52 protein-coding genes (1 of these 52 running past the window's edge) are annotated in these 57671 nt (G+C 37.3%); 10 read left to right on the top strand and 42 right to left on the bottom strand.

The features are described from left to right. Positions 1 to 352, bottom strand: partial view of a c-type cytochrome gene (locus I215_RS10520; protein WP_008991943.1) — the 5' portion only. 938 nt of this gene lie to the left of the window's left edge; only the first 352 of its 1290 coding nucleotides appear in the window; its start codon is at positions 350 to 352; its stop codon lies off the left edge, out of view. A 213-nt stretch (positions 353 to 565) separates the two neighbouring features. Between I215_RS10520 and I215_RS10515 the strand changes: the two genes are divergently transcribed. Further along, positions 566 to 973, top strand: a complete 408-nt coding sequence (locus I215_RS10515) for an SPOR domain-containing protein (protein WP_008991942.1) — start codon at positions 566 to 568, stop codon at positions 971 to 973. 380 nt (positions 974 to 1353) lie between these two features. Further along, positions 1354 to 1545 carry a hypothetical protein gene (locus tag I215_RS16660; protein WP_040460246.1) on the top strand — a complete coding sequence of 64 codons (192 nt, stop codon included), beginning with the start codon at positions 1354 to 1356 and terminating at the stop codon, positions 1543 to 1545. A 210-nt stretch (positions 1546 to 1755) separates the two neighbouring features. Here I215_RS16660 and I215_RS10505 read toward each other — a convergent pair whose 3' ends face one another. From I215_RS10505 to I215_RS10480, 6 genes are all read right to left on the bottom strand, one after another. Continuing rightward, positions 1756 to 2058 carry a hypothetical protein gene (locus I215_RS10505; protein ID WP_008991940.1) on the bottom strand — a complete coding sequence of 101 codons (303 nt, stop codon included), beginning with the start codon at positions 2056 to 2058 and terminating at the stop codon, positions 1756 to 1758. Positions 2059 to 2281: 223 nt separating this feature from the next. Further along, on the bottom strand, positions 2282 to 3844 hold the full coding sequence (locus tag I215_RS10500) for a DUF4301 family protein (protein WP_008991939.1): 1563 nt from the start codon (positions 3842 to 3844) through the stop codon (positions 2282 to 2284). Beyond that, positions 3841 to 4407 (bottom strand): AAA family ATPase, encoded by a 567-nt coding sequence (locus I215_RS10495; protein ID WP_008991938.1) that lies wholly within the window; start codon positions 4405 to 4407, stop codon positions 3841 to 3843. Before I215_RS10495 ends, I215_RS10500 begins: the two co-directional genes overlap by 4 nt. Further along, positions 4362 to 5000, bottom strand: coding sequence for a nicotinamide riboside transporter PnuC (gene pnuC / locus I215_RS10490; protein ID WP_008991937.1), 639 nt, complete (start codon positions 4998 to 5000; stop codon positions 4362 to 4364). The genes I215_RS10495 and pnuC overlap by 46 nt, the downstream gene beginning before the upstream one ends. Beyond that, positions 4984 to 5244, bottom strand: a complete 261-nt coding sequence (locus I215_RS10485) for a thiamine-binding protein (RefSeq protein WP_008991936.1) — start codon at positions 5242 to 5244, stop codon at positions 4984 to 4986. Before I215_RS10485 ends, pnuC begins: the two co-directional genes overlap by 17 nt. An 18-nt stretch (positions 5245 to 5262) precedes the next feature. Continuing rightward, a complete protein-coding gene (locus I215_RS10480; protein WP_008991935.1) occupies positions 5263 to 5886 on the bottom strand; it encodes a 4'-phosphopantetheinyl transferase family protein in 624 nt (207 codons plus the stop codon). Between the two features lie 107 nt (positions 5887 to 5993). On the opposite strand from I215_RS10480, the gene ahcY reads away from it, so the two are divergent. Together ahcY and I215_RS10470 are read left to right on the top strand one after the other, a co-directional pair. Further along, positions 5994 to 7310: an adenosylhomocysteinase gene (ahcY, locus tag I215_RS10475; protein WP_008991934.1), complete on the top strand. Its 1317-nt coding sequence runs from the start codon at positions 5994 to 5996 to the stop codon at positions 7308 to 7310. Between the two features lie 164 nt (positions 7311 to 7474). Then, positions 7475 to 9448: a glycoside hydrolase family 97 protein gene (locus I215_RS10470; RefSeq protein ID WP_008991933.1), complete on the top strand. Its 1974-nt coding sequence runs from the start codon at positions 7475 to 7477 to the stop codon at positions 9446 to 9448. A 74-nt stretch (positions 9449 to 9522) separates the two neighbouring features. Here I215_RS10470 and I215_RS10465 read toward each other — a convergent pair whose 3' ends face one another. Beyond that, a complete protein-coding gene (locus I215_RS10465) occupies positions 9523 to 10896 on the bottom strand; it encodes a M56 family metallopeptidase (protein ID WP_008991932.1) in 1374 nt (457 codons plus the stop codon). 30 nt (positions 10897 to 10926) lie between these two features. Continuing rightward, entirely contained in the window at positions 10927 to 11313 is a 387-nt protein-coding gene (locus tag I215_RS10460) for a BlaI/MecI/CopY family transcriptional regulator (RefSeq protein WP_040460245.1), read from the bottom strand. A gap of 274 nt (positions 11314 to 11587) precedes the next feature. Here I215_RS10460 and I215_RS10455 point away from each other — a divergent pair, with 274 nt between their 5' ends. Continuing rightward, positions 11588 to 12100: a DUF456 domain-containing protein gene (locus I215_RS10455; RefSeq protein ID WP_008991930.1), complete on the top strand. Its 513-nt coding sequence runs from the start codon at positions 11588 to 11590 to the stop codon at positions 12098 to 12100. A gap of 26 nt (positions 12101 to 12126) precedes the next feature. Here I215_RS10455 and I215_RS10450 read toward each other — a convergent pair whose 3' ends face one another. From I215_RS10450 to I215_RS10395, 12 genes are all read right to left on the bottom strand, one after another. After that, entirely contained in the window at positions 12127 to 13377 is a 1251-nt protein-coding gene (locus I215_RS10450) for an NAD(P)/FAD-dependent oxidoreductase (protein ID WP_008991929.1), read from the bottom strand. Between the two features lie 68 nt (positions 13378 to 13445). Then, the gene (locus I215_RS10445) at positions 13446 to 14453 is read right to left on the bottom strand and encodes a 4-hydroxyproline epimerase (RefSeq protein WP_008991928.1); all 1008 of its coding nucleotides are present in this window, start codon (positions 14451 to 14453) and stop codon (positions 13446 to 13448) included. 27 nt (positions 14454 to 14480) lie between these two features. Then, complete coding sequence (locus tag I215_RS10440) at positions 14481 to 16211, bottom strand: DUF885 domain-containing protein (protein WP_040460233.1); 1731 nt, start codon at positions 16209 to 16211, stop codon at positions 14481 to 14483. A 1-nt stretch (position 16212) separates the two neighbouring features. Next, complete coding sequence (locus I215_RS10435) at positions 16213 to 17793, bottom strand: aldehyde dehydrogenase (NADP(+)) (RefSeq protein ID WP_008991926.1); 1581 nt, start codon at positions 17791 to 17793, stop codon at positions 16213 to 16215. A gap of 106 nt (positions 17794 to 17899) precedes the next feature. Beyond that, positions 17900 to 18829, bottom strand: coding sequence for a dihydrodipicolinate synthase family protein (locus tag I215_RS10430; RefSeq protein ID WP_008991925.1), 930 nt, complete (start codon positions 18827 to 18829; stop codon positions 17900 to 17902). 179 nt (positions 18830 to 19008) lie between these two features. Then, positions 19009 to 19380, bottom strand: a complete 372-nt coding sequence (locus I215_RS10425) for an MmcQ/YjbR family DNA-binding protein (RefSeq protein ID WP_008991924.1) — start codon at positions 19378 to 19380, stop codon at positions 19009 to 19011. Positions 19381 to 19409: 29 nt separating this feature from the next. Further along, positions 19410 to 20030: a DUF4230 domain-containing protein gene (locus I215_RS10420; protein WP_008991923.1), complete on the bottom strand. Its 621-nt coding sequence runs from the start codon at positions 20028 to 20030 to the stop codon at positions 19410 to 19412. A 64-nt stretch (positions 20031 to 20094) separates the two neighbouring features. Further along, positions 20095 to 20841 carry a cyclase family protein gene (locus I215_RS10415; protein WP_008991922.1) on the bottom strand — a complete coding sequence of 249 codons (747 nt, stop codon included), beginning with the start codon at positions 20839 to 20841 and terminating at the stop codon, positions 20095 to 20097. A gap of 42 nt (positions 20842 to 20883) precedes the next feature. Next, positions 20884 to 21354, bottom strand: a complete 471-nt coding sequence (locus tag I215_RS10410) for an Lrp/AsnC ligand binding domain-containing protein (protein WP_008991921.1) — start codon at positions 21352 to 21354, stop codon at positions 20884 to 20886. Positions 21355 to 21452: 98 nt separating this feature from the next. Further along, entirely contained in the window at positions 21453 to 22493 is a 1041-nt protein-coding gene (locus I215_RS10405) for an aldo/keto reductase (RefSeq protein ID WP_008991920.1), read from the bottom strand. A gap of 56 nt (positions 22494 to 22549) precedes the next feature. Then, positions 22550 to 23506 (bottom strand): OmpA family protein, encoded by a 957-nt coding sequence (locus I215_RS10400; protein WP_008991919.1) that lies wholly within the window; start codon positions 23504 to 23506, stop codon positions 22550 to 22552. A gap of 15 nt (positions 23507 to 23521) precedes the next feature. After that, positions 23522 to 24286: an exodeoxyribonuclease III gene (locus I215_RS10395; protein ID WP_008991918.1), complete on the bottom strand. Its 765-nt coding sequence runs from the start codon at positions 24284 to 24286 to the stop codon at positions 23522 to 23524. A 111-nt stretch (positions 24287 to 24397) separates the two neighbouring features. On the opposite strand from I215_RS10395, the gene I215_RS10390 reads away from it, so the two are divergent. Continuing rightward, entirely contained in the window at positions 24398 to 25171 is a 774-nt protein-coding gene (locus tag I215_RS10390; RefSeq protein WP_008991917.1) for an amidohydrolase, read from the top strand. Here the strand turns inward: I215_RS10390 and I215_RS10385 are convergent. Beyond that, on the bottom strand, positions 25158 to 26777 hold the full coding sequence (locus tag I215_RS10385; protein ID WP_008991916.1) for an Ig-like domain-containing protein: 1620 nt from the start codon (positions 26775 to 26777) through the stop codon (positions 25158 to 25160). The genes I215_RS10390 and I215_RS10385 overlap by 14 nt on opposite strands. Before the next feature lie 379 nt (positions 26778 to 27156). Between I215_RS10385 and I215_RS10380 the strand changes: the two genes are divergently transcribed. Then, entirely contained in the window at positions 27157 to 28077 is a 921-nt protein-coding gene (locus I215_RS10380) for a hypothetical protein (protein WP_008991915.1), read from the top strand. Positions 28078 to 28114: 37 nt separating this feature from the next. Continuing rightward, entirely contained in the window at positions 28115 to 29659 is a 1545-nt protein-coding gene (locus I215_RS10375) for a glycine--tRNA ligase (RefSeq protein ID WP_008991914.1), read from the top strand. A gap of 80 nt (positions 29660 to 29739) precedes the next feature. On the opposite strand, the gene I215_RS10370 is transcribed toward I215_RS10375, so the two are convergent. The 11 genes from I215_RS10370 to uvrC form a co-directional block, all read right to left on the bottom strand. After that, positions 29740 to 31755 carry a TonB-dependent receptor family protein gene (locus tag I215_RS10370; RefSeq protein WP_008991913.1) on the bottom strand — a complete coding sequence of 672 codons (2016 nt, stop codon included), beginning with the start codon at positions 31753 to 31755 and terminating at the stop codon, positions 29740 to 29742. 179 nt (positions 31756 to 31934) lie between these two features. Beyond that, a complete protein-coding gene (locus I215_RS10365) occupies positions 31935 to 32369 on the bottom strand; it encodes a hypothetical protein (protein ID WP_040460231.1) in 435 nt (144 codons plus the stop codon). Between the two features lie 121 nt (positions 32370 to 32490). Continuing rightward, a complete protein-coding gene (locus I215_RS10360) occupies positions 32491 to 35130 on the bottom strand; it encodes a TonB-dependent receptor (RefSeq protein ID WP_008991911.1) in 2640 nt (879 codons plus the stop codon). 165 nt (positions 35131 to 35295) lie between these two features. Beyond that, the gene (pgi, locus tag I215_RS10355; protein ID WP_008991910.1) at positions 35296 to 36936 is read right to left on the bottom strand and encodes a glucose-6-phosphate isomerase; all 1641 of its coding nucleotides are present in this window, start codon (positions 36934 to 36936) and stop codon (positions 35296 to 35298) included. Further along, positions 36908 to 38236: a peptidoglycan DD-metalloendopeptidase family protein gene (locus I215_RS10350; RefSeq protein WP_008991909.1), complete on the bottom strand. Its 1329-nt coding sequence runs from the start codon at positions 38234 to 38236 to the stop codon at positions 36908 to 36910. The genes pgi and I215_RS10350 overlap by 29 nt, the downstream gene beginning before the upstream one ends. Beyond that, the gene (locus I215_RS10345; RefSeq protein WP_008991908.1) at positions 38237 to 39202 is read right to left on the bottom strand and encodes a tryptophan 2,3-dioxygenase family protein; all 966 of its coding nucleotides are present in this window, start codon (positions 39200 to 39202) and stop codon (positions 38237 to 38239) included. A gap of 3 nt (positions 39203 to 39205) precedes the next feature. Beyond that, positions 39206 to 39997: a DUF3108 domain-containing protein gene (locus tag I215_RS10340; RefSeq protein ID WP_008991907.1), complete on the bottom strand. Its 792-nt coding sequence runs from the start codon at positions 39995 to 39997 to the stop codon at positions 39206 to 39208. A gap of 323 nt (positions 39998 to 40320) precedes the next feature. Beyond that, positions 40321 to 41460, bottom strand: coding sequence for a 4-hydroxyphenylpyruvate dioxygenase (hppD, locus tag I215_RS10335; protein ID WP_008991906.1), 1140 nt, complete (start codon positions 41458 to 41460; stop codon positions 40321 to 40323). A 111-nt stretch (positions 41461 to 41571) separates the two neighbouring features. Further along, entirely contained in the window at positions 41572 to 42729 is a 1158-nt protein-coding gene (locus tag I215_RS10330) for a homogentisate 1,2-dioxygenase (RefSeq protein ID WP_008991905.1), read from the bottom strand. Positions 42730 to 42793: 64 nt separating this feature from the next. Then, a complete protein-coding gene (locus tag I215_RS10325; RefSeq protein WP_156800258.1) occupies positions 42794 to 45031 on the bottom strand; it encodes a patatin-like phospholipase family protein in 2238 nt (745 codons plus the stop codon). Positions 45032 to 45036: 5 nt separating this feature from the next. Next, positions 45037 to 46830 carry an excinuclease ABC subunit UvrC gene (gene uvrC / locus I215_RS10320; protein ID WP_008991903.1) on the bottom strand — a complete coding sequence of 598 codons (1794 nt, stop codon included), beginning with the start codon at positions 46828 to 46830 and terminating at the stop codon, positions 45037 to 45039. 403 nt (positions 46831 to 47233) lie between these two features. Here uvrC and I215_RS10315 point away from each other — a divergent pair, with 403 nt between their 5' ends. Further along, positions 47234 to 47641 carry a response regulator gene (locus I215_RS10315; RefSeq protein WP_008991902.1) on the top strand — a complete coding sequence of 136 codons (408 nt, stop codon included), beginning with the start codon at positions 47234 to 47236 and terminating at the stop codon, positions 47639 to 47641. 1 nt (position 47642) lies between these two features. Continuing rightward, complete coding sequence (locus I215_RS10310) at positions 47643 to 48209, top strand: 5-formyltetrahydrofolate cyclo-ligase (RefSeq protein WP_008991901.1); 567 nt, start codon at positions 47643 to 47645, stop codon at positions 48207 to 48209. Between the two features lie 9 nt (positions 48210 to 48218). Here the strand turns inward: I215_RS10310 and I215_RS10305 are convergent, their stop codons facing one another. From I215_RS10305 to I215_RS10265, 9 genes are all read right to left on the bottom strand, one after another. Beyond that, positions 48219 to 48839 (bottom strand): lipoprotein signal peptidase, encoded by a 621-nt coding sequence (locus I215_RS10305; RefSeq protein ID WP_008991900.1) that lies wholly within the window; start codon positions 48837 to 48839, stop codon positions 48219 to 48221. A 243-nt stretch (positions 48840 to 49082) separates the two neighbouring features. Beyond that, a complete protein-coding gene (locus I215_RS10300; protein ID WP_008991899.1) occupies positions 49083 to 49463 on the bottom strand; it encodes a TraR/DksA family transcriptional regulator in 381 nt (126 codons plus the stop codon). A gap of 1 nt (position 49464) precedes the next feature. Further along, positions 49465 to 52866, bottom strand: coding sequence for an isoleucine--tRNA ligase (ileS, locus tag I215_RS10295; RefSeq protein ID WP_008991898.1), 3402 nt, complete (start codon positions 52864 to 52866; stop codon positions 49465 to 49467). Between the two features lie 220 nt (positions 52867 to 53086). Then, positions 53087 to 54190, bottom strand: coding sequence for a DNA polymerase IV (gene dinB / locus I215_RS10290; RefSeq protein WP_008991897.1), 1104 nt, complete (start codon positions 54188 to 54190; stop codon positions 53087 to 53089). Between the two features lie 42 nt (positions 54191 to 54232). Further along, complete coding sequence (locus I215_RS10285) at positions 54233 to 54676, bottom strand: carboxymuconolactone decarboxylase family protein (protein WP_008991896.1); 444 nt, start codon at positions 54674 to 54676, stop codon at positions 54233 to 54235. A gap of 65 nt (positions 54677 to 54741) precedes the next feature. Then, on the bottom strand, positions 54742 to 55317 hold the full coding sequence (locus I215_RS10280) for a Crp/Fnr family transcriptional regulator (RefSeq protein WP_008991895.1): 576 nt from the start codon (positions 55315 to 55317) through the stop codon (positions 54742 to 54744). Between the two features lie 106 nt (positions 55318 to 55423). Continuing rightward, on the bottom strand, positions 55424 to 56494 hold the full coding sequence (locus I215_RS10275; RefSeq protein ID WP_008991894.1) for an alpha/beta hydrolase: 1071 nt from the start codon (positions 56492 to 56494) through the stop codon (positions 55424 to 55426). Between the two features lie 26 nt (positions 56495 to 56520). Then, positions 56521 to 56934 (bottom strand): OsmC family peroxiredoxin, encoded by a 414-nt coding sequence (locus I215_RS10270; protein ID WP_008991893.1) that lies wholly within the window; start codon positions 56932 to 56934, stop codon positions 56521 to 56523. An 86-nt stretch (positions 56935 to 57020) separates the two neighbouring features. Continuing rightward, positions 57021 to 57560: a helix-turn-helix domain-containing protein gene (locus I215_RS10265; protein ID WP_008991892.1), complete on the bottom strand. Its 540-nt coding sequence runs from the start codon at positions 57558 to 57560 to the stop codon at positions 57021 to 57023. Positions 57561 to 57671: the final 111 nt, after the last annotated feature.

The following is a 57671-nucleotide window of genomic DNA, read 5'->3' as shown; positions in this document are numbered from 1 at the left end:
CTAAATCCTGCTCACTTAACTGAGGGAAAGGCGTCATTACGGCAGGCTTATACTCCTCCCATATTCTAACAGCTTCTTCATCACCAGACTTAATTAATGCCTGGCTATTTTTAATCCAAGCATGCAACCATTCTCTTTCAAATTTATCTCCAACACCACGTAGTGCAGGACCTGTCATTCTTCGATCTAAATGGTGACAAGCAGCACAGTAAGTATTAAACAACGTCTTTCCTGCAGCTGGATCAGCTTCTGGTTGATCTTGCGCGAAAAGTGAACTGGAAAATGATAGCAACAATGCTAATCCGATACCTAAAATTCTTGTCATTGAATTAGGGCGTATCATCTTTTTCATATTGGAATATGTATTTTCTATCATAAAATTGGCACGAATATACACTATATACTGTATATATCCGTTTTTTAAATCCGTGCACAAAAATACGACTTAGAGTCGATTTGAAAAATGTTAGAGAAGCGTTAACGCTTAATTTATATCAATTCTAAATAAAAAAAATGCACAATTAAATAAATTTAAGATTTACATTTGCATAAAATAGTATTCATTATGAGATTATTAGCCCGTAAACGCTTTATTATTATTGCCATGACCGCCTTTTTTTACAGCGGTATTATTTCCGCTCAAGACGGCATAAAAACCCAACATCCAGAAGGAAAAGTGACCATAAATCAGGATCCAAGAATAGCAAAATTAATTGCTTATAAATCTGAGCTTAACCAAAGTAACACGGAAAAGCGTTTTAGCATTCAAATCTACAATGGAACATTAGAAGGGGCCGAAAATGCAGAAAAAGAATTTCAAGAAAAATTCGATGATATCAGCTGTAATATTTCTTTTGAGACACCAAATTACAAAGTTAGGGTAGGCAAATTTAGAAATCGACTTGAGGCAGACCGGTATTTAATGAAAGTTAGAGAAGAATATCCAAGTGCCTTTTTACTTCAACCCAAATAATGTAGTACTCAAATTTCTCAATACATAAGCTTCGTATTTTAACAATATCTAGACCACCTCCATGGTGGTCTAGATTTTTATAAGCACTTTTCTAAAAATAGCACTTTTAAAGTCAAAATTCTCCTTAAATAAAATTTTTTTATGCCAAAACACCGCTAAAAGTAGGCCGATTTATTCACTCAAAACAATAAGGAAGCCCACAAAACCAAACTTCCTCTTAGCCCACTTATAGTGTTGGCTAAGGGGAATAATAAAAGTTGAAAAAACACGTATATAGAATTCCCGTTATAGATTTTACCACTAGTAAGATAAACAATATAAGATATAACTATTTGACTTTAAGGCATATATTTCCGTTATTTGTATCATATATGGAAAAAATGTTATTCGTAAAAGTTAAAAGAACTACCAGATTAGAAAAAAGGTATAGCAAAAAAATGGGTAGTATAAGTGTTAAAGTCACCTATATTAGAAAACATATTTTCGGGATACCTTTAAGAACCATTCACAAGTACCGTCAGACCTATTACGGTAATGTTAAAGATTGTGCAGATTGCGTTTTAACTGCATAAATTATTTTGGCATTCCAATCCTTATATTTTTAAATTTTAAACCCCTTTGCGATCCCAACTTAAGCCGATTGTGTGTTATTATAGAATCAAGTATCTGAGATTGGCCACTTATAGTCACTAACATCCCCAGATTTGCGCGCACAAAAAAAGACCTTCATTTAATTGAAAGTCTTTTTTATCAAACGTAATTAAAATAAACGAAGCTTATTCCTATTTTTGGATCCACTCACCGTTTTCGTTAGCATATAGCGTGTTTGTTTCTTCTCCAACCATAACTTCGAGTTTGTACTCAGAAGCTTCATTCTTATATGCTTTTGAAAGTTCAGCCCCTGGAAAATCAGCAGCTAGTGCATCGGTGATGGCTTGTGGCAATTCTGCCGAGTCAATTTCTTGAAATTCGTCTTGTACAGCAAAGATATCTTCAGCGATTCCATCGTGAAAAATTACTGGAGTAGCTGCAAATGAAGCAAAACTACCTAGCGCAAATGCGGATACTAATACTATTGTCTTCATATCTGTAAATTTTATTTTTATCAATTCTTTAGTCTGTTAATTACCAAATCCATACCAATAAAAATATAATTCAACTAATAGCGCGCAAAGCCTTGCAGACAAGTTGATTACAACTTTTAATCCAATGTGCCAATTCTTAGAAGGTGTAACCTAAAGTGTGTAAAAAATTAAAGGAGTGTGTAAATATTACACACTCCCTATCCATGTCTTATAATTTATTGAGTTATTTGTCCTGCACCTGATGGGCTTGCTTTAATAAATCAACCACTGTTTTAACTGGATTAAATGTTGTTAAAGGCACCTCGACAAATACGGTATTCCAAAATGCCATCCCCCCATTCCAAAGTCCTGGAAGCTCCAATGCTTTTAAATCTTTACCCTGAAGTGTTTTTTGGGTAATAAAAGCATTTTTAGCGTTGACAAAATTAAGAAGATCGTACTTCTCTCCTTTATAATTTTTTGTGCCACATACTATATCAACAGGATTAAAGTGGGTGGAAGAGTTTAGAATATCTTGTTGGAATTTATTATTAGGATCTATTTGAGGGGTTTCAATTATCTGTAAGGAGATATTCCCATCCTCATCTTTGACCCAAAAAGGCCCCCCTCCAGGTTCACCCTCATTCTTCACCATTCCACAAACACGTATTGGGGCGTTTAGCTTTTCTTTTAAGAATTCTATCTGATATATTTCTTTGTATTTATCAATATCATCTTTTATATGTACATTGAGCTTCTTCCTTAAAAACTGCTTCATTTCTTCAATGGTCTGCTGATCAGGCGTGGTCTGATCTAGCAGCTTGGCATATGCGAAGGCGTCTTGTTGCAACTCCAAAAGTTTGGCGGCTAGCACCTTTTTGTATTCTGCAAGTTCATGTTTATACTTATTGACCACCACATTATCTATATTTTTTATAAAGATAATATCAGCATCCTGTTCGTTTAGATTCTCTATAAGAGCACCGTGACCACCCGGCCGAAATAAAATACTTCCGTCTTCCAATCTAAAGGGTTGGTTATCCATATTCACCGCAAGGGTATCTGTGGATTCTTTCTGAAAGGAAAAAGAGGTTTGAAATTGAACACTCGTATGATCCTCCACCCTTTTCTTAATACTGTCCATCTCGTCATCGAAATCATTATCATGTTCTTTTGAGATGGTAAAGTGTAGTTTAGCCACCCCGTTGGACTCATCATATAGTGCCGCCTCATACATATGTTCTTCAAAAGCAGTGGCTGGGTGCGTTTTGTATTTATGAAAAGGCAATAATCCCTTAGGACTCGAACCATAATCGAACTCATCCTTATCTAAGAGGATTTTGACAAAAAAGTATTTTTGAAAGTGATCTGGTAGATTTAGAAAATCAGGATGCTTCTCAACAAAACGTTTGATCACCTGCTCATAGAAGGGGAACTTCTCCACCCCAATAAAAAAGGTCCGGATAATATCCGCTTTCTCTCGGTTGATATAGGCATTAATAGTTTCATTGGCCGGATTATAATTATTTAAAAACTGAAACAGGGCTTTAAACATTCGAGTAGCAGCTCCAGAGGCGGGCACAAACTTTAACAATTCAAGCTGATCTTTATGTTTGTCGAACATTTCAACATAAGCTGCTTTTTGTTTGTCATCAAATTTTAAAATACCCTCATCGATCCTTGCCGCAGCCAATAGATTGATATATGGAATTCCTTTTTCAAAGGTTTCTAGTTGACTTTTAACTTTTTCCAAAGAAATTCCTTTTTCTTTGAGTTGCTTATTATCTTCTTCTGTCAATGTAATCATGATTTGTTCAAAAGTTTTTCTACTTGCTTAATAGCAAAGGTTAATCGTTCCTCGAGTGATCCCTTTAAAACTACATAAGGTTTATTATACTTCTCTAATGCTAATTTAAAGTTAGCGTACATTTGCTCACGTTCAAAGGGCTTATCCCTTAATACATCTGCTTCCCAAGGTACGTCAATATAGGTTAAAAAATATAAATCATATTTATTTTCGTCGGCGTACTTTGCAATTGTAGGATCGCAATACCCTTGGTAGTACACCTGAGAATACACCTTTATTTCCAGGAGATTGGTATCACAGAATAATACGCGATTTGCTGTTTTACTCAATTGGTTTTCATTATCCATTTGACCTATTGCGATTGCTTTTAGATCTTCGATTTCGCAACTTCGATTATAAGCATTCCACTTTTTCTCCAAATAGGTTCTCATATATTCGGGAACCCAATTAGTATTAAAATGCTTTGAAAGCTCTTTTGCCAAGGTCGTCTTACCAGTGGACTCTGGCCCAAATAAAACTACTTTAATAACCTCTGCGGGCTCTTGTTTAAGTTTTTCTTCCATGCTATATATCCATATATGGCTATTATAGTTAATGCGGTATATAAAAAGCTTGACAAAACCATTCCTTTTAGAAAATACAATGGAATTGAAATGATATCACCAATAATCCAATAGGTCCAGTTTTCGAGCTTCTTTTTTGCCATCAACCACATTCCGACAAAAAATATCGCCGTGGTCAAAATATCGACATATGAGAACCATGATTCCCATTTGTCAGAGAGTTCATAAACCACCACTAATAAAACAATAGCTGATACAAACAAAACCCCTGCCATCTTATACTCTTTTTTTGTCATCCGAGTAATGGGAATGTAATGGGTTTGATCTATCTTTCTAGTCCATAAGTACCAACCGTATATACTCATAGAAAAGTAATAGGCATTGATTAACATATCCCCTAGTAATTGATATACGAGCAAAAGGTACACATAGATTGCCGTGGAAATGATACCAGTAGGATAAACTAGAATGTTTTCTCGTTTAGAATACCATACGCTCAACAATCCGAAGATAATGGCGATGAATTCTAAAACAATTAATTCAGTGGGTACCCCTTGATATTGACTAAAAACCCAATCAAAAATGTGGTTCATACTCACTGCGGTCGGATTTCACTATTTTCATATAAAGCAGCCCCTTGTCAATCAGTTCAAAAGAAGATTTTACGTGTTTTGTAACCACCTCCATTACTTGGTCATATTCACCATAAACTTGGGTGCTTAATGGGTTTTCCATTACCGTTAATCCACTTTCTCTTAGTTTTTTGATCAAATGGATGATAGAGGGTTCAAAATCATCCTGTATAGGAGTTAATGTTAATTCAACTGAAATATTCATTTTAAAATTATTTAGCGGTTAATTTTCCAGTGCATAGGCGCAGGTGAAGCCATCAAACTCAAAAAATGAGGCCCTGTATTTTTGCAGCTTTTCTTTATAAATAACCCAAGCTGGCGTATGGCCCTGTTCTATATGAAATGGAATCACCTTGGTATGTTGTTTAAAACTCATACCTTCGGTAGCAAACACTTTGTAAAGACTCTCTTTTATACACCAAACTACCGTTAGTTCTCGGATCATTTTAGTGGTTAAGAATCCAAATTCATAATTGATAAATTTATGAGCAATAACAGAAATTTTATTGCGCTGTTTCTCTATATCGATACCAACTTTTGTGGTATCACTAATAATCATTCCAGAATAACTAAACGAGTGGGTGATAGAGATTTGTTTTCCATCTTTCAGATGTGGTTTTCCGCTCGAATCATAATAAAGGTCAGAGACCTTATACCCAGCTGCTCGCAATAATTGTCGAACGCTTAAAAATCCCCTTCTGTGAATTTCTGATTTCATCCCTCTTAGTCGGTTCTGGCAATTTTCTGTCAAAACTATTCCTTCCCTAAGATTCACTTCAGGTTCTTCGATCTTCCAAATCAACACTTTAGTTGTTGGATTTACCGTTATTGATTTAAATAGAGACATATTTTTTTACAAGTAATTTATGTACCTTTGTACCCAATTTTATGGTCGGATTTGTAAAATAAATACAGAATTCGACCTCAAAACGAACGTAAAAATACTAAAGTAATATGAGTACTAAAACAATTCCTTTCGTCCCTTTTAAAGTAAAGGACCTTTCATTGGCAGATTGGGGAAGAAAAGAAATTGAGTTGGCGGAGGCAGAAATGCCTGGTTTAATGTCGCTTAGAGAAGAATACAAGGAATCTCAACCGCTTAAAGGAGCTCGAATTGCGGGTTGCTTGCATATGACCATTCAAACAGCGGTTTTAATTGAAACCTTGGTTGCTCTTGGAGCAGAGGTGACTTGGAGTTCTTGCAACATATATTCAACTCAAGATCAGGCAGCAGCAGCTATTGCGGCCGCCGGGATTCCTGTATACGCATGGAAAGGAATGAATGAAGAAGAATTTGATTGGTGTATAGAACAAACCTTATTTTTCGGTGAGGATAGAAAACCACTTAATCTAATTTTGGATGATGGTGGCGATTTAACAAATATGGTATTGGATAAATACCCAGAACTTGCTTCAGAAATCAAAGGATTATCAGAGGAAACAACCACAGGTGTACACCGCTTATACGAGCGCATGAAAAATGGCACACTACCAGTTCCAGCAATTAATGTGAACGATTCAGTTACCAAATCAAAATTTGACAACAAATACGGGTGTCGCGAAAGTGCTGTTGATGCCATACGACGTGCTACTGATGTGATGTTAGCTGGAAAACGAGTAGTTGTTTGTGGTTTTGGAGATGTTGGTAAAGGAACAGCTGCTTCCTTTAGAGGAGCTGGTTCTATTGTAACAGTTACTGAAATTGATCCTATTTGTGCTCTACAAGCAGCCATGGAAGGTTATGAGGTAAAAAGACTTGAAAATGTTGTTGAAAAGGCTGACATTATCATCACCACAACTGGAAACAGGGATATTGTGACTCAAGAGCATTTCAAATTAATGAAAGATAAAACCATCGTGTGTAATATTGGACATTTTGACAATGAGATTGATGTGGCTTGGCTCAATAAAACACATGGTGATACCAAAATCAATATCAAACCTCAGGTAGATAAGTATACCATTAATGGCAACGATATTATTTTGTTGGCGCAAGGTAGGTTAGTAAACCTTGGTTGTGCTACTGGTCATCCAAGCTTTGTAATGAGTAATTCTTTTACCAACCAAACCTTGGCACAGATCGAACTGTGGAACTATCCAGAAAAATATGAAAACAAAGTTTATATGTTACCTAAACACTTAGATGAGAAGGTAGCTGAGCTTCATTTAGCAAAGATCGGTGTTGAACTAACCGAACTCAGAAAGGATCAAGCAGATTATATTGGTGTGGAAGTAAAAGGGCCATTCAAGCCTGAATACTACAGATACTAATCTAATACATAATTTACTCAAACCGCGAATAATGTATTCGCGGTTTTTTTTATCAATAAAATTAAATGACACCGCGGGGAATTATCAGAGTAAATCTAAATTATTCAAGGGAGTTTTGAGGTTATTAGATAAGTGTGTATCTTACACCATTAAATAACCTAATCATGAAAATTACTTTTAAGTACATATCACTGTTTGTTTTATGTAGCCTTCCAATATTGTGTGTTAGTCAAAACCTAGCTACAGTTAAGAGTCCTGACGATAAAATAGTTGTTCATTTAAATCTTGAAAATGGTGGCTTATTCTATGATGCTTTTTATCAGGGAACTGTTTTTCTAGAGAAATCTCCACTAGGACTAGAGACATCATTAAGTGACTTTAGTCAAAATTTAAATTACATATCCTCCTCCACGAGTACTGTTAAGGATTCTTACCAGCTTAAAAAGGCGAAGGTTAGTCATGTGGAGTACCATGCAAACGCGCTCTCAAGTACTTTCACTAGTGCCAATCAAGACACCTTACTAGTTCATTTTCAAGTTAGCAATCGCGATATTGCATTTTCCTATGAAATTCGCTCTAAAGAAGGTAGAAGTAATATTAAAATTTACAAGGAAACCACAGGTTTTAATATTCCAGATAAAGCTACCACATACATTACACCTCAGGCATTGCCTATGACTGGTTGGATGGAAACCAAGCCTTCCTACGAAGAGCCATATACACTTAGTGAAGCCGTAGGAACGCCCTCGAGCAATGGGGTTGGATTTACCTTTCCTGCGCTTTTTAAACTAAACCAAAATAAAGGGTGGTTGTTAATCTCAGAAACGGGTGTTGATGGTCATTACCCAGGTGCGAGACTCGGAGAGGCTACTAAGGACGGTTTGTATCCTCTAGAATTTCCACAAGAAGGTGAAAACAGTAGCATAGGTAATACCTTTGCTGCGCAGTCCTTACCAGCTAAAACCCCATGGAGAACCATCACATTAGGAAGTAGTTTAAAACCCATCGTAGAATCTACGGTCGCCTTTGACCTTGTAAAACCAAAATATGAAGCTTCTATTGACTATAAAATGGGGCGCGCCACTTGGAGCTGGATTGTTTGGCAGGACAATAGTATTAATTACCAAGATCAAATAAAGTATATTGACATGGCAGCATCCTTAGATTTTGAGTATGTTCTGATTGATAATTGGTGGGATACCCGTATCGGTCGAGAGAAAGTTGAAGAACTAGTCCAATATGCCAATAATAAAGGGGTAGATGTGATTCTATGGTACAACTCAAATGGGTATTGGAGTGAAGCGCCTCAAGGCCCGAAAAATAAAATGAACTCCATTACTGATCGTCAAAGGGAGATGGAGTGGCTTCAAAGTATTGGTGTAAAAGGTTTAAAAGTAGATTTCTTTGGAGGAGACAAACAAACCACCATGCAGCTTTACGAAGATATACTAACCGACGCTAACAACTATGGTTTAGGGATTACATTCCACGGTTGTACCCTACCAAGAGGCTGGGAACGGATGTATCCAAACTTTGTCACCTCAGAAGCGGTCTTAGCCTCTGAAAATTTGGTATTTAATCAGAGTTCTCTGGATCATCATGCTTTAAATGCCACCATTTTACCATTCACAAGAAACACAGTTGGCGCCATGGACTTTGCACCAGTTTTTTTAAATCATCGACTTTCGCAGGATCAAAACTCAGGTACCATTCGAAAAACCACAGATGCTTTTGAATTGGCAACCGCTATTTTGTATTTATCCCCTATCCAACATTTTGGTCTTACCCCTAATAATTTAAAGGAACAACCAGATTTTGTATTGGATTTCATAAAGGAGGTGCCAAGCGTTTGGGATCAAACGGTATATATTGGAGGAGCCCCTGAAGATTATGTTGCATTGGCTAGGAGAAAAGCAAACAAATGGTACGTTGCTCTAGTAAACGGCACGGATAGCAGACGAAAAATAAAGCTCAACCTTCCTATGCTTGCTGGGAAAAGCGTTCAAATAATTCAAGACAAAGAACCGTCTAGTTTTAACTCGAAGTTCACAAGTAAAAAGGTTAGTAAAAAGGGAGAGTTAACGATCCAAATCAATGGCCAAGGAGGTGCGGTGATTATGGGTATTGAAGAAAATTAATACATAGAAAAAACCACCTCAAAGGAGGTGGTGAAAATTAAGGTTTAGGTTAACTTATTGAAGTATAATTCGTATTATTTTGATAACATAAATACGATGGGGTAAGCAAATGTTACTGATACAGGATTACCATCAGCGTCCAGCCCAGGATTTAATTCAGGTATGGCCCTAATGATCCTTCTAGCTTCGGCATCCAAAGCTGGGCCTGGCGCTCGGGAATTCAAAACACTTATTTTACCATCGGTATTAATTCTAAAATTCACATAAACTCTACCCTGCATTTTATTATCTAAAGCTTCCTTTGGGTACTCAAAGGTTCTTCTCACATGATCGTCCAACTTGATTTTAAAGCAATCAAAGTCCGTTGTACCGTCGGCGCAAGGGGTTTTAAAACTTGGCTTTTTATCAACGAGTGTAAAAGGAACATCTACATTGGGATCCTCTGCTATATTAACATTATTTGCTTTGGCGGCCAAATTTAACAGGCGCCTTTGTAATTCAGGACTCACCTCTTCATCGGCTATAACAGTTTCTAATTGGCTAACCTTTTCCTCGATTGAGGAACTTCTGTTTTGATCAAATTTAGATTGCTGTTCTGCCTCGCATGAGGTGTACAGTAAAATGATCGTAATTACTGGAATAAGCAACAAATACTTTAGTTGCCAAATCTTTTTAGATGTTGATTTTTGTAACATAACAATTCGTTTTTTGATTAATGAATGATTGAAAAATTGATTGACTAATGATAACTGTTCAGTTTGAAAAGTATCTTGTAAAAGCAGCTGACAGTATTGTTTTTTTTGCGTTTTCACGGATTTTGAATCCGCTATAAATTCATGTAATTCGGTAATCCTGCTTTGATAGATATATACCAAAGGATTAAACCAAAACACAATGCGTAAAAGTTCAAATAAAAGCAAATCTAAACTATGACATTGTTTAACATGAACCAATTCGTGATTAAGGATATGGTCATGTTTTCTCTTTAGAATATTGCTACCAATATAAATGGTGTTGAAAAAAGTAAAAACAACCTCATCATTTGGGATTACAACTCTTAAGTAACCATTGAAGTATTGATGTTTTCCCTTTTTCCAATATCTTAAAATCTGATAGCACTTATAGACAAACCATATGAAGCTTAAGCAACTTCCCACTATAAGTACCCAATGCCATAAATTAAAAGAGTCCCACATACTGCTTTGGACTTGCGATTGTACATTCTCATTGGCCACAACTCTTACCTCCGATAGAAGAAATACTAAATCATCGGGAGCTGTGGTTCTAAGGCTTTGCAGCTTCACAAAAGGTAAGGCTAGCGAAGCTAAAGGGGTTATTAACAAATAGGCACGGTTCCAATTAAAGAAAGTCTCTTTCTTTAAAAACGCATCATAAACTACTAAAAAAAGTAGTTGAAAAACGATCCCTTGAATTATATAGGAAAACATAAGGCTAATCTTATTGGTTAATAAGTAATACTATGGAAGTCCATCAGCATTTTTTTCATCTTCTTGCTGCTCTAATTCATTTAAAATAGCTTCCATTTCATTTAAACTAATATCGTTTTTCTTGACAAAAAAGGAAACCATGCTTTTAAAGGAGCCTTGGAAATATCCATTGAGAATTTTATTTAAAGACTGATTGCTGTATTCCGATTTATTGACAATCGGAAAATAAATATAACCCTTGCCCTTTTGTGTGTGATCTACAAATCCTTTACTCTCAAGTATTCTTATAATAGTAGACACTGTGTTATAAGCAGGCTTGGGATCTGGTAATTGCTCAATGACTGCTGCCACGTTTGCATTGTTTAAATCCCACAGAATCTGCATTACTTCTTCTTCTGCCTTTGTAAGTTGCTTTATCTGACTCATTTTTTTATAACTAACTCTTTAGTTGATATGGTGTAAATATAACTAAAATTTTAGTTTAAACTAAGATGTTAGTTATTAATTTTAAGAAAATTTAACCAAACAAGGATCCAAAGGGTCATTATTTGCCAGCGGTTTTTGTGTATATTTGGTAAGACATTGGATGTGATAATGGCACCTAAATAAATACTAACACATTATTTTAAAGCCTTTTAACTACATGGATGCCCGTTTGATTCGACGAGCAAATTAACTTTTAAAAAGCATTATGGATATCGTACTGACTATTATTGGATTTATTTTTATACTCATCGGGATTTTAGGAAGTTTCCTTCCTGTAATTCCAGGAGCTCCCTTGAGTTGGCTTGGGCTATTACTACTTTATTTAACTAAAGCTGTTGAGGATAATTGGTGGGTATTGGGTATCACTTTAGCTGTGGCTATTGGGGTGGTTGTGGTTGATTACCTTATCCCCATTGCGGGGACCAAGCGATTTGGTGGTAGTAAATCTGGAATGATAGGAACCACCGTTGGACTTATTATCTCCTTTATATTTCCAATTTTTGGCTTATTTGGTATTATTATTTGGCCATTTATTGGTGCTTTCGTGGGAGAGATCATCAATAAAGCGGATAATAAAACAGCTTTGAAGGCTGCCTTCGGTTCCTTTTTAGGTTTCATTACCGGCACCTTCTTAAAGTTTGTGGTTGCCATCGTCTTTGCTGGGATCTTTATCAGAACCTTTTGGAGATACAAAGCTCTAATATTTAGCTTCGAATAATTTATTAAATTCAATCTTATCGATGTTCAGAATTTCCGATCGGGATGAAATGCAGCAATGTCCATAGATAACTGATGGTCTGAAATTAATTCACTGACCAATTTACCTGTGGCTGGACCTAAACTCCACCCCATCATTGCATGAGCTGTTGCAAAAGTGACATTACTATATTTGAGACTCCGACCTATGTACGGGAGTCCATCTGGAGAAACAGGTCGAAGTCCACTTTTGGCATCTCGTTTTTCTTGTTCCTGGATTTCTATTTCTGGATAATAAGCTTTTGCCGCTTGGCTAATAGCCTCTACGCGCTGCTGGCGAATAATGGTATTAATTCCAGAGAACTCCATGGTTCCTGCAAAACGTGTAAAGCCTTTCATAGGGGTCATAGCAACCTTAGCTTCTATCAAAATGGCTGGAATCTTAATCTTTGTGGGGCGATAAATATCTATTCTATAGCCTTTACCAGCTTGAATTGGAAGGTTCAAGTGCAGTTTCTTTGCGAGCTCTTGACTCCAAGATCCTGCAGCCACCACAACCTCATCTGCGGCATAAGCTGACTTATTAGTCTGTACAGTTTTGAGTTTATCCCCATTCATTGATAGTCGCTCTACCACTTCATTGGACTTCAGTATCACACCATTGGTCTTTAACCAGCTTATGAGTTTAGGCATGATTTGCGTTGGAGTGCTATGGGCATCACATTTATAATAAATGCCACCTTTTGCCGCTATCTCGACCTCGGGTTCTAAATCCTTTAGTCCTTTACTGTCCAAATGATCGACCTCTAACCCTTGTTTTTTTGCAAGTTCAGCTACATGCAATTCTTCTTCAGCTGCCTTATCAGTCTTATACATCATTAAAAGGCCTTTCTGCTCCCAATGAAAATCTCCTAAGTCTCCCGATGCTAACATGTCGTTATACAAAGTTCTACTTAGAATATTGATATCCTTTATTACTGGAATAGCCTTGGCTACTTTTTCTTGGGTAGAGGACTTATGAAAATACCATGCCCACCTAAAAAAGTCTGGGTCCCATCGAGGTTTGATATAAAACGGACTTGCAGAGTTGAACATCCACTTGATACCTTTAGAAATCATTCCTGGTGCAGCTAGTGGAATAATATGACTTGGGGTAATATACCCGGCATTTACAAAGGAAGCTCCCTGATTAAAGTCTGATTGGTCTATAACGGTAACTTGGTGACCTTCTTTTCTTAAATAATAAGCACAGCAGAGACCGATGATACCTCCGCCTATGATCAGGATATTTTTTTGCATTTCCTTTAAGGGTATTTATAAAGCTGATTTATTTAATTAACGTAACTTCTAATGCTTTTGGTATGAATTTATATCACTTGAAATCCTTTAGCATAGGGGTCTTGGTCATCAACAAAGATAGTGTTGTATCCGTAGACCCTAGCCCAACCTTGAATGCTCGGAACAATCGCCGTTTTTCCAGCTAGTTCAGTCTGCTGCTCAATACGACCGACAAACTGAGAACCTATAAAGCTCTCGTGAACGAACTCCTCTCCTAGATTCAGTAATCCTTTGGCATGCCATTGAGCCATGCGCGCTGATGTTCCTGTACCACAAGGAGAACGGTCAATGGCCTTATCACCATAAAAAACAGCGTTCCTAGCCGTGGATTTAGGATTGATTACATTTCCAGTCCATTGTATATGACTGACCCCATTTATGGTAGGGTCTTCTGGATGAACAAACATCCCGGGATATTTTGCATTGATTTGTTGTCGTAGTTTTTGGCTTAAACGTATTAGATTCCCAGCTGAGAAATCTTGGATTCCACTGAAGTTTTTTTGAGGATCAATGATGGCATAAAAGTTACCTCCATAGGCCACATCAAATACGAGTTCTCCCAAGGTTTCACAAACAATGGTAAGTTCCAGAGCAGCGAGGTACGACTTTACATTGGTAAGTTTTACCCAATCCACTTTGTTTCCTGTTTGTTTATAGGTGATTTCAATGAGTCCTGCCGGGGCTTCCATCCGTATTTTTCCTGGAGTCTTGGGTGTAATTAACCCCTCTTCGATCGCAATGGTAATACTTCCAATGGCTCCATGTCCACACATGGGTAGACAACCACTGGTTTCAATAAATAGAATACCCACATCATTTTGAGGATCTAATGGTGGGTACAAAATACTTCCACTCATCATATCATGTCCCCTTGGTTCAAACATCAGTGCTTTTCGTATCCAATCAAATTCACGGATGAAGTGTTGTCGCTTTTCACTCATATTGGAGCCTATTAATTGTGGCCCTCCTCCAGCGATGACCCTAACTGGATTTCCACAGGTATGGGCATCAACACAAAAAAATGTTTTTCTTGCCATAGATTCACTAAAAGATAAAATTAATGATCATTGATTAAGTTTGATATGGATATAGTTCTTAACGCGTCTTTCCAGAATCGGAAGGGTCACTGTCCCTTGACCTAAGATAATGTGATGGAATTCACGAATATCAAACTTGGACCCCAATTGCTCCTTGGCTAAAGACAGAAGCTCTCTGATTTTTAATTCCCCGATCTTGTAAGAAATCGCCTGTCCTGGCCACGCAATATAACGATCGGTTTCTGTATTAATTTCATGTTCTGAAAGGGCTGTGTTGGATTTAAGATAATCCACTACTTGTTCTCTACTCCATCCTTTAGCGTGAATACCAGTGTCAACTACTAAACGACATGCGCGCCACATCTCATAGGTTAGTTTTCCGAACTCCTCATAAGGCGTGGTGTATATTCCCATTTGATCAGCTAGAAACTCACAATACAATGCCCAACCTTCTCCATAGGCAGAAAGGTAGGTGTTTTTACGAAATTTCGGGATACTATCACCGAGCTCTTGATTTAAGGATCCTTGTAAGTGATGCCCTGGAACGGCTTCATGGGCCGTAAGTGCTGGTAAGTTATACAATGGTCTACTCTCTAGTTTATAGGTGTTGACTAAATAATATCCTGGTTCAGTGCTACTGTAACTTCCCGAATATCGCCCTGTCGTGTATTTAGGAGCAATGGCATCGGGAACTTTAATCACCCCATAAGGCTTTCTAGGTAAAAGATTAAAAAATTTTGGAAGCTGTGCGTCGATGCGTTTTGCGATATCTCTGGCTTGTTTTAATAATTCTCTTCCAGAATCCACATAGAATTGTGGATCAGTTCGCAAAAAATCTAGAAATTCAGCAAAGCTACCTTTAAAGCCCACCTTTTTTATGATTTGCTCCATTTCAGCTCTTATCCGAGCTACTTCTTCTAACCCAATTTGGTGAATGTCATGGGCAGTATACTGATCACTAGTGGTGTAATAATTAATTCTGTTTTGGTAAAACTCCGCTCCACCAGGAGTTTCTATAACCCCTATCGCCTCTCTAGTATTAGGGATATATTGGGTTTCAAAAAACTGCTTAACTTTTTTAAAAGCTGGCACAACACTGGTTTCTATAGCCTGCTTTGCAGCTGATATTACAGAATCCTTTTGCTTTTCACTCATTAGATCTGGAAGCTGCGTAAAAGGCTGGTAAAAATAACTCTCATTATAATTACTTACAATATGCTCATCATAGGTGGACTCATAACCTTTAAATATTACCTTTGGTTGGGAGATCCCTTTGGAGAGTCCTTCTTTAATTAGAACTAAGTTCTGATCCACAAAATGTGGAATGTCATTTAAAACATTTAAATAATCCTTTGCTTCTTGATAACTCAAGATTGGATTCACTCTATAATTGAGATCCAAATGGAATCCTTGATCTGCTTGAATTGGATTTAAGTACATGTCGTAGATGTAAAAATCCACCCTGTCTTGTAGCTTAAATTGAAGTAATTCCCACGAAATTAATTCGGTTTCCGATAGGGCTTGTGTATCGACCTTTGCCAAGTTCTGTAATTGGGCGCTCGCAAAATCAGCATCCTTTTTAAACAGGGCTTTATCATAATGCCCTAAAGGGTGATCACTGCGATGGTATAACCTAAAATTCTCAACAGTATCAATGACAGCTTTCAAATCAGATGAAGCCGTAGTTGTTTTCTTGGGTGAATCACAGCCAAGTAACATTAAAGCAAATAATAAAATTCCAGCTTGGTATCTCGTCATATTATATCGTATTAAAGGTGTGAATTCCATCTACAATTCTATGAATTTTCAATGGATTTTCATTTTGTAAGGCCTCTGGCAATAATTCCAATGGCCAATTTTGATAAGCTACAGGACGTGTCCAACGCGTGATCGCCGACACTCCGACAGAGGTGTATTTCGCATTTGTAGTCGAGGGGAATGGCCCACCATGATGCATAGCAGCGCATACCTCAACTCCTGTAGGCACACCATTGAGGATAAGTCTTCCTACCTTCTCCTTTAAGGCATCTACAATGCTTGTTTTTTCACTTAACTCTTTTGAATTACCCAGAAGCGTTCCTGTTAACTGTCCTTCCAAGGCATTAATAGCAGCTTCTAACTCTTGATCGCTATCACATTGTACAACCAAGGAATAAGGTCCGAAGACTTCGTGGTGTAATGCAGGATTTGCTATAAATACATCCGCATCAACAGTTAGGACTTTGGCCTTACCAAAATTCGGAGCAGCTTCGCCCTTATAGGCTCCAACTAAGGAGGTCTTTCCACTTGCGGTCACTACTTCTATACCCTTCTCAAAGGCTTTATAAATATTGGGATGCAACATAGAGGCGGGTGAAATTTGAGCAATTTCTTCTCCTAAGGTTCCAATGAATTGGGTAAAGTCATCTCCTTTAACTCCTAATATAAGCCCAGGATTGGTACAAAATTGCCCCGTTCCATTGGTGATCGACAAAGCATATTGTTTGGCCCAATGTGCTGATTGCTCAAAAGCTGAAGGCAAAACAACTACAGGGTTTACGCTTCCCATCTCTGCAAAGACAGGTATAGGAACTTCTCGCGTACTAGCGAGTTTGTATATTGCAGTTCCCCCAGCAATACTTCCAGTAAAACCTACCGCTTTAATTTCTGGGTGCTGAACTAATTCCTGACCCACAGATATACCGCTACTATTCAAATTAGAAAACACGCCATTTGGCATATTGGTTTTCTCAGCAGCCTTTAAGATAGCCGAAGACACTAATTCTCCAGTGGCTGCATGTAAAGGATGACCCTTAACTATCACTGGGCAACCAGCGGCTAATGCACTTGCAGTATCCCCTCCTGCTGTGGAAAAGGCTAATGGAAAATTACTAGCTCCAAAAACCGCTACTGGCCCTATCGGGAAAAGCATTTTACGTATATCTGGTTTGGGCATTGGCTCTTTGTCCGCTTGACCAACATCGATGGTGGCCTCTACCCATGATCCTTCTTCTAAAAGGTCCGCAAAGGCTCTGAGTTGAACCATAGTCCTACCACGTTCACCTCGCGCTCTGCCTTCTGGCAAACCAGATTCTGCCATATAAGTAGTAATTAAATCTTCACCGATTTCTTCTATTTCATCGGCTATAGCTCTTAAAAATTCTGCTTTTCTTTTACCTGAAAAATTTTTGTATTGACCAAATGCCTCAGTGGCCAACTGTACTGCCTGATCTATTTCATCTTTGGTGGCTTGGTGAAAAACCCAAGGGTTTTCCCGATTCTCAACGGGATTAAATGTTTTAAAAGTATCTGTTCCTCTTGCGGAGTTAAGAGTACCAATAGTATTTTTTCCTGTGATCATGTTGTTGTGTATTTTTGATTAATGCCAAAGGCATTACCCTTGAATCTATCTGTGAGGATTCAAAAGTAATGACCTTGGAAATGCTTCCTATCCTATGCGGGCTACATTAAACTGCCGCGCTACGCAATGCTTTATAATCTGGTAGCTCAGGGCGATTTTTCAATCCTTCTTCAATTACCTCTAAAACGCGTTTTCGCTCTTGTCCTATAAGTGCTAACCTAGGAGCACGAACCATTTCAGTTCCAATACCCGTTGCAACCTCAGCTAATTTAATATTTTGTACCAATTGTGGGGTAATATCCAACTCTAAAAGTGGTAGGAACCAACGATATATTGCCAATGCCTCTTTATGACGACCTGCTTTTGCAAGTTCATATATGGCAACGGTTTCTCTGGGAAAAGCACAAACTAATCCCGCAACCCATCCGTCTGCACCCATTAATATACTTTCTAGTCCTAGAGTATCAACACCGGTAAGTACTTTTAAACGATCTCCAAATTTATTCTTTAATTTACTGACGTTTGAAATATTTCTAGTGGACTCCTTTACCGCTTGAATATTATCACATTCTAATAACTCTTCGAACATCGCTGGTGTCACTTCGATATTATAATCAACAGGGTTGTTATATATCATAATTGGAAGTGAGGTACTATTGGCTACAATTTTAAAAAAGGTAACAGTTTCACGATCATTTGCTCTATAGCGCATCGGTGGCAATAACATAATACCACTTGCTCCATTTTGCTCAGCAACCGCTACGGCATGAACGGCGGCTTTAGTGGTTTGTTCTGCTACATTTATAATCACTGGAATTTGTCCCTTTACAATACGAACAGTTTCTTGGATCAATGTTACTTTTTCATCATCGGTCAGCGTACTTGCCTCACCTAAGGTACCTCCCAAAATAATAGCGGATACACCTGCTTCTTGTTGGGCTTTAATATTGACCTCAAACATTTCTAAATCCAAAGAATCATCCTCTTTAAATTTTGTTGTCACTGCAGGCATGATGCCTTCCCATTTTACTTGCATATTTCTAATTTTTAAATTTCCTAAAACATTAATTGGATAAATCGATTATTGAATTAGCGCTATAATTTAAAAACAAAATTAGCCCAACATATTAAAGGAGGATTCCAAGATTTTACCCGAAACTATGCAAATATTACCCTATTTGAAGGTTTTTTAAGATAAGATGAGTGAATAAGTATTTAAAGCTCATTTGAAAGCTCTTGTTGTAGCTTTTTAGCTAGCCCTTTTACGACCATGTCATAGGAGTGATCTATAAGCTCTTTTAAAAACCCAGGCTGAATTTCTTGATTGTTAAGATGAACAGTATTCCAGTGTTTTTTACTCATATGATAGCCTGGCTTGATCTGAGTAAAAGCAGATCGTAGTTCCAAAGCCCATTGAGGGTCACATTTCAGATTGATACTCTTATCACCACTTTCCCATTTCTTTAGACCACATAGGGCAAACATTTTTCCACATACTTTAAATACAAGGGTGTTTTTATCAAAGGGAAAGTCTTCAGTCACTCCAGGTTTTCCCATGCAATACTGGTAGATTTCTTCGATGTTCATGGTGGTTAATTGTTAAAAAGCATGTTACACTATTTTTCATCTAAAAGATCTTTATGCTGAATTTCTAATGCCTTATAGTCAAGCTTCCAGCCTATGGCCTGCACCATACTTTCAATCATATGTACTGCATCCAAGGCTTCTTTTCGAGCAGTATCCAACAGCCCACTATCAGGAATTTTAGCTAAAATATGTTCTTTGGCCTCTTGGTTTAGGGTAGAAAGATCCTTGGTCTTAAAACGATTGAACAATCCTTCCTTAATATCGTAATATTTGACATCGGGCTCAATGCTCAATACCTCAGGCAGGGGAAAATTTGTGAGAATAATTTTTTTAGCCTTTGGGTCTGCTTTCATCTCAATTTTTTTAAGATCAAAACCGACATTTACCTTGGCATTAATAACAAGTAGAGCCTTCTTTTTACTACTGATGAGTTTTAAAAAGTGTTCTCTGACATTTTCATATTGGTAAATCTCTGCAAACTCTCCCTCTACGGTAATGAGTTTATAGACATTACGTATCTTCTCTAATAATATCACGGATTGCTTTTCTACACTCTCAGAAGATTTCTTTTTTCTGAAAGCTGTAAACAACCAATAGGAACCTAAAATCCCTAATAATAACCCTAATAGGATTTGTACAATATCACTCATTCTATTTAAATTTTACCACGATATACCCACTTTAATATCCGTATTACACCAAAATCCAGTCCCCTTAAATAAGTTCATATAGCACTGGTTTACTAGGGCTGGCATCATTGACAAAAGATACAATTTGTAGGTTTAAAAAATAAGTATTGTCTTTTATATGATTTGGAACAAATATAAATTCAGTTATGGTGGCATCCAAACGTTGATCTCCATGAAAACCCCAAAATGCCTTATGAGCCAATAAAGCTCCACCGTCCTTTTCTTTATCCACTGAAGGTAGATCAATAAGTAAATGTTTTACTCCAATTTGACGGAGAAACAAAGCGGCGTCCTCTAAAAGATATGCAGGATTGGTATGAGAATACTGACGGGACAATTTACCCTTTTCATTAGGAAGTGTTCTAAGAATAACTGCCGTTGGTTTTTTTCCCAATAAGGCCTTTGATAATTGACCTTTTGTAATCACTAGATCACCCTGATAGCTAATAGGTTCAAGGGTAATTAATTCACAAATGAAATGAAACTCCTTTAGGGCATCTCCAATGCCGTGAAAGTCTTTAGTTATATGCCCTATGCATTCGGTATGCGTACCGTGAGCATGGGGATTAAACACAATGGTGTTAAAATTAGTGGAGGCACCATCTTTAACACTACCCACGAAGTTGTCCATTATCACTGGTGAAATTTCAGGCGGTGAAAGATACCAGGCACTAGGATTCTTGGAACTCCCACTTAGCGGTATCGATATATCGATTGGCTTTGAGAGGTCCATGGTGAACTTTTGTCCCTGAATTTCTACTTTTGTTATCATTTAAAAATTGATCACCTTAATACAGTACTTACCTTGGTATTATTACAAACTGATTTGACGATCGATTTGTTGATTAAGCGATATAAAGGTCTCTGTTCTAGAGACACCTTCAATAGATTGCACCTTGTGATTTAAAACATTCATCAAGTGCTCGTTGTCCTTACATAAAATTTTAATCAGTATGGACCAGTTCCCCGTGGTATAATGGCATTCCAACACTTCGGGTATTTCTCTCAACTGTTTAACCGCCTCTGGATTTCGCATGGCCTTATCCAAATAGATACCGATAAAAGCCATAGTTGCATAACCGAGCTTCTTTGGGTTGATCACAAACTTTGAACCTGCAATGAGCCCTGAGCTTTCTAGTTTACGTAACCGCTGATGAATGGCAGCTCCTGATATCCCTATTTTACGTGCTATCTCCAATATGGGCTTTCTAGCATCCTGCATCAGATCTCTTAAGATTTCTTTATCTATCCCATCAATAGTTACTATATCCTGACTTAATTTCATGTTGTTATATTAAATTACAACAAATATACTAGAAATGATTGTAATATATAATCACTAACCCCTTATCAGCTAATACCTCATAACTTTTACAAACTTCTTTATGGTGCAGGATTGGGTATGGATTCGTGAATTTTATTAATTTGATTTATAATCCCTTCATCGAGCACCGTATCGATACTCGCAATATTTTCTTTTAACTGCCCAAGCTGTGTTGCCCCAATAATAGTACTACAGACAAAGTCTTGTTGGTGCAAAAATGCGAGGGACATCGTGGCAAGTGACATATTGTTATCTTTAGCCAAGGCGTAATACCTCTGAGTTGCCTTTAGGGCATTTTCCTTGTTATAACGCCTCATTTCAGGATACAAATTAATACGGGATTGACTTATATCTTGGCCATTTAGAAACTTATCACTAAGTCTACCAAAGGCTAGTGGAGAATAAGGAAGTAGACCAACATTTTCTCGTAAAGATATCTCTGCTAGACCAGCTTCATAGGTTCTATTGAGCAAATTATAAGGGTTTTGAACCGTGGCAATACGAGGAAGTCCTTGATATTTACTTTCCTCCAAAAAACGCATCACACTCCATGGAACGTCGTTGGAAAGACCGATGTGTCGGATTTTACCTTGGTCCACAAAATCTTTTAAGCTCTCTAAGGTTTGTCTAATGTTATCCTCCCACTGATTGTCTGTTTTAGCTTGAAAACCTCTTTTACCAAAATAGTTTGATGGACGATCTGGCCAATGCAATTGGTAGAGATCGATATAATCGGTCTGTAACCGCTTTAGACTTGTATTCAAAGCATCTTCTATGGCACACTTACCAAAGCCACCTTCTCTAATTTCATGGGGATTAAACTCAGGTGGTCCTGCAACCTTAGAGGCCAATACCACTTTATCCCTATTGCCCGTTTTTTTAAACCAATTACCTATATAGATTTCAGTTGCACCTTGGGTTTTAGGATTCTTTGGGATAGGGTAAAGCTCAGCAGTATCAAAAAAATTAACGCCTGCATCTAGGGCATAATCCATCTGCTGATAGCCTTCTGACTCGGTATTTTGTTCACCCCAAGTCATAGTACCCAAACAGATTTTACTGATTTTAATTTTGGTGTTGGGTAGGGTTGTGTATTTCATTTGCATTTTTTTGGTCCAAGGAGAACCGAAGTCCTCCTTGATTTACAGGTCTATTTTTAATCTTCGTTCAACAGTTTTGTAATCTCGTCCAATTTAGGAGTCAAGACCACTTCGATTCTACGATTTTTAGCCTTCCCCTCTGTGGTGGAATTCGGTGCTACTGGTACAAATTGTCCTTTACCAGCTGCGGTAAGACTTGCAGGATCAATCTGAGCATTACCTAGCAAGATACGTACGATACTCGTGGCTCTTTTTGTAGAAAGATCCCAATTGTCTTGTAAAGGTCCATTACCTCTATAAGGAACATTATCTGTGTGGCCTTCGATAAGCACATTGATATCTGGATTTTTTGCCAAAACCGATCCGAGTTGTTGCACTGCTCTACGTCCATTATCATTTACAGCCCAGCTCCCACTTTGGAATAGCAATTTATTTTCCATGGAAACGTATACCTTCCCATCGCGCTGTTCAACTGTCAATCCTTTACCTTCAAAATCTAATAAGGCACTAGAAATGGCATCTTTTAATTTTCGCATCGCTTGGTCTTTTGAAGCAATTAACGCCTCCAATTCATCCACGCGCTGAGAACGACCCTCAAGCTGTTTCTTTAAGGCGTCTAAACGACTGCGCTCCTCTGCCAAAGCGCGTTCTTTGGATTCTAATTGTTCTAGTAATTCTTTGTTTTTTTCAGTATTGGCTCGAATCGAGGCACTGCTGTTTTCTTCTAAGGCTTCATAGGAGGCTTTTAAGTTCTCAAGATTGCTTTTTGTAGCATCGTAATCCTGACGCAGTTGATTTCGCTCTGCGAGTAACTCATCATATGATTTCTGAAGGGATTCAAGTTGGTTCTCCAGATTATTATTGTCCGAGTCTAAGGTTTGATTCTCATCAAGCAAGGCTTCCTTCTCTCCCTTTAGCGCATCATAGCGACTTTGTAAATCATTATAAACTTTGGAGGACACACATGAAGACATGACCCCTAGTAGCACTACGCTAACAAAAATTCTTTTCATTATATTCAAGCTTTATTAATCTTCTATTTCTACCAAAATCGGGCAATGATCACTATGTTTTGCCTCTGGTAATATAACGGCTCTTTTTAATTTTTCTTTTAAAGGTTCTGAAACCATATTGTAATCGATCCGCCATCCTTTATTATTCGCTCTAGCATTAGCGCGATAACTCCACCAACTATATTGATGTGGTTCTTTGTTAAAGTGTCTAAAACTATCTATAAACCCGCTGTCAATAAAGTTTCCTATCCATTCTCGTTCTACGGGTAAAAAACCAGAAACTTTAGCGTTTCGTATAGGATCGTGGATATCAATTGCCTTATGACATATGTTGTAATCCCCACAAATAATAAGATTGGGAACCTCATTTTTTAAGGCATTGATATAAGTTTGAAAATCTGCCATATAGGCTAGTTTATGATCGAGTCTTGCAATATTAGTTCCCGAGGGTAAATACAAACTCATCACAGAGAAATTATCAAAATCTACCCGTAGGTTTCTACCTTCTCTATCCATATAGTCAATCCCCGTTCCATAGACCACCTTATTTGGGGTTACTTTTGAAAGGATTGCTACACCACTATATCCCTTTTTCTCTGCACTATACCAATAATGATACGGATACCCCGCCTCTTCAAAAATAGTCAAATCCAATTGTTCCTTCATTGCTTTAATTTCCTGAAGGCAGATCACATCAGGTTGAGCAGTTTTTAACCAATCTAAAAATCCTTTATTAACTGCAGCACGTATTCCATTTACGTTATAAGATATAATTTTCACTCCGTTATTGTTTTTTATAAGTCTTCATGCTAAAATAAGGATAGTTTAGCAAAATGCAACTTGGATTAACACCCACTTTTTCCTTTTGGTTTAAATGAGTAACTTTAAACTATGGAAAACGAACTTCACACCGCGCTTATTCAAACCGAACTTGTTTGGGAAGATCCACAATCTAATAGAAGTATGCTCGAGGATAAATTAAAAACCTTGGGCTCTAAGGTGGATCTTATTATCCTCCCAGAGATGTTTACAACTGGCTTTTCCATGAATCCCGCCACTTGTTTTGAGACCATGGATGGGGAATCTCTAAAATGGTTAAAACAAATGGCTTCGAAGTTAAATGCAGCTATATGCGGTAGCTTAATTATTAAAGAGTCAGGTCGTTTTTACAACAGATTTGTTTTTGTTGATCCTGATGGGTCTGTTACTCATTACGACAAGCGACACACCTTTACCTTAGCTGGGGAGGACAAGGCCTATAGTCCTGGAAACCAAAAAGTAATTTTATCCTATATGGGTTGGAAAATATGCCCTCTTATTTGTTATGATTTACGTTTTCCAGTATGGTCTCGAAATACGGAAGATTATGATTTATTGATTTATGTAGCAAATTGGCCAGATAAAAGAGTCTTAGCTTGGGATACATTGCTTCGAGCAAGAGCCATTGAAAACCTAGTTTATACCATTGGGGTAAATCGAGTGGGTCACGATGGGGAGCAAATAGATTACTCTGGGCATTCCGCAGTATATGATCCTTTAGGCAACCTACTTAGCTTTAGCGAAAAGGATGAAATTCTTCTTACTACCTTAACTAAATCTGCTATCTTAAAGTATCGAAATCAATTACGATTCTTACAAGACCGAGATCAATTTACTGTAAAGTAAAAGTCTGTTCGATTTCCCAATTCGAGCGTAGCTCTACAGCGTCAGGGAAATAGCTAATTCGTTCTGGTTGAATTTTCTGCAAATAATTTCCAGTATCCCATTTACCGTTACCATTGGCATCGTGAATAACCCGTATCAAATATGTTGCAGGGTTAATATTTAAAAACTCATAGGTACTCTTTTGCTCGGTAATGAATTTCTCATACTGAACGATTCCTTTCTGATCAGTGAGCTGAAGAATTACCGGGTACTGATCTACGTTTCTAAGATTCACCCTAAAACTTCCTAAATCAGCAATACTTCTAGTAGCTAATCCATAGGTTAGGGTGTCATTCACATCGCCATAAAAATCAACAATAGCACCAGGAAGCAGTTTAATTTGATATTTCTGCTCAGGTTGGGTATCCCACTTTAGATTAACAATATTGCGTTTTGAATCTAGATTCGCGGTATATTTTAAAAATACCGAGTCCTTATTCATCACGCTAATTTGTGTGGTGTCAATAACTTCCATCGGAGTGGTAGCGTGGAGTCTAAGGGAATCGTTGAGCGCAAATGATTTATTTAATTGCGCTACTACTAAAGTATCTGCATAGAGCTCCTTTATCCTAACGGTAAAGGTGTCAACCACTTGTTTTTGTCGCACCTGTTTTCGAACTTCAAATATCAAGGAGTCCGCTTCAAATGGGGTGAAAAAGTAATTTAAAGTATCCGTTTTTGTATCTGGAAACACTCTATAATCATAATCTTCAGGCTTCTCTGAAAGTAGACTAATTTGCATTCCCTCATGTTCACCTTCATATCCAAAGAATATTTTATTTTTAGCTATTAGTGAAGGACGTGTTGCTTTGTATTCTGGAATTTCTTTAAATAAATTTAAGCCGTAAATAGAATCTGTTGGAATCTCAATGAAGTGATCAATAAATCCAATCTTATCAGTTTTAGGATCAAATTTATAATTACCAGCTTCATCTTTCATTGCCACCAATTTATAGGTGCCTTCTTTTAAATTCGTCAAACGAAAGTTTGTTGAACTATCTAAGGTATTGGTCAAATAGGTTGGTGGTTTTTGAAAAATAATGGAATCGGTATAGGCAGAATCCACTTTATAAAGCATAACTGAAATAAAAGGATCTGGTTTTTTCTGCAACGCATCAATTACAAAACCTTCCGTCTCAAGAGAATCGATATAATCTCCTGTGGAAAACACATAAGTGAAAAAAGAATAAGGATTTTCTTCATGGTTATCCACCACGCTTTGCCCAAAGTTAAACACATAGGTAGCATTTTCTTGAAGGGTATCAAGAATCTCAATTTCTAAATACTTGCTTGCCCCCGATTGAGGATATATATATGGCTGATATTCTAATGGAGGAGAGACAATTAGTTGCTTTTGAAGGTCTTTTAGCTTAATGTACTCATCAAAATAAATTCTAACTTTCTCAGCATCAAAATTGGTGCTGTGGTTCTTTGGAGTAGCTGAAGTGATCGATGGTGGAGTCACATCTTTAGGACCTCCTTCAGGAGTTCCTCGTCGAGCACAACTGTAAAGACAAACGGACACAACTACCGCTATAGAAAGTACAATAAGATTTTTGATTCTCATAAAATCCAATTAAAGCTGCAAATTAACGATATTTTTTTTCAAGTCAGGAAAAGGCATAAAGGATTCACATACCAACGATCAAAAATACCACTATTGGATTGTAAAATTAAAGAGAGTTTTTGGGCTAAAAAGAATCATTTAATCTTAAAATTGCAGATATTACCAATGATTCGTATAATTTCAGACTATAAATTGCGTTATAACAACAGATTAAAAACCAAATACTCCCTTTACTGGGAGGCTACTATGATTGAGCAGCGTATGGATTTAAGGAGGTAACCTTCTAGTTAGATATTCTAAATCAGATAAAGGAACAATTACTATCTTTGCGACCCTAAACAAAACTTTATCATATTACTTAAAAAATCCATAGCGTGTAATGAGTGCTACTAAAAGGCAATTAGGACAAAAAATAATTTTAGGAATTCTCTTGTTGTGTATTGGAGCACTAACACTATTTTCATATTTCAATTTCGTTGAAAGTGAAGAGAAAGTGTCGTTTTTAGAAAACGCTAAGGGCATGATCGTAGAGGATCTACAACACATCCAAATGGACCTCAATAAGCTCGCGGAGGAAAATGAAGCTCACATACAAGAAATCGAATACAGCCGTAAACGAATTGCATTATTAATAGACTCTATTTCAATGCTTGAGGTGGACTATCAGATTCTTGGGCGCTACCGAAGAGAATTGGCAGAAATTCGACAAGAAAACAAATATTTACACAAACTATCTGATTCGGTGCAGCAACAAAACATTCTACTTACCAAAGAAGTGGACAGCACCAAATTACGTTATATTGAGCTCGAGCGTTATTCGAATGCTTTAAAAAGCGCAAATGAAAATCTCACTCAATTCAACGATTCCTTAATCCATGAGAACATTGCCTTGACCAAAAAAATTGATAAGGAACAATCCCTTTTGGTATCCACCTTATCCGGCATGGCTTATAAGGTACGCTCCAATGGAAAGGTAATAGAAACCGATCGGGTGAATCGCGCTGAGCGCCTTAGGGTTTGTTTTAACATCGCACCTGGTACTCTTATCAAACCTGGAGAACGTGAATTCTACATTCAGTTCATCGATCCAAATAATAAAATTCTAGGCCAAGTTCAAAGCTTAAAATTCGGGGAGAAAACACTTATATTCAGCAAAAAAATCGTGATTGATTATAACAATAAACCTCTGGGTATATGCGACTATATTATTGTAAAAGACTTAGAATCGTCTGGGGATTATAGAATCAATATTTTTTATAACGAAAATTTGCTGGCCTCTTCAACTTTTAAGCTGAAATAGAATTTCTTATTCCTGAAAAAAGGCATATTTTTGCCCCATGGCAAATCAAGATGATCAATTTAAAAAAGTAATTGCCCACGCCAAGGAGTATGGGTATATTTTTCCTTCTAGTGAAATTTATGATGGTTTAAGCGCTGTATACGATTATGCGCAAAACGGTGTTGAACTTAAAAAAAATATTAGGGAATACTGGTGGAAGGCCATGGTACAAATGAACGACAACATTGTCGGTATTGACGCTTCCATTTTAATGCACCCGACTACTTGGAAAGCTTCAGGACACGTGGATGCATTTAATGATCCTCTTATAGACAATAAAGATTCCAAAAAAAGATATAGGGCCGATGTACTTGTTGAAGATTACGTGGCCAAAATTGAGGCTAAAATTGAGAAAGAGGTCACTAAGGCGGCTAAACGTTTTGGCGACAGCTTTGATAAAGAACAATTTTTAGCGACCAACCCTAGGGTATTAAACTATGCTGAGCAGGCTAAAACCATTTCAAAACGATTAGGACAGTCTCTAGAAAAAGAGGATTTGGCTGATGTTAAAGCCCTAATTGAGGAATTGGAAATCGCGGATCCTGAGACTGGAAGTAAAAATTGGACTGATGTCAAACAGTTCAACCTGATGTTTGGGACTAAACTAGGAGCCTCTGCAGATCATGCAATGGACCTATACCTTCGCCCAGAGACCGCTCAAGGGATTTTTGTAAACTTTTTAAACGTCCTAAAGACGGGAAGGATGAAAATTCCTTTCGGAATTGCACAAACAGGTAAAGCTTTTAGAAATGAAATTGTAGCACGACAGTTTATTTTCCGTATGCGAGAATTTGAACAAATGGAGATGCAATTCTTCATCAAACCAGGTACTCAAATGCATTGGTATGAGCATTGGAAAGAGGCGCGTTTAAAATGGCATTTATCACTTGGTCTAGGACCTGATAATTACCGTTTCCACGATCACGAGAAATTAGCGCATTACGCAGATGCCGCTACCGATATCGAGTTTAGATTTCCTTTCGGATTTAAAGAATTGGAAGGAATTCACTCTAGAACAGATTTCGATTTAGCAAATCATGAGAAATATAGTAACAAAAAACTACAGTACTTCGATCCTGAAGAGAACAAGAGTTACGTACCATATGTATTGGAAACATCCATTGGTATCGACCGTATGTTTTTAGCGGTTTTTTCCAATTCACTACAGGAAGAAGAACTAGAAAATGGAACTACCAGAACTGTCTTGAAAATTCCAGCGGTTCTAGCGCCTACAAAAGCAGCTATTCTTCCACTAGTTAAAAAAGATGGACTTCCAGAGGTTGCAAAAGAGATCTTCGACGATCTGAAATGGGACTTCCAAGTGGCCTATGATGAAAAAGATGCTGTGGGAAGACGCTACCGTCGACAAGACGCAGCTGGAACACCATTTTGTATCACGGTAGATCACCAGACCCGAGAGGATCAAACGGTAACTATTAGACATAGAGATACTATGGATCAAAAACGTGTTGAAATTAAGCAGCTAAATGAAATCATTGGGCAAGAGGTTTCTATGAGTAACTGGTTAAAAAAGATACAGTAGTCCCAGAGATTAATCCAAAAGGAATTCTAAAATAAAACCCTAAAAGTAAAGACTTTTAGGGTTTTATTTTTTCGTTTTTCTTAAAACCGATACTCTATAGCTAACCCTCCATAATAGTTAACAGGCAATCCAGGATAGTAGTATCGCGGCTGAGTATTACCAAATCCCACGGCATTTACTAAGATAGAAGAAGCGTATTTTTCATCTAGTAAATTGTCAATTCCAAAGGTCATCTTCATATGTAAATCGTCTATTAACTCTCTTTTGTAGCCTGTCTTTACATTAACTACGGTATAAGATTGATTGTACTGCGTATTAGCATCATCCATCGGTGTTTTCCCAACATGCTTTAAGGTTGTTGTTAAGAACAATCCAGTAGGGTCACTTACAGTAAAGCCTCCTGCAACGATATTCTTTGGTACACCAGTAAGTTTATTTCCAGAATAATCCGTATCCTCACTTATAAATTCTTCAAAGGCATGGTCATTGAGTGTTATATTAACATAAGGCATAAAATGCAGTCGTTGAAAAATTTGATCATTGTAATTGGCTTGAAATTCTATTCCTTTATGGGAGACTTTACCAGCATTTCTCCCGATATACTGGTCTTCACCAACACGATCTGAAACAAGAAGATTCTCCACGTCCATATAATAAAGAACAAGAGACATATCCAACTTGCGATCTAAAAAGCTATGGAAGGTACCAATTTCATAATTCCAACCTGTTTCTGGTCCAATCTCTGGATTAATAACCCCTTCAGGGGTTAAGGTTTCTTCCAAATTCGGAATATTATATCCATAACTTAAATTACCGCTAAGTCTCCAATTGGAATTCACCTTATATCCGATACTTAGACTTGGTGCCCAAACCGCATCAAAGTCTCTTTTGGCATTTTTACTGGCCTGTCCTTGGTTAAAATAATCTCTAAAGCTATAAGAACTGCTATTTAAGTGCAGACCAGCTGTAAAGGTCCACTGATTTAAAAAGACATCCCAACTCATAAAAGCGTTCAAGCGATTTCGGTATTCCTTATTATCACTGAGTAGATCACCTTCTAGGGATCCGTTTCCATTATTTTGCTCATATAAGTTCTCCAATGTTGACCAATGGTATGTATCATTATACCACTCCACACCAACTTCGAAGTTGTTTTTAAGGGGAAGCAATTCAAAGGAACCTAGAAAGGATGTACGGAACCCATAACTATTTGAGAACTCATCAAGTATATTAAAAGGTCTTGGCTCGTAATGATCCAAATAGGAATAAAAAACCGATGTTTTATTTTTTAATTCACTTGAAAAACTGTGAATATAACTCAGTCCAACTGTTGTTATCTTATTATCCTCATATCCTTTGGCCTCTCCCCAATTGGAGGCTGCAACACCTGGGTGGTTTTCTAGATCCGACCAACTAATTGAACTTGCTATGTGAGCTGTGTAGTTTAATTGTTGAAACAGTAATTGTAGTTCATTATTTGAATTTAAGACTAGTCCTGCATCTAACATTACCATATCTCTGTTGTACTCACTGTTATCTCTAAACCCATCGGTCTTTAAATAATCATGAAATAAATTGATGTAAAAGTCCTCACCACGGTGATTAAAACTCAAGCTGTTTTTCAAAAGTCCAAAAGAACCTACATTAAAACTTTCTTTTAAAACCGTAGTGTTAGGTTTAGCTCTTTTGGTATACAAGAGCATAGCTCCTCCTAAATTCGCCCCGTACAGGCTGGCTTTTGGTCCGCTAATAACATCTATATTCTGAATGATTTCTGGATCGTAGATATTAAAGGTTGTTTCTCCTATTCCACTGGTGATCGGGATACCATTAAAATAGGCTTGAATCTTGGAAGTCCCATAGGGTGTTCTGGCTCCTATCCCTCTAACGGTTAACCTGTTTGTGCCCATTCCACCTGAAAACACGTGAACTCCTGGGATTTCATTGAGCACTTGGGTTATTCCCATTGGAGAATATTGGGCAATGCGCGCGGTATCCAAATTCGAGTATAACACCGTTGGAGTTACTCGTCTATTACGTTGTGATTCCAAGACTACTTCCGAGAGTGTGTCACCCTGGATTTGGGCAAAAAGCATTGCATTGCTTCCAAAGAAAACAATAAAAGACGTAAGAGTTAATAAAATTTTAGTAGAACAGACAGGTAATCTACCAATTAGGGGCACAATATAAATTCGCATAGATCAAAAAAAATAAGCATGATGCTTTTTAATTTCACCATGCCTATTGTTGTATTATATTAATTCACTCAGTTCATTTAGTCAAACCAGATCATGTATGGAATTCTTAGAAGAATAAGAATTAGCCCTATACCATAGCCAATAGCTATTCGTTTAAATTTAGGCTTGGCTTCCAACACTTTTTTATGCTTACTCCACCCAATGGTAATTAATGCTACCGCAATAAGGTTTATAAAGGGATGTTCTACTAGAACCAACCTTAAGAAACTATCACCCATCACTCCTCCTGCCTGCCAGGAAGCAAAATAAGGACTGGTAAAATAAAGTAGTAGTCCTAAAACTAGTTGGATGTGAGTAAAGATCAAGGCAAAAAGACTTATTCTAAAATCTTTGGTCAAGTTAAACTCCTTATTGTTAAAATATCCATTTAAAGCGTTCAGGACAGCTATAAGCAGCATAAACAGGGTTAAATACGCCCAATAAGAGTGTAATAAATTAAGTGTAGAGTACATGAGTATATTTTATTTTAGTTATCAAAAATACACAATTAAGTGCAGACTTATCCACTGAAAAGATACAAAAAACCCCGGACTTTTTGGCCCAGGGTTTTAAGGTATACTTTAGGTATGTTTTTTAGAAATTGTAGCGAACAGATAAGTTCCAAGTTAACCCATTTCCATAGAAATACCCATAACTATCTTTTTGGTTGATATACTCTGTATCAAACAAATTATATACGTTTCCTCTTATGCTGATGTTATCCCCACCAAATTGGAATTTATAGGTAGCTCCAAGATCAACAAGAGAATATGCATCTAATTTTTCTGGTTGATAGGTCTCTCCGTCCAAAGAGGAACTAGCAACGTCCTCTGCATCTACAAATCCATATAGGTTTGCATAGTGGTTCCAGTCAGCATCCACAGTAAATCTATCATGGATAATATCGATTGAAGTCCCTAAACCAAATGTAGTTTGAGGCGCCTGACCTACCTTAGTACCAGTTAAGTCAACTTCAAAGTTATCTACAGGGCTATTGTCAATCTCATCAATCACATACACAGGAGATGACCCATCATACTGCCAGTCACCTAATGTGAAATATCCTCTAAACATAAGAGTATTAAGTGGTCTCCATTTACCATCGATCTCAATACCTTTGTGTAACTGTCCAATATTGGTAAATCTAATTAAGGCATTGGCAACATTTTCGTATTCTCCATTAAAGGATTGGAATCTATTATCCCAGCTTGTGTAATAAGCGTTAAAGCTACCTACAAAGTTTCCTAATTGAAGACGGTAACCAGCCTCAAGTCCAATAATTTCCTCATTGTCAACTTTTGGATCTGCTAATTGAGTGTTGTCATCATAAGAAGGGAAAATATTATCTAAGAAAGGTTGTCTTGAATAGTTTCCAGCATTTGCATAAATTGTATGTCCTTCACTAAAGGTCCAAGAAGCACCTCCTTTTAAATTATATCCAGTTCTATTAATCTTCTCCGATTTTTTAGGATTGTTAAAGTCAAAATTTCCTCTATCTTCTCTTTCGTAAGATTGGTTAGATATTGCACCTTGAATAAAAGCACTGAAATTGTCTTTAGCATATTCTGCTTGTCCAAAAGCACCTTGATAATTGATGTTTTCAGAATAATCATAATCAATTCTCTGATCCTTGTCTGCATAGTCAAACAATGCAGCCCATGGATTAGCGTCAAATGTTTCGGTTACTATATAATTATCTGGACGTCCACCAATAGGCTCTATTCTACCTTGTAACCCAAGTAAGTCACTAATTTGTCTAAAGTGATCTCCTTTGTAAAAACGAACATCAGCACCAACATTAAAAACAAAGTTGTTTTGAGTATCATACTCATAGTTAGCTACCGTTCCGTACCAAGCATGGTTATTCACCGAGCTTCTCAACATAGTACCATTACGTCCTTCACTAAGGCCGTTAGGCATCGTTGAATTATATCTTCTTACATAATCCCAGTCGATTTGACCATTACTGTATAGATAAGCTCCATTAGTTCTTGAATCACCATTATCTAGATAAGCAACTCCATTTCCGTAATCTCCAGTTCCACCACCGCGTCCGAAGGAAGCGTAAACTACAGCAGATAGATTAGACTTATCAGAAATCGTCCAGTCCCAGTTAAGGTTTAATACTGGTTTATGGTAATAGTTTCTTCTTAATGAAAGGTATTTATAGTCACCCGAATTGTTTCTATAAAAACCGTAGTTGTTATTGTATTTGATTCCGTATTGATCATATAGGTCTTGTCCTTTTGAGAAGTTTTGGTCGTGCCACTGTGGCGCACCTGTTAACAAGAAATTGAAATTGTGATCACCTGCTTTTTTTCCAATAGAAAAGAAATAGTTTTGACCTTGTCCTTTAGTTCCATAAGCGTACTTACTATGAGCTTGCCAGTGGTCAACTAAGAAAGAAAAACCCCATCCATTTTCACTCATTCCAGTGTTGTAGGCTGCGGTTGTTTTAAAGTAGCTACCGTTACCTACCATAAATCTTGCAAATCCACCTTTCTTCATATCAGTGGTTTTGGTAACGATGTTAACAGTACCTCCAACTGAAGAAATTGCAAGTTTAGAAGATCCAAGTCCTCTTTGAATCTGAATACCTTGAGCGATATCAGACATACCTGACCAGTTAGACCAATACATATTACCATCTTCCATCCCATTAATTGGCTGACCGTTAAGTAAGAAGGCCGTGTTTGTTTGGTCAAATCCTCTAACAAACATTTGAGAATCTCCAAAACCTCCAGCTTGGTTTGATACATATACTGAAGGGGTGTTTTTCAAAATCTCAGGAAATTCAACATTCCCAACTGCTTTCGATTGAATTTCTTCTACACCTACGGTTGAAACCGCAATAGGAGTTTGTCTGTCACGAGCTAAGTCAATTACCCCGGATCCAACAACGACAACACCCTCTAACTCTTCAGCGTCAGGCTGTAAACTTACAGTACCGATATTGGCAGTACCATTAGTTAAGGTGTAACTTACTTGTTTTGCAACAAAACCAATGTAAGAAACTGTAACTGTACCAGAATTCTGGTTCACACTTAAGGTAAAGTTACCGTCAAAGTCAGTAGAAGTCCCTGTGCTAGAACCCTTGATCATGACGTTCGCACCTGGCAGAGGCTGCCCCATGCTACCATCAACTACAGAACCCGTAATTGTTCCTTGCGAAAATGCTGCAGTTGAAATAAACGCAAATACTGCGGTAAAAATCCAATTGTAAATTGTCTTCATTTGTTATTTAATTTAATTTGACCGTGCAAAAATCCTATTAAAAAAGGACTCTTACATTAAGTGAATGTTAAATAATTTAACACAATGACAAATGTAAACAAAAATCGTAACATTTTAACATCATGGATATTATAACGCTACGATTTAGGATTTTTATAATTTTTGTTAATTGTTCTTAAAGTATTGTAAAAGATTTAACGTAGAACTATCATGTTTGCTAACACTATCCGAAGTTATATCCTTAAGAATTGTGGAGGCAAGTTGCTTACCAAGCTCTACACCCCACTGATCATAACTAAAAATGTTCCAAATCACTCCTTGAACAAATATTTTATGCTCATACATGGCCACTAACGCACCTAGAGATTGTGGTGTTAGTTTGTGTATTAGAATAGAGTTTGTCGGTTTATTTCCTTCAAAAACTTTAAATGGAACTAAGGCATCTATCTCTTGGCTAGACAATTTACCACCCTGGAGCTCACTTCGAACTTCCTGAGCTGTTTTACCAGTCATTAGTGCCTCAGTTTGCGCAAAATAATTGGCCATCAACTTATTGTGGTGGTCTTGATCGGCGTGAAGGGACTCTACATATCCAATAAAATCTGTTGGAATAAGCTTAGTTCCCTGATGGATCAACTGGAAAAATGCGTGTTGCGAATTAGTTCCAGGTTCACCCCAAATGATTGTTCCAGTTTGATAACTTACTGGATTTCCATTTCTGTCTACACTTTTCCCGTTACTCTCCATGGTACCTTGTTGCAAATAGGCCGCTAAACGGTGAAGGTATTGACTATAGGGAATGAGCGCTTCGCTCTCTGCTCCATAAAAATTGTTATACCAAACACTTAAAAGAGCAAGGGTTACAGGGATATTTTTCTCAAAAGGAGTCTCTCTAAAATGGGTATCCATAGCTAGGGCACCGTCTAATAATTTTTCAAAATTGTCATAACCTACCGCTAAAGCGATGGAGAGTCCAACGGCGCTCCATAAGGAGAAACGGCCTCCCACCCAGTCTTCCATAGGAAAGACATTTTCAGGAGCAATTCCAAATTCATCGATCTTCTCAAGATTCGTAGAAACGGCTACAAAATGGGTAGCTACATCCTTTTGCGATGCTGAATTTAAAAACCATTTCTTAATGGTTAATGCGTTAGTCAATGTTTCCTGGGTCGTAAATGACTTGGAAACGATTATAAACAACGTGGTCTCAGGATTAAGACCTTTCAAAGTTTCATGTACATGATCGCCATCCACATTACTTACAAAATGTACTTTAAGATGGTTTTTATAGTACTGTAATGCCTCAGTAACCATAACAGGCCCAAGATCAGATCCGCCAATTCCAATATTTACAATATCAGTAATTGATTTACCTGTGTAACCTTTGTGTTGCCCAGATATGATAGAATCGGTAAATGATTTTATTTTCTCACGAACCTGGTATACCTCAGGTATTACATTTTCTCCGTCTACTCTAACATCATCAGATTTCCCTGTTCGCAAAGCGGTATGTAAAACAGCTCTACCTTCAGTTTCATTTATTAAATCACCACCAAAGTATTTCTCAATCGCATCTTTTAGATCCGATTCTTCCGCTAATTTTTGTAGTAATTCAAAGGCTTTTTCATCAATGCGATTTTTAGAAAAATCGACTAGAAAATCATTCCACTTCAGGGTAAACTTATTAGCTCTCTCTGGGTCCTTCTCAAAGAGCTCTTTAATTTGACTATCTTTAAAACTATTAAAGTATTCCTGTAATTCTTTCCAGGCGGTGGTATTAGTTGGATTTTTTGCTGCTAATGGCATTATCTTGATTTAATTCGGTTATAAATTCTTCTTCATCTGCTTTTGGATCTGCAAACATGATTGCATCCAATTGTTGTTTGATTGGGTGGATGTAATCCAGATATTTTACTTTTAAACTATCCGAGATAGGCTCTGCTTGTGGCAAATCCTGTCTAAATGGATCCACTTGTTTACCATTTTTCCAAAATCTATAGCAAACATGGGGTCCACTGGTATTTCCTGTCATACCAACCCAACCTATGACATCTCCTTGTTTGACGTAGTCTCCTACATTAACCTTACGCTTTTGCATATGCAAATATTGGGTAGAGTAAGTACTATTGTGCTTGACTTTGACATAATTTCCATTTCCTCCTCTGCGCTCAGAGGCGATAACGGTTCCATTAGCTGTCGATAAAATAGGCGTTCCTACTGGAGCCGCAAAATCAGTCCCCTTATGTGGACGTATGCGATTTCCATAATAGGCAATTCTACGCTTTAAATTATAACGCGATGAAATGCGGCTAAACTGTACAGGTGCTTTTAAGAATGCTCGTCTTAAGTTGTCGGCCGTCTCATCAAAATAATCAACGATATGCTTTGTGGAATCTGTCTCAAAACGAAACGCATAAAAAGGTTCTCCCTTGTGTTCAAAATAGGCAGCCTTTATCTGGTCAACCCCAGCGTATATACTATCGTCAATATATTTCTCTGTATAAATAACTTTAAAACGGTCTCCTTTTTGAATTCTAAAGAAATCTACCGTCCATGCATAAATATCACTCATCTTATAAGCAACAATGGTACTTAAACCTTGTTCCTGGAGCGTAAGATATAACGATCCATCAATAACCCCTGTCGCCTCACGCTCTACTAGGGTAACATCCTTCTTTCCTTTTTTAACAATGGTCGTATCCGCAAAATCAACTACCACGTAATCGATTTTATTGGGCTGATAGATAAAACACTTTGGAAGTTGAACAGAATCACCTTCTACCATTAACAAAGTATATGGTTTTCCAACTTGAAGTTTTGTGATATCAAAAGAGTCCTTTGCTCCTTCTACAATATTGTAAATTTGTGGGTAATCTAAGTTATTGCGCTGTAATATCTCACCAAAGCTATCGCCGGCTTTAATGGTGTCCCTTACCACAGTGTAGTTGTTGAGATTATATCCAAATTCTAGAAGCTCAACTGGTTCGACCTTCTCTTCCACGACTGCACTTATTTGTGCGTCCTCATCTATTGTTTTAGTTTCATTTTTACACGAGATCAGTGTAAAGACCGTCAACATAAAAAGGCCTACTAAATTTTTTGACATTTATTTCTTCGTTTGAGGGTTAAACATATGCTCCACCCACTGCTTTCCCCAGTCGGCTATTTCTTCTTGGCTCCAAAGTTCAGGAAAAAAGATGATTTTCTGAAAACTTGGTGGCAAAAACTCTTTCCAATTGGTTCCTCCAGTGGAATCTATAGTGAGTTCATTCTTACTTAAGTGTTTATACGCAACACCCATATGCATTAAATTCCAATTCACATTGGCATTTACATCCAATTGTCGCATAACATCTACAAGGAGCTCATTTTGTTTTACTTCTAGAGGTAGTTTTAAGAATTTATCATAAATAGTTCCTCCATGAACTTCCTTTGCAATTCTCATAAAACGCGGCGTATAGCGATATTCAAATTGTCGTAAGGTTAAGGTTTTCTCTCCAGTACTGTGATCTATGGCTCCTTTTTTCCAATAAATATTCTCGTATAGTTCTTCCAACGAAGAATTTACAGAAAAATTGTCCTTCATCGAAGGAGCTAGTAAGTTATATAAAGGAGTGGCATATAATTCGATCATCCTAAATTGCGCCGATTGGAATCCACTAGCAGGCAATAGGGTCATTCTATATTTTAAAAACTGTCCGCGATCCAGTCCGTTAATCATCACCCTAAAGGAATTAATCATGATTTTATAATAGCTGTTGATTCGCTCAATCTTCTGAATTAAAAAGTCAGCATTATGCTGCTTGTCATCAATGATTTGTTTTTGCTCATGAATAATAAGTTTGAAATACAATTCAGTGATTTGGTGATAAGAAATAAAAATGGTCTCATCTGGAAAATGCGTTCTTGTAATCTGTAAACTCAGCAGAGTATCCAAATGTATATAATCCCAATAAGTCAGGTATTTAGCGTGCAACAAGCCGTCGAGATAAGAACTCAAGTCTTGTCCAGAATTTTTATATTTTTCTTCTAATTGATCAACCTGTTTCTCAATGTCTGTACTTATAGCCATGAACTAATCCATATGAATTTTAAACTGATGTTTTAACCCTTTAAATGCATCCAAATCTGCCTTAATTGACCCTACTAAGATATCTGCCTTTACCCGTATGGGGATTTTATTAGCATCATCTGAGACCCATAGGGTAAGACTTTCCTCTTCTTCAAAGATCCTACCTGATTGGACATAAGGCCTGAATTTAAGACACTTTACTTTTCCAAACTTTGTTCTGATGGTTTCTCTTCCAAGAAACTTTAGTTTAAATTTATAGACCCCATCATCATCAAAAAGCATATTAGAAACATGCTCATCTCCAACCTTTAAGGTATCGACATCCCAATTTTCTCTCAAATAATAAAATGCAGATAGCAGATCTTGAATATCATCTTGAATTTTAAAGGTTTGCTTACTATCGCGCTTATGGTCAATTAAAGTTGCCTTATTATTATCGTAATCAAAGTTAATCTCAACGTCTTTGGTATGACCTCCTTCATCAATTTTTCGGATAAATTTATAGGGTTGCCCAGTCCTTTTGTCGAAATAACTTTCGTAATTATCATCTACCTTAAAAAACACACTAGCTAGTCCAGTAGTTCTCCCATGCCCAATGACGTGAAAAACCTCCTTCCCATTAAGGATTTCATCTCTTACTTCAAGGGTAGCATAACTGGCATTAAACCAGCCATAATGGATCCTAAACTTGAACCATTCACCGCCCTGAAAAGCGCTGGCCGTTTCATAGTCAGTGCTTTGGCTAGCGAATGCAGAAAGCCAAAACACAATTAGGGCTAATAAAAACTTCCTCATAGTTTTAATTATTACCGTAAAAATAACAAAATCAATTACATTACGAGTTACTTTACTAGAAATATCAATTACTATTCCAAAAAAGTTAAATTAGTCCCATAGCAAAAAACTCGGCCGAAGCCGAGTTTTTTTCATTAACCAACCAAAACTTTAAATTATGAAAACTTTACTTAAAGTCTGCAATGGGCACCACCCCATTTGCGAGCGCAAAGTTAATACATAAGTTAGCTTATACAAGCACATTAATTAAGTTTAACTTTTTTAACACTAAGAATTCAATTTGTTTCGTTTCTATTTACCGAATTATCAATAATAAAGCTTGTTTATAATGTACCTCGCAACTTTTGTTCCCTTTCGATTGCTTCAAAAAGGGCTTTAAAATTTCCTTTTCCAAAAGATTTCGCACCTTTTCTCTGAATTATTTCAAAAAACATAGTTGGCCGATCTAAAACAGGCTTGGTAAAAAGCTGTAATAGGTATCCTTCGTCATCCCGATCAATGAGGATTCCTAATTCTTTTAAGGGTTCTAAATCTTCATCAATCTGCCCCACTCTATCCAAAACTGTATCGTAATAAGTTGAGGGGACCTTTAAAAATTCCACTCCTCGTTGTTGAAGCTTTTTAACCGTTTCAATAATATTATCAGTAGCCAAAGCCACATGTTGTACCCCAGCTCCGTTGTAAAATTCTATATACTCTTCAATCTGAGATTTCTTCTTCCCTTCTGCAGGTTCGTTAATAGGGAATTTTATCCGACCATTCCCATTACTCATCACCTTACTCATTAAGGCCGTATAATCTGTTGAGATATCTTTGTCATCAAAAGAAACTAATTGTGCAAACCCCATTACATGAGCGTAAAATTCACACCATTTCCCCATTTCATTCCATCCGACATTTCCAACCATATGATCAATGTATTTCAGGCCCGTACCTTCAGGCTGATAGGCTGGATTCCAAGGTTTAAATCCAGGCATAAAAGCGCCGTGATAATTTTTTCGCTCTACAAATACATGTACCGTTTCTCCGTAGGTATGAATTCCTGAGAGGACCACTTCTCCATTCTCATCCTCAATACTCTTAGGCTCCATATAACTTCGCGCGCCTCTTTTTACAGTTTCCTGATAGCTCTTTCTAGCATCATCAACCCAAAGTGCTACCACTTTGACTCCATCCCCATGTTTATCGATATGTCGATTAATTGGTCCACCCTCCTTTAAGGGGGATGTTAAAACCAATCGTATTTTATCTTGGACAAGCACATAAGAAGCGCTCTGCTTATTTCCAGTCTCTAATCCAGAGAATGCTAAGGGCTGAAAACCCCAAGCTGCTTGATAATATAAGGCAGACTGTTTAGCGTTGCCCACATATAATTCTATATAGTCAGTTCCAAGAAGTGGCAAAAAGTCAGCAGCCTCTTCTATTTCCTTTTTTAATTTTAAAGACGTTGAATCAGTTGACATTTCAATTAAGTTTAAATGGTTAAAAAATATTCCAATCGCTAATCACTACAGAACCTCATTACCACATCGCTCTAAGATGCTCCCCTATTGCTTGATCAAAATTCACCACCATTATTCCAACCATGATTTGTGATAGGTCCCATCGGAGATTTCTATCGCTTGTTCTGTTACACGTAGCGGCGCAAAGGTATCTACCATTACGGCCAATTCTTGGGTTTCTTTTACTCCAATACTGCGTTCAACTGCCCCAGGGTGAGGCCCATGCGGTATCCCAGCTGGGTGTAAAGAAATATAACCTTTCTCAATATGATTTCTACTCATAAAATCACCATCCACATAATACAAAACCTCATCAGAGTCTATATTGCTATGATTGTAAGGTGCAGGTACGGATTCTGGATGGTAATCATATAATCTAGGAACAAAACTGCACACCACAAAAGCATCCGTTTCGAAAGTCTGATGAACAGGAGGCGGTTGATGAATCCTCCCTGTAATAGGCTCAAAGTCATGAATACTCAATGCATAGGGGAAATTATAACCATCATAGCCTACTACATCGAAGGGATGTGTTGCATAGACCACATCAAATAAGGATTGCTCTTTTTTAATTTTTATGGTAAAATCACCTTTTTGATCATAGTGCTCTAATTCATAAGGTCTACGTATATCTCTTTCGCAATATGGAGAGTGCTCTAGTAATTGACCAAACCAATTTCGATAGCGCTTCGGAGTATATATAGGACGATTGGACTCCACGATAAACAACCTATTTTCTTGCGTTTCAAAGTCTATCTTATAGATAACACCTCTGGGAATAACCAAGTAATCTCCGTAACCAAAATCAAGGTTACCCAACTGTGTTCTTAACTTCCCTTTACCCTTATGAATGAAAATTAATTCATCGGCATCGGCATTCTTATAAAAGTAATCTTCTGTAGATTTTTTTGGAGCTGCTAATTCAATTGTACAGTTAGCGTTGGTAAGTATAGGCGTCCTACTTTTGAGATAATCATCTTCAGACTTTATCTTAAATCCGTGAAAACAATAGGATTTAATATTATTTTTAACAGCAATCTTTGGCGCTACATCAACTGGAGCACCAATTGTTATAACCTGTGTTGGCCGGTGGATATGGTATAAAACTGAAGACATACCCTCAAATCCAACAGTTCCAAAAAGCTGCTCATAATATAAATTACCATCTTGCTTTCTAAAGGCAGTATGACGCTTATGTGGTATTTCCCCTAATTTATGATAAAAAGGCATAACGCAAACGTTTGAATTATTACAAATGTCGTAATAATTTACCAAGATTACATCAAAAATTATCTTAAAACCAATATCCGACGCTAAATGTTAAGAATTTTTCATTCATCTCTGGAGACCAGTTAAACTTGGCTTGTATAGGGCCGATAATTGATTCATAGCCATAACCCACCGAATACCCCGTATAGTCTGGAAGAGTGAACCATTCACCTGACTCGAATATATCATTACCTGCATTGGCAAAGTTGGCCGTCACATTTATGTGATTATTTTTAAAAAACTCCCAATCTGCATTAAAAGTTGCTTTCACATAACCGTTCCCACCAAAGCTCATATAATCATACCCAAGAAATGATGTAAAGTTATTGATAAAGTCATTTCCCCATCCCCCTAGGATAAACCTTAGAGATTCCACTTCCGAATTTCCCAAATGAAACCCTCCTTCTGTAAACAGATCGAAAGATAAGTTATGGGTAATAGGTGTAGCAAAACCCATTTTTGCTTTTGCTATAGAAAAGGGTGAAAAGTCTCCTTTATAACCACTCTCCATAACAATCCAATGAAAATCACCCTCGAAAAGAAAACCATGGGTTGGAAAGTATTTATCATCAAGGCTATCAAATCGCACATAACCATAGGTGCTAAAGAAATTTCCTCTTTCTAATTCGATCTCATCTCCGCCTTCTTCGGCTACGGTTTTAGAATCAATTTCTATAAGTTTGTGCTCCAATCCAACACCTAAGGTAAACTCTTCCTTCCATACAGTTTGCATATATATTTGGTTGGTCAGATCGAGCATCTCAATATCCAAACGATTGATATCAGGATACAAAAGTTCCAAATCTTCATTCATCATCCTAAAATTCACGTCTTTATCGAAAGTATTAAGCCTTGACTTTATTCCGTAACTCCAATAAAACCCCTTGTCAAGGTAATAATGAAAATTATAACGAATGTTATCTCCTAATATGAAGTCAAAATAGGCGACATCATCATCAAAAAGTAAATGTTTCCGCGTGAGATTTATCAGTCCTGCAGTTTTGTACAGTCCATCGTAATGTAGACCAAACTTTAACAGCATGTCATTTTTGGTTTCCACTACAGGAACCACCATTTCATACCCCTTATCCATAGGATGAAATTCATAGCGTACACTTCTAAAGTTATCGGTCGCTGCCAAATTACTCATTCCTGTCCCGATTTCTTCAAAGGTGGTGTACTGCTCGGTGGTATACCTAAGCTTTCCTTTTAAGTAGGCTCTGGTGTATTTATCATTTCCTTCGAAGACCAATTTGTTTATAAGGAAACTATCTTTGACTCTTTCCGGTCTTCTTGGCTTTGGTTTTAAAATCTGTAATTCAGCAATACTATCTAGGGTGCTTAGCTGATCGACTGCGGCCTGATAACCACTTTGCATAATTTCAACTCCTTTACCAAAGGATAATATGTCAAAAGCAGTAATGTCTGGCTTGATATGTACATCGGTTTTTTTCAACTTCTCAGGCATGGCGTTGATGGTGTTGTAATAATTGATTTGCACCAAGACATCCGCAGCGGATTTTAACTTATCTCTTTCAAGTAACGAATCCTGTACGTCCACACCAATGATAATATCAGCTCCCATTTCAATAACCTCATCGACTGGGTAATTATTCACCACTCCTCCGTCCACTAGAAGTCTGTCTTGATAAGGAACTGGCTCAAAAAACGAAGGGATTGCTGCACTTGCCGCCACAGCTTTTGGAAGATATCCTTGATCAATTTTAATAGGATCTCCCGTCTCTACATCAGTAGCCATGCAGAAGAAAGGTATAGGCAGTTTATTAAAATCATTTATCCCTTCGACATTAAAAAACAATTTTGTCAAAAGGTTGTAAAGATTTTGTCCTTTTGAGAGCGAAGTAGGAAGGGATACTTTAAAATCATTGAAAGGTAAGGCTCCTATGTAGGTTTCATAATTGCGCTTTTCGTAAAATGACATGGAACTTCGCGGAATGTGATCCTGTAAGAGGATATCAAAATTGGTAACCCTAAAAATAGAATCTAATTGCTTGGCAGAATAACCAGCAGCATATAAAGACCCTACAATGGCTCCCATACTTGTTCCTCCTATATAATCCACACGAATTCCTGCTTCCTCGATCGCCTTTAATGCACCAATATGAGCAAGCCCTTTTGCGCCCCCTCCACTTAAAACCAATCCAACCTTAGGGTCATCGGGATTGTGCTTTTGCCCAAAGCTGGAAAACATACAGATCAAGCTTAAAAACATGATAAGGAATATATTTTTTCGGATACTCATAGGTTCTATGTTTTTTGTAATGCTTTATATATGATTTCAGCCTTTGCTGCTCCTACCTGTTCACTAATTTCTTTTTTGGTGGCCTCTTTTATTCGTTTGACGGATTTAAACTTTTTTAACAGCTGGGTGGCTGTCTTTTCTCCTATTCCTTTTATTTGCAAAAGTTCAGAACTTATCGCTGACTTACTTCTTTTTTGACGATGAAATGTAATACCAAATCTATGGGCTTCATTTCTAAGTTGCTGAATAATTTTAAGTGTTTCAGATTTCTTGTCTAGGTATAGGGGAATAGAATCGCCTGGATAATATATTTCTTCCAGACGTTTTGCAATTCCAATAATAGCAATTTTATTCCTAAGTCCCAAGCGATCTAAACTTTTTAAAGCAGAGGACAACTGTCCTTTACCTCCATCAATAACAATCAATTGAGGCAATGGATCTGCCTGATCAATAAGTCGTTTATAACGTCTATGTACCACCTCTTCCATAGAGGCAAAATCATCTGGGCCTTCTACAGTTTTAATATTAAAATGTCGATAATCTTTTTTACTTGGTTTTCCATCTTTAAACACAACACAAGCAGCCACAGGATTGGTTCCTTGAATATTTGAATTATCAAAACACTCGATATGTCGTGGCTCCACATTTAGGCGAAGGTCTTTCTTCATTTGCGCCATAATCCTATTCACGTGGCGATCAGGATCGGTAATTTTTAATTGTTTAAAACGTTCTTGGCGATATAACTTCGCATTGCGCTCTGAGAGTTCCAAAATCCGTTTCTTATCTCCTAATTTGGGTACGCTCACCTTAACATCTTTCACCACATCGACCTGAAAAGGAACAAGAATTTCTTTTGACAAAGAATTGAATCGCGACCGCAATTCGGTAATAGCGAGTTCTAATAGCTCTCGATCACTTTCCTCGAGCTTCTTTTTCATCTCAATGGTATGTGCCCTGATAATGGATCCAAAGGATATTTGTAAAAAATTAACATAACCGTATTCCTGGTCACTTACTACAGAAAAAACATCCACGTTGTTGATTTTAGGGTTTACAACGGTAGATTTGGATTGATAATTTTCTAGAATTTCTATTTTTTCTTTAAACTCCTGAGCTTCTTCAAACTTCATCTCTATGGCTAAGGAATTCATTTTGTCTTTAAACCGGTAGATCGAATCTTTAAAATTTCCTTTTAGGATTTCTCTAACTGCCGTAATCTGATCTTGATACTCCTTGTGACTCTGATACCCTTCACAAGGCCCCAGACAATTTCCAAGGTGGTATTCCAAGCATACCTTATAGCGACCTTGATCAATCTTTTCTTTGGAAAGATCATAAGAACAGGTGCGAATTTTATAGAGGTCCTTAATGAGATCGAGTAAAGTACGGACTGTCCTCATACTAGTATATGGCCCAAAATATTCGGAGCCGTCTTTAATGAGGTTTCGAGTTGTAAATATCCTTGGAAAACGCTCGTTTTTAATGCAAATCCAAGGATAGGTCTTATCATCTTTTAAAAGTACATTATACCGAGGCTGATATTTTTTAATCAGATTATTTTCAAGTAATAGCGCATCGGTCTCCGTGGGAACAACAATATGATCAATACGGTGAATCTTTTTTACTAATACTCTAGTCTTACCATTATCATGGTGTTGACGAAAATAAGAGGAAACCCTTTTTTTTAAATTTTTAGCCTTTCCAACGTATATGATTTTACCATCCTTATCTAAAAACTGGTAAATCCCAGGGTTGTCAGGTAGAGTCTGAAGTTGTATATCAATAGGCGCTTTGGTCATCAACTCTGAGTTTTCAACACAAAGATACTTCAATAATCAATTAAATTAAATGGATTGGTGGAATTCTTAAAATCAGCATTCTTCTAAACACCACCAAAGACCTATGCGAGTTGAACCCACTTAAAAGGAAGTATGTCTAAAGCCGTCTTTACAGCTAGTCACCGATACGGAAAACAACAATATCACGGTCATAAGATGGATTGTAACTTAAAATTTTTGTATCATTGCATAGCCAGTTAATGGAGATCAAAAGCTCGTAAAGGACATACGGGCGAAAGGATTATTGCAATTGCGGTTGTATTTGAATTAAAGTACAACCTCTAAAACAACAGGATCTGGCGGGAAATGTTAAGATAAAATCTTACTAATTGTCCACTATTAAAGTACCCCTAACTTAATACAAATGAATCATAAAATTGACCTAGCCTGTATTATTGATGATGACAAGCTTTACGTAAAAATGTTATCCCGTTTATTGGATATCAAAAAGTTATGTAAGGAGTTTTTGGTCTTTGAAAATGGCAGTGAAGCATTTACTTATTTCAAAGATATATTCGACCAACCTGAAAAAGAAAAAATCCCACAAGTTATATTACTGGACTTAAACATGCCAGTGATGGACGGATGGCAATTTCTAGAAGAGTTTGTGAAGATAAAATCAAAGATGGAGCGTCCGATAACTCTATATGTAGTCAGCTCATCAATTAACCCAGATGACATTCAGCGCGCAAAGGAATTCGAAGAGGTTTCGGATTATTGGGTAAAACCAATTTCACTTGGTGAGCTTGAAGAGATGTTTGAAAAAGTATAAAATGCGCAAAGCAGAACTTCGTAAATTATACAAAGGTAAACGAGCACAGCTCACCCAGGATCAAATAGAGCAATACAGCATCGATATTTCGAACCACGCATTAAAGCTTAACAAGCTCTGGGATTACCAGAATTATCATATTTTTTTAAGTATTCAAAGCCAAAAGGAGGTTAATACTGATTTTCTCTTGAGCGTTTTACAGGGTAAGGATAAAAATGTCTTGCTTTCTAAAAGTGATTTCAAATTAGGAACTCTTACGCATTACCTGCTTACTGATAGTACAGTAATTAAACTGAACGCCTATGGAATTCCAGAACCTCAGCAAGGCATACAAATTCCTGCCAATCAAGTAGAGGTTGTATTCATCCCACTATTGGTCTATGATAAAAAGGGAAATCGCATCGGTTATGGCAAAGGGTTTTACGATAGATTTTTAGCACAATGTAAGCCAGAGACCCTTAAGGTAGGTTTGTCCTTTTTCCCAGCAGAAGATCAAATATCAGATGTTAATCCACATGATATTCCGCTAGACTATTGTATCACCCCACAAGGTGTCTTAAAATTTTAGTAATATCTTCTATTCTTCTGAAGGGAAGGCCTTTTTATTAAATACAAGTAAAATCCCTACACCAGTGCTAATGGCCGTATCAGCAATGTTGAATACCGGCTCAAAGAACCTAAGTGACTTTCCTCCTAACCAAGGCACCCATTCTGGCCAAAATGTGTCAATAAGTGGAAAGTATAACATATCCACTACTCTCCCGTGAAACAAGCTGCTGTATGGGTTATCACTGAACAGTGTTGCAACCTGTCCATAGCTCTCATCAAAAATAAGTCCATAAAATACCGAATCAATGATATTACCTAATGCACCAGCAAAAATTAATGCCTGAGCCCAAATCAAGGTTTTTGTCCCCCCATTTTTAATGGAAGAATAAAGCCAATAACCAATTCCACATATGGCTATTAAACGAAATATGGTAAGAGAAAGCTTTCCAGCCTCATCGGAAACAAATGGAATAATGTCACTAATTTTAGTTCCCCAAGCAGCACCTTCATTTTCTATAAAAAGAATTTTAAACCAGCTGAAAACCTCTACAAACTCCCCCAAAACGAAATTAGTTTTGATATAAACCTTGGAAATCTGGTCTATTAGTAAAACCAGAACGATAATTATTGATGCTTTTCTTAACGACATGCTTTTTGGAAACTATATTTAAAAGTTGATAAAAATAAGGATATTATTCTTAATTCAACCTTAATTATTTACCACTCTTTTAATTGGGCTAAAAACGACAGTGGATTAGTGATGAGGCTTCATAATAGACGTCATTCTAATTGTTTTGTTGTCGCTTACTGAAAAGGGATTGAAATAAGAAAAACGCCTTGATGAGAAGCGTTTTTCTTATTTTATCCTGAAGTTAATATTTTCTTTATCCACCTATTGCATATTCTTTGCTTCAATACTCAGTGTAGCGTGTGGCACTAATTTAAGACGCTCTTTATTGATCAACTTACCTGTTACTCTACAAATACCATAAGTCTTGTTTTCAATACGAACTAAGGCATTTTTAAGATCCCGAATGAATTTTTCCTGTCTTAATGCCAACTGGGTGTTCGCCTCTCTACTCATCGTTTCAGAACCTTCTTCGAAGGCTTTAAATGTAGGAGAGGTATCATCAGTACCATTATTTCCGTCATTCTTGTAAGCACTTTTCAGAAGTTCCAAATCCTGATAAGCCTTTTCTATCTTAGCTTCAATAAGCGCTTTAAATTCTGCTAAATCTTTATCAGAGTATCTTTCTTTTACATCTGTTTCCATCTTACTTGTGTTTTTGAATAATTAACTTGGTATTCACCTGATCAAAGGCAATTTCTGCACCTTCTTCTAGATGATCTTCAAAATACAGTTGTGCTGTCAGTGTTTCTGTTTTAATGTACATTATGTTGTCCTCTACAGCCTTTTCCACAAAACCGTCCTTTTGGAGCTTTACATCTATTTTATCTGTTACATCAAAGCCTGAATCTTTACGTAAATTTTGAATTCTGTTCACTAATTCTCTAGCTACACCTTCGTTACGCAATTCTTCGGTAATAGTAACATCTAAAGCTACAGTTATCGCACCTGAACTGGCTACTAACCAACCCTCAATGTCTTGTGATGAAATTTCAACCTCATCAATTCCTAAAGTTACATCTTTTCCGTTAATAACCATATTAATTTCACCAAGGCGCTCCATTTTCTGGATATCAGCTTGGCCTAATTTAGCTATCTCACTAGAAATCAACTTCATATCCTTGCCAAAGCGTGGGCCTAACACCTTAAAATTAGGCTTTATTTGTTTGATTAGTATCCCTGATGCATCATCGATTAAGCTAATTTCTTTAACGTTCACTTCTGATTTAATCAGGTCTTCAACTCCCTTAATTTCATCACGTTGATTCTGGTCAAGCACTGGAATCATTACCTTTTGCAAGGGTTGACGTACTTTTATCATTTCCTTTTTTCGCAAGGATAATACCAGTGATGAGATCACTTGAGCTTTCTCCATTTTGCTTTCTAAGGATTTATCAACAAAGTTGTCGACAAAAACTGGGAAATCAGCCAAATGCACACTTTCAGCTGTTTCTTTAGATGTAACCGACATTAAATCCTTATACAATTGATCCATATAAAATGGCGCAATCGGCGCTGAAAGCTTTGCCACAGTCACTAAACAATTGTATAACGTCTGATAAGCACTTATCTTGTCCTGTCCGTACTCCCCTTTCCAGAATCGCCTTCTACTAAGGCGAACATACCAGTTACTCAAGTTCTCTTGAACAAAGTCGGAAATAGCTCTAGCAGCCCGTGTAGGTTCATAATCTTCATAAGCCTGATCCACGGTTTGGATCAAGGAATTTAATTCAGAAAGGATCCAACGATCTATTTCAGGACGATCTTCTATTGCTATATCCGCTTCTTTATAGCTGAATTTATCAATATTGGCATATAAGCTAAAGAACGAATAAGTATTGTATAACGTACCGAAAAACTTCCGTCTAACCTCGGCAACACCTTCAGAATTAAATTTCAAATTATCCCAAGGGTTCGCATTGGAAATCATATACCAACGTGTTGCATCTGGACCAAACTCCTCTAATGTTTTAAACGGATCCACGGCATTTCCTAATCGCTTAGACATCTTCACACCGTTCTTATCTAAAACAAGTCCGTTAGACACTACATTTTTATAAGCTACCGAGTCAAATACCATGGTTCCAATAGCGTGAAGGGTGTAAAACCATCCTCGTGTTTGATCCACCCCTTCCGCGATATAATCCGCTGGGTAAGCCTCACCGCTATCGATCTTTTCTTTATTTTCAAAAGGATAGTGCCACTGTGCATATGGCATGGAACCTGAATCAAACCATACATCGACCAAATCCGATTCTCTATGCATAGGCTCCCCTGTTGAGGAAACCAATACGATTTTATCAACCACATTTTTATGTAAGTCCACCTTTTCATAGTTGTCCTCACTCATATCACCAACTACAAATTCTTCGAATATATCAGCCGCCATTACTCCCGCTTTTACAGCTTTGGCCATTTCGGCTTTTAATTCCTCAAGTGATCCTATGATTACCTCTTGTTTGCCATCCTCGGTTCGCCAAATTGGTAGAGGAATCCCCCAAAACCTAGATCGAGATAAGTTCCAATCATTGGCATTTTGCAACCAATTTCCAAACCTTCCTTCTCCTGTAGCTTTCGGCTTCCAATTAATTTCTTTATTCAATTCATACATGCGATCTTTTATCTGGGTCACTTTGATAAACCACGAATCTAACGGATAGTACAACACTGGTTTATCTGTACGCCAGCAATGTGGGTAGCTATGCACATATTTTTCAACCTTAAAGGCTTTATTTTCTTCTTTTAATTTTATGGCGATTTCAACATCCACAGAGCGATCTGGGACCTCTAAGGAGTCATAGTACTCATTCTTTACATACTTCCCTCCGATTTCTTCAAGTTCAGCTCTAAATCTACCTTGTAGATCAACAAGCGGAACAGGGTTGTCATTTTCATCTAAAACCAACATCGGTGGAACCTCAGGAGTAGCCTCTTTGGCTACCTTAGCATCATCTGCACCAAATGTAGGAGCCGTATGTACTATACCAGTACCATCCTCGGTGGTTACAAAATCTCCAGCAATAATTCTAAAGGCATTTTCAGGATTCTGATAAGGCAATGCGTAATTCAATAATTGCTCATAAGTTGCACCAACTAAATCAGCACCTTTACCCTGTGCAACAAGCAAATAAGGAATCTTTTTATCATTTTCTTTGTAACTCTCTAAAGCTTCCTGGTCATCGACCTGTACAAACTTGCCACTAAATAGTTTGCCTAATAGAGGCTTCGCTAATACCACATTGATAGGCTCAAAGGTATATTGATTGTATGTCTTAACAAGAACATAATCAATCTTTGCACCAACGGTCAGCGCCGTATTAGAAGGCAGGGTCCAAGGCGTCGTCGTCCAAGCTAAAAAATGTACCGTTCCATGACCTTTTAAAAAGTCAGGCAAACTTTCCTGATTCGCTTTAAATTGAGCCACTACAGTTGTATCGGTTACATCCTGATAGGTACCAGGTTGGTTAAGTTCGTGAGAACTCAGACCTGTTCCAGCCTTAGGTGAATATGGCTGAATGGTATATCCCTTGTACATTAGACCCTTGTCGTAGATTTGTTTCAACAACCACCACACACTCTCCATATATTTGGATTTGTAGGTGATATAAGGCTCATTGGTATCTACCCAATAACCGATCTTTTTGGTCATATCATTCCAAATATCAGTATAGCGCATTACCGCCGTTTTACAGGCTTTGTTATAATCCTCTACCGATATCTTTGTTCCAATATCCTCTTTTGTTATACCGAGTTCCTTTTCTACCCCTAATTCTATAGGTAGCCCATGTGTGTCCCAACCAGCTTTACGTTCGACTTGATATCCCTTTTGTGTTTTGTACCGACAAAAAATATCTTTGATCGCACGAGCCATGACATGATGAATCCCAGGCAAACCATTGGCAGAAGGTGGTCCTTCATAAAAAACAAATGGTTTGTTGTCATCTCTACTACTGATGCTTTTTTCAAAAATATTTTGTTTTTCCCAAAACTTTAAAATTTCTTCTGCAGTCTCAGGTAAATTCAGTCCATTATATTCTCTAAACTTCATTATAAAAGGGTTAGATTGTCAATAACACCATGCGGATTATCGGCATAACATTAATATTCATTCTCAATCGCAAATCACTTAAAACAGTGTTGTATTTACGGTATTAAAGTTGGCAAAATTACTAAATTCCAATTAATTGAGAGCGATTTGAAAGTCCAAGTTTTGATTATATTTCAAAGCCCATCATTATTGAGTTGATAAGTGATTAGCCGGACTTGAATTAAAACTTAAATTTCAACTGAACGGATAGGGATTTTTTAGTTTGTACAGGTATTTCTGGTGCATCAGTATTTAGATTCCCCAATGATATTCCTAAAAGCCGAACAGAGTTATGAAGTTTTTCTTGATAAAGCAACTCGGTGGCAGTATCTAAAATCAAACTCTTATCTGAGATATAGAAATCCAACGTCTTACTTCTAGTCTGAAGGCTAAAGTCACTGTACTTAATTTTAAGGGTGATGGTCTTTCCCGCCACCTTATTTTTTCGAAGTCGTTGCTCGAGTTCGACACTTAGGTGTTCAAGTCGCTCGAGCATAAAGACCTCGCTACTAAGATTTTCAGTAAATGTGCGCTCGGCACCTACAGATTTTGGAACCCTGTCTGGTTTCACAGGGCTATTGTGAATCCCGCGTACTACATTATAGTACAGACTACCACTTTTCCCAAAATGTTCATTTAAAAATTCGATGGGTTTTTTCTTTAAATCTAAACCTGTGAAGATACCGAGCTGATACATTTTCTGAGCAGTAACCTTTCCAACACCGTAAAATTTACGAATATCCAGAGCTTCTAAAAATGGAATAACCTCATCAGGTTCTACTGTTTTTTGACCATTGGGTTTGTTGTAATCACTGGCAATTTTAGCCACAAACTTATTGATTGAAATTCCTGCGGAACACCTCAGCCCAGTTTGTTGAAAAATGCGCTCTCTTATTTGTGAAGCAATCAAGGTAGCAGATGGGTTTCCTTTTTTGTTTTCAGTAACATCCAAGTATGCCTCATCCAAAGAGAGTGGCTCGACAAGATCTGTATACTCCAAAAAGATCGCTCGTATCTTCATGGAAATTTCGCGATACCGATCAAATCTTGGGGGAACAAAAATAAGTTCTGGACACAGGCGTTTAGCCAAAACCCCACTCATGGCAGAACGAACACCGAAGGCGCGCGCCTGATAACTTGCTGCTGAGACAACTCCTCTAACTTCATTCCCTCCAACTGCTAGTGCTTTTCCTCTGAGCTCAGGGAAATCCAATTGCTCCACAGATGCATAAAATGCATCCATATCAACATGAATAATTTTCCTTATAGGCAATGGGCTTTCCATGCCCAAATTTAAGACATATTCACGCTAGAAAAAATAACAATATCAATCGACAATCGGCTTATGTGTACTAACGGCAATTCTATTCCAAGTGTTAATTGTAATAATAGCCATAATAATTTGAGCAATCTGGTTCTCATTAAAAACCTTCAGGGCTTTTTGATATGTTTCACTTCGCAATCCATGCTGATGAATCAAGGTAATTTCTTCGGTCATCTCAATGACCACCTTTTCCTGATCAGTGTAAAAATCCAACGCCTCTCTCCAGGCGCTTAAAAGAAAAATACGCCTTTGGGTTTCTCCATTTGCCAATGCCTCTTTTGTATGCATATTGATACAGAACGCACAGTTGTTAATTTGTGAGCTTCTGATTTTAATAAGCTGTTTTAGAGTTAAAGAAATATCTGTATTTGAAAGGTACTCTTCCAATCCTATCAGGGCCTTATAAGCCTTTGGCTCCAAATTGTGAATGCTAATACGTTTTTCCATTGTTTTATATTTTTCTAATTTAAAGCAAAGATCAAAAACAAGGATGACAATAATCTTAAACTGGTTTAAGAACGGTTTTTACTACGTATTTCGCTTAAGTATTCTGGCGTAAATCCTAAAAAAGAGGCTAACAAATATTGCGGGATCCGCTGAACAAACTCAGGATAATGTGCCTCAAAATGAAAGTACAATTCTTCCCTTGTAAACTCATACAAATACCGTATCCTCCTCTCCGATGCTGCATAGGACCTTTGGTATACCATTCTAAAATACCGTTCCATTATAGGATGCTTTTTTAAAAGCGCTTCTCTTTGATCGTGATTGATGTGTAGTATAGTTGTCGGCTCCACAGCTTGAATAAAAAAAGTAGTTGGCAGCCTTCTTTCAAAAGCAAAAGTATCAGTCAACCACCACTGTTCCAAAGCAAATTCTGTAGTCTGTTCTATGCCATTTTCTTTCATAAAGAACTTTCTAAGACATCCTTGTTCTACAAAATACTGATCTGAACAATAATCACCTTCTTCCATGATGTTTTGCTTCTTTTTAATGATCCTTCGATTAAAATACTGCAATACTTCATCAAAGGTTTTACCATCAATGGTGATAAATTTCTCAAGGTTTTTTCTCAGAATAATGGACACTTCAAATTGTTTTATAATACTACTGCAAGGTAACTTATTCTACGAAAAAAAAGGAAAGCCATTTTCTAGCCTCCCTTTTTTTAAACAAACTTCAACTATTAGAAGCTTAGTTCTTTTGATTGAATAATGCATCTTTTAAAACAGAAGCAGCTTGTAATAGTGCCACTTTAGCCGCTGGCTCTTCGGCTAGTGGATTTAACAACCCAAAGTCGTGGATCATTCCATTATAGGTGGTAATTGTAGTAGGCACCCCTGCTTGATCTAATTTTCTACCGTATGCTAAACCTTCATCATATAGAATATCATTTTCAGCCAATTGAACAAGTGCTGGTGGCAGATCTCTTAACTGGGTCAGACTTGCCTGGAATGGAGAGGCATAAATTTCTTTACGATCACTAGCCTCAGGTAAGTAATTATCCCACATCCATTTCATCATGGAGGTTGTCAAAAAACGTTCCTTTGCGTATAATGTATATGAGGGTCTAGTAAAATTCGCATCCGTTACTGGCCAAAGCAATATTTGCTGCCTTATTTGGGGTCCATTTTCATCTTTAGCTAATAAGGCAACCACAGCGGCCATATTTCCTCCTACACTGTTGCCTACAACAGCTAGTCTTTTACCATCTACACCGATTTCATTTCCATAAGCTGCCACCCATGCGGTTGCAGCATAGGCCTGGTGAATTGCTACAGGATAACGAGCCTCTGGAGAAGGCGTGTAATCAGGAAAAACTGCAACAGCACCACTAGATACCACAAGGTCTCTGACCAATCTTCTATGAGTTGGGTAGTCTCCTAAAATCCATCCTCCCCCATGAAAGAACATAAAAACTGGAAGGTTTTCTTTCGCCCCTTTAGGTTTCACAATATGAATGGTAAGGGTTTGGCCTTTATGAGTGATCTCTCTCTGGGATTCTTCGATCCCAGAATAATCAACTTCTACTGACTTTTGTGCACTGACCAGCACTCCTCTAGCCTTCTCTGGTGACAATGTTTCTAAAGGCGCCCCACCACTGGTATTTAAGGCGGCTAAAAATTCCTTGGTTCCTTTACTTATTTGGGGATCTAATTGTCCTTTAAAAGGACGTGGTTCGACTTGTTGTGACATGACGTTGGTGTTTATAGTTAATACTAGTACTGTGATTAAAACCTTTGCGGTATTATATAACGTTTTCATAGTTTTTTTATTTAAATGATTGATAATTAATTTTTTAAATGAGCATTAAGAACAATTTCAAAGTTGAATGCCCCGCTAACAGGACAGGTAGCCTCTGCTTCTTTGGCCATTTTTTGAAAAGTGGCCTCGTCTATTCCAGCAACAGAGGCTTCTAGATTTAATTCAGATAAGGTAATTTTGCCTTCAAGCAAGGTAATAGTTGAACTAGTTCGAAGCTCTGTAACCTCATAACCAGCTTGGGTAAGATCCAAACTTAGTTTCATGGTGAAACAACCTGCATGAGCTGCAGCTAAGAGTTCTTCTGGATTGGTTCCTATACCATCCTCAAAACGACTTTTGAAAGAATATTGTGTTTGATTAAGAACAGTACTGGCTGTAGTTAAATGTCCGTTTCCTTCTTTAATACTTCCGTTCCAAACGGCTTGTGCTTTACGTTTCATATCTATTATGTTTTTAATTAAACTATCATTTGATTTTGATAGTACAAAGATATGTCAGCGGTAAGCCTGTAAAAATGGATATAATCCTATTCTAATGGCACATTTTTCCCTTCGTTGTATTTTTTTCGAAAAACATTTGGAGAATCTCCTATTTTCCTGCTAAAAAGTCGATTAAAATAGGAAGGATCTTCATACCCTAGATCATAAGCGATTTCTTTAGCACTTAAACTGGTATGGATTAACATACGCTTTGCCTCTAGCAAAATGCGATCCTTGATTACTTCATTTGGTGAGGGAAGATCAAACCTTTTAAACTTATGGGTTAATGTTTTTGGGGCTACCCCTAATATATCAGCATAGTCACCTACTAAATGATTAGTTCGGTAATGGATCTCGACTAGACGGCTGAATTCCCTAAAAAATTCAATTTCGCGAGGCGATTCATTATCTAGATTCCCAAGATTTTGGTTTTTCCATAAACGAGTAGCCCTAATAATGATTTGTTTGAGATATATACGTAGCATTTCTTCTTGGGTTGAGGCTTCGATCTCAAATTCTTCTAGCATATGCAACAACACAGATTTTATAATTTTATCCTCCTTTAAATTCAAGGCTATCTCAGGCATTTGGAAAATATTGTTAAACAAAAGTCCATCGCAAGCGACTTCTTTATCATGAAACTGTATACAATAAAAATCACGATTGTAGTGAACTTACCCATCTACGCTAATGCGATA

Origin of the sequence: Galbibacter marinus (assembly GCF_000300875.1) — a bacterium.
Lineage (GTDB): Bacteria > Bacteroidota > Bacteroidia > Flavobacteriales > Flavobacteriaceae > Galbibacter > Galbibacter marinus.
This window is presented reverse-complemented; position numbering and strand designations above follow the sequence as displayed.

What these genes read in the sequence shown, in the direction of transcription:
- I215_RS10345 (WP_008991908.1), bottom strand. Translation starts at nt 39,202, where the DNA reads ATGGCTATAAGTACAGACATTGAGAAACAGGTTGATCAATTAGAAGAA.
- I215_RS10315 (WP_008991902.1), top strand. Translation starts at nt 47,234, where the DNA reads ATGAATCATAAAATTGACCTAGCCTGTATTATTGATGATGACAAGCTT.
- I215_RS10360 (WP_008991911.1), bottom strand. Translation starts at nt 35,130, where the DNA reads ATGAAGACAATTTACAATTGGATTTTTACCGCAGTATTTGCGTTTATT.
- I215_RS10470 (WP_008991933.1), top strand. Translation starts at nt 7,475, where the DNA reads ATGAAAATTACTTTTAAGTACATATCACTGTTTGTTTTATGTAGCCTT.
- I215_RS10330 (WP_008991905.1), bottom strand. Translation starts at nt 42,729, where the DNA reads ATGCCTTTTTATCATAAATTAGGGGAAATACCACATAAGCGTCATACT.
- pgi (WP_008991910.1), bottom strand. Translation starts at nt 36,936, where the DNA reads ATGCCATTAGCAGCAAAAAATCCAACTAATACCACCGCCTGGAAAGAA.
- I215_RS10285 (WP_008991896.1), bottom strand. Translation starts at nt 54,676, where the DNA reads ATGGAAAAACGTATTAGCATTCACAATTTGGAGCCAAAGGCTTATAAG.
- dinB (WP_008991897.1), bottom strand. Translation starts at nt 54,190, where the DNA reads ATGGAAAGCCCATTGCCTATAAGGAAAATTATTCATGTTGATATGGAT.
- I215_RS10450 (WP_008991929.1), bottom strand. Translation starts at nt 13,377, where the DNA reads ATGCAAAAAAATATCCTGATCATAGGCGGAGGTATCATCGGTCTCTGC.
- I215_RS10385 (WP_008991916.1), bottom strand. Translation starts at nt 26,777, where the DNA reads ATGAGAATCAAAAATCTTATTGTACTTTCTATAGCGGTAGTTGTGTCC.
- I215_RS10495 (WP_008991938.1), bottom strand. Translation starts at nt 4,407, where the DNA reads ATGGAAGAAAAACTTAAACAAGAGCCCGCAGAGGTTATTAAAGTAGTT.
- I215_RS10265 (WP_008991892.1), bottom strand. Translation starts at nt 57,560, where the DNA reads ATGCCTGAGATAGCCTTGAATTTAAAGGAGGATAAAATTATAAAATCT.
- I215_RS10515 (WP_008991942.1), top strand. Translation starts at nt 566, where the DNA reads ATGAGATTATTAGCCCGTAAACGCTTTATTATTATTGCCATGACCGCC.
- I215_RS10405 (WP_008991920.1), bottom strand. Translation starts at nt 22,493, where the DNA reads ATGAAATACACAACCCTACCCAACACCAAAATTAAAATCAGTAAAATC.
- I215_RS10415 (WP_008991922.1), bottom strand. Translation starts at nt 20,841, where the DNA reads ATGATAACAAAAGTAGAAATTCAGGGACAAAAGTTCACCATGGACCTC.
- I215_RS10325 (WP_156800258.1), bottom strand. Translation starts at nt 45,031, where the DNA reads ATGAGTATCCGAAAAAATATATTCCTTATCATGTTTTTAAGCTTGATC.
- I215_RS10350 (WP_008991909.1), bottom strand. Translation starts at nt 38,236, where the DNA reads ATGTCAAAAAATTTAGTAGGCCTTTTTATGTTGACGGTCTTTACACTG.
- I215_RS10500 (WP_008991939.1), bottom strand. Translation starts at nt 3,844, where the DNA reads ATGATTACATTGACAGAAGAAGATAATAAGCAACTCAAAGAAAAAGGA.
- hppD (WP_008991906.1), bottom strand. Translation starts at nt 41,460, where the DNA reads ATGTCAACTGATTCAACGTCTTTAAAATTAAAAAAGGAAATAGAAGAG.
- I215_RS10455 (WP_008991930.1), top strand. Translation starts at nt 11,588, where the DNA reads ATGGATATCGTACTGACTATTATTGGATTTATTTTTATACTCATCGGG.
- ileS (WP_008991898.1), bottom strand. Translation starts at nt 52,866, where the DNA reads ATGAAGTTTAGAGAATATAATGGACTGAATTTACCTGAGACTGCAGAA.
- I215_RS10380 (WP_008991915.1), top strand. Translation starts at nt 27,157, where the DNA reads ATGAGTGCTACTAAAAGGCAATTAGGACAAAAAATAATTTTAGGAATT.
- I215_RS10305 (WP_008991900.1), bottom strand. Translation starts at nt 48,839, where the DNA reads ATGTCGTTAAGAAAAGCATCAATAATTATCGTTCTGGTTTTACTAATA.
- I215_RS10505 (WP_008991940.1), bottom strand. Translation starts at nt 2,058, where the DNA reads ATGAAGACAATAGTATTAGTATCCGCATTTGCGCTAGGTAGTTTTGCT.
- I215_RS10370 (WP_008991913.1), bottom strand. Translation starts at nt 31,755, where the DNA reads ATGCTTTTTGCCCAAATCCAGGGTGACACACTCTCGGAAGTAGTCTTG.
- I215_RS10440 (WP_040460233.1), bottom strand. Translation starts at nt 16,211, where the DNA reads ATGACGAGATACCAAGCTGGAATTTTATTATTTGCTTTAATGTTACTT.
- I215_RS10480 (WP_008991935.1), bottom strand. Translation starts at nt 5,886, where the DNA reads ATGTCTCTATTTAAATCAATAACGGTAAATCCAACAACTAAAGTGTTG.
- I215_RS10435 (WP_008991926.1), bottom strand. Translation starts at nt 17,793, where the DNA reads ATGATCACAGGAAAAAATACTATTGGTACTCTTAACTCCGCAAGAGGA.
- I215_RS10485 (WP_008991936.1), bottom strand. Translation starts at nt 5,244, where the DNA reads ATGAATATTTCAGTTGAATTAACATTAACTCCTATACAGGATGATTTT.
- I215_RS10375 (WP_008991914.1), top strand. Translation starts at nt 28,115, where the DNA reads ATGGCAAATCAAGATGATCAATTTAAAAAAGTAATTGCCCACGCCAAG.
- I215_RS10270 (WP_008991893.1), bottom strand. Translation starts at nt 56,934, where the DNA reads ATGAAACGTAAAGCACAAGCCGTTTGGAACGGAAGTATTAAAGAAGGA.
- uvrC (WP_008991903.1), bottom strand. Translation starts at nt 46,830, where the DNA reads ATGACCAAAGCGCCTATTGATATACAACTTCAGACTCTACCTGACAAC.
- I215_RS10300 (WP_008991899.1), bottom strand. Translation starts at nt 49,463, where the DNA reads ATGGAAACAGATGTAAAAGAAAGATACTCTGATAAAGATTTAGCAGAA.
- I215_RS16660 (WP_040460246.1), top strand. Translation starts at nt 1,354, where the DNA reads ATGTTATTCGTAAAAGTTAAAAGAACTACCAGATTAGAAAAAAGGTAT.
- I215_RS10430 (WP_008991925.1), bottom strand. Translation starts at nt 18,829, where the DNA reads ATGCAAGTAAAATGGGAAGGCATCATGCCTGCAGTGACAACAAAATTT.
- I215_RS10400 (WP_008991919.1), bottom strand. Translation starts at nt 23,506, where the DNA reads ATGAAAAGAATTTTTGTTAGCGTAGTGCTACTAGGGGTCATGTCTTCA.
- pnuC (WP_008991937.1), bottom strand. Translation starts at nt 5,000, where the DNA reads ATGAACCACATTTTTGATTGGGTTTTTAGTCAATATCAAGGGGTACCC.
- I215_RS10340 (WP_008991907.1), bottom strand. Translation starts at nt 39,997, where the DNA reads ATGAGGAAGTTTTTATTAGCCCTAATTGTGTTTTGGCTTTCTGCATTC.
- I215_RS10275 (WP_008991894.1), bottom strand. Translation starts at nt 56,494, where the DNA reads ATGAAAACGTTATATAATACCGCAAAGGTTTTAATCACAGTACTAGTA.
- I215_RS10390 (WP_008991917.1), top strand. Translation starts at nt 24,398, where the DNA reads ATGGAAAACGAACTTCACACCGCGCTTATTCAAACCGAACTTGTTTGG.
- I215_RS10420 (WP_008991923.1), bottom strand. Translation starts at nt 20,030, where the DNA reads ATGAGTGATATTGTACAAATCCTATTAGGGTTATTATTAGGGATTTTA.
- ahcY (WP_008991934.1), top strand. Translation starts at nt 5,994, where the DNA reads ATGAGTACTAAAACAATTCCTTTCGTCCCTTTTAAAGTAAAGGACCTT.
- I215_RS10365 (WP_040460231.1), bottom strand. Translation starts at nt 32,369, where the DNA reads ATGTACTCTACACTTAATTTATTACACTCTTATTGGGCGTATTTAACC.
- I215_RS10465 (WP_008991932.1), bottom strand. Translation starts at nt 10,896, where the DNA reads ATGTTTTCCTATATAATTCAAGGGATCGTTTTTCAACTACTTTTTTTA.
- I215_RS10410 (WP_008991921.1), bottom strand. Translation starts at nt 21,354, where the DNA reads ATGAAATTAAGTCAGGATATAGTAACTATTGATGGGATAGATAAAGAA.
- I215_RS10425 (WP_008991924.1), bottom strand. Translation starts at nt 19,380, where the DNA reads ATGAACATCGAAGAAATCTACCAGTATTGCATGGGAAAACCTGGAGTG.
- I215_RS10445 (WP_008991928.1), bottom strand. Translation starts at nt 14,453, where the DNA reads ATGGCAAGAAAAACATTTTTTTGTGTTGATGCCCATACCTGTGGAAAT.
- I215_RS10310 (WP_008991901.1), top strand. Translation starts at nt 47,643, where the DNA reads ATGCGCAAAGCAGAACTTCGTAAATTATACAAAGGTAAACGAGCACAG.